Origin of the sequence: Streptomyces sp. NPDC057445, from assembly GCF_042802855.1 — a bacterium.
GTDB lineage: Bacteria > Actinomycetota > Actinomycetes > Streptomycetales > Streptomycetaceae > Streptomyces.
The window spans coordinates 114,720-171,699 of the sequence record NZ_JBHVDH010000013.1 but is presented as its reverse complement, the minus strand read 5'-3'; the positions used below and the strand labels follow the sequence as shown (position 1 = coordinate 171,699).

Annotated in this window: 47 protein-coding genes and 3 pseudogenes (2 of these 50 only partly in view); 27 read left to right on the top strand and 23 right to left on the bottom strand. The window is 70.6% G+C overall.

The window, feature by feature from the left end:
* From ACFU5O_RS25320 to ACFU5O_RS25310, 3 genes and pseudogenes are all read right to left on the bottom strand, one after another.
* A protein-coding gene (locus ACFU5O_RS25320) for a cupin domain-containing protein (RefSeq protein WP_384244077.1) crosses the window boundary here: on the bottom strand, window positions 1-256 show its 5' end (the start). The gene continues 281 nt to the left of window position 1, outside the view; only the first 256 of its 537 coding nucleotides appear in the window; its start codon is at window positions 254-256; its stop codon lies off the left edge, out of view.
* A gap of 227 nt (window positions 257-483) precedes the next feature.
* Entirely contained in the window at window positions 484-2,307 is a 1,824-nt protein-coding gene (locus ACFU5O_RS25315; RefSeq protein WP_384244076.1) for an FAD-binding dehydrogenase, read from the bottom strand.
* A gap of 237 nt (window positions 2,308-2,544) precedes the next feature.
* Window positions 2,545-2,661: pseudogene (locus ACFU5O_RS25310) on the bottom strand (NUDIX domain-containing protein); the annotation flags it as partial.
* Window positions 2,662-2,679: 18 nt separating this feature from the next.
* On the opposite strand from ACFU5O_RS25310, the gene ACFU5O_RS25305 reads away from it, so the two are divergent.
* Entirely contained in the window at window positions 2,680-3,210 is a 531-nt protein-coding gene (locus tag ACFU5O_RS25305; RefSeq protein WP_384244075.1) for a GNAT family N-acetyltransferase, read from the top strand.
* A 336-nt stretch (window positions 3,211-3,546) separates the two neighbouring features.
* Here the strand turns inward: ACFU5O_RS25305 and dhaK are convergent, their stop codons facing one another.
* The 5 genes from dhaK to ACFU5O_RS25280 form a co-directional block, all read right to left on the bottom strand.
* A complete protein-coding gene (gene dhaK / locus ACFU5O_RS25300; RefSeq protein WP_384244074.1) occupies window positions 3,547-4,542 on the bottom strand; it encodes a dihydroxyacetone kinase subunit DhaK in 996 nt (331 codons plus the stop codon).
* A gap of 71 nt (window positions 4,543-4,613) precedes the next feature.
* Window positions 4,614-5,270, bottom strand: a complete 657-nt coding sequence (dhaL, locus tag ACFU5O_RS25295) for a dihydroxyacetone kinase subunit DhaL (protein WP_384244072.1) — start codon at window positions 5,268-5,270, stop codon at window positions 4,614-4,616.
* A 22-nt stretch (window positions 5,271-5,292) separates the two neighbouring features.
* The gene (locus ACFU5O_RS25290) at window positions 5,293-6,159 is read right to left on the bottom strand and encodes an HAD-IA family hydrolase (RefSeq protein WP_384244071.1); all 867 of its coding nucleotides are present in this window, start codon (window positions 6,157-6,159) and stop codon (window positions 5,293-5,295) included.
* 4 nt (window positions 6,160-6,163) lie between these two features.
* Window positions 6,164-7,024: a ketose-bisphosphate aldolase gene (locus tag ACFU5O_RS25285; RefSeq protein WP_384244070.1), complete on the bottom strand. Its 861-nt coding sequence runs from the start codon at window positions 7,022-7,024 to the stop codon at window positions 6,164-6,166.
* A 202-nt stretch (window positions 7,025-7,226) separates the two neighbouring features.
* Window positions 7,227-7,955 carry a GntR family transcriptional regulator gene (locus ACFU5O_RS25280; RefSeq protein WP_384244069.1) on the bottom strand — a complete coding sequence of 243 codons (729 nt, stop codon included), beginning with the start codon at window positions 7,953-7,955 and terminating at the stop codon, window positions 7,227-7,229.
* 191 nt (window positions 7,956-8,146) lie between these two features.
* Between ACFU5O_RS25280 and ACFU5O_RS25275 the strand changes: the two genes are divergently transcribed.
* The 5 genes from ACFU5O_RS25275 to phnE all read left to right on the top strand — a co-directional run bounded on the left by ACFU5O_RS25275 (window position 8,147) and on the right by phnE (window position 14,284).
* The gene (locus tag ACFU5O_RS25275) at window positions 8,147-9,217 is read left to right on the top strand and encodes a zinc-binding dehydrogenase (protein WP_384244067.1); all 1,071 of its coding nucleotides are present in this window, start codon (window positions 8,147-8,149) and stop codon (window positions 9,215-9,217) included.
* A gap of 235 nt (window positions 9,218-9,452) precedes the next feature.
* The gene (locus ACFU5O_RS25270; protein ID WP_384244065.1) at window positions 9,453-11,750 is read left to right on the top strand and encodes an alkaline phosphatase D family protein; all 2,298 of its coding nucleotides are present in this window, start codon (window positions 9,453-9,455) and stop codon (window positions 11,748-11,750) included.
* A 91-nt stretch (window positions 11,751-11,841) separates the two neighbouring features.
* Window positions 11,842-12,756 carry a phosphate/phosphite/phosphonate ABC transporter substrate-binding protein gene (locus ACFU5O_RS25265; protein WP_384244064.1) on the top strand — a complete coding sequence of 305 codons (915 nt, stop codon included), beginning with the start codon at window positions 11,842-11,844 and terminating at the stop codon, window positions 12,754-12,756.
* Complete coding sequence (locus tag ACFU5O_RS25260) at window positions 12,756-13,469, top strand: phosphonate ABC transporter ATP-binding protein (protein WP_384244063.1); 714 nt, start codon at window positions 12,756-12,758, stop codon at window positions 13,467-13,469. Before ACFU5O_RS25265 ends, ACFU5O_RS25260 begins: the two co-directional genes overlap by 1 nt.
* Window positions 13,466-14,284, top strand: coding sequence for a phosphonate ABC transporter, permease protein PhnE (phnE, locus tag ACFU5O_RS25255; protein ID WP_384244062.1), 819 nt, complete (start codon window positions 13,466-13,468; stop codon window positions 14,282-14,284). Before ACFU5O_RS25260 ends, phnE begins: the two co-directional genes overlap by 4 nt.
* A gap of 4 nt (window positions 14,285-14,288) precedes the next feature.
* Here the strand turns inward: phnE and ACFU5O_RS25250 are convergent, their stop codons facing one another.
* Together ACFU5O_RS25250 and ACFU5O_RS25245 are read right to left on the bottom strand one after the other, a co-directional pair.
* Window positions 14,289-14,747 carry a hypothetical protein gene (locus ACFU5O_RS25250; protein ID WP_384244060.1) on the bottom strand — a complete coding sequence of 153 codons (459 nt, stop codon included), beginning with the start codon at window positions 14,745-14,747 and terminating at the stop codon, window positions 14,289-14,291.
* A gap of 225 nt (window positions 14,748-14,972) precedes the next feature.
* Window positions 14,973-15,111 (bottom strand): annotated as a pseudogene (locus ACFU5O_RS25245) (transcriptional regulator); the annotation flags it as partial.
* 143 nt (window positions 15,112-15,254) lie between these two features.
* On the opposite strand from ACFU5O_RS25245, the gene ACFU5O_RS25240 reads away from it, so the two are divergent.
* From ACFU5O_RS25240 to ACFU5O_RS25230, 3 genes are all read left to right on the top strand, one after another.
* The gene (locus tag ACFU5O_RS25240; protein ID WP_384244059.1) at window positions 15,255-15,680 is read left to right on the top strand and encodes a VOC family protein; all 426 of its coding nucleotides are present in this window, start codon (window positions 15,255-15,257) and stop codon (window positions 15,678-15,680) included.
* A 248-nt stretch (window positions 15,681-15,928) separates the two neighbouring features.
* On the top strand, window positions 15,929-16,807 hold the full coding sequence (locus ACFU5O_RS25235) for an SDR family NAD(P)-dependent oxidoreductase (protein WP_384244058.1): 879 nt from the start codon (window positions 15,929-15,931) through the stop codon (window positions 16,805-16,807).
* Between the two features lie 116 nt (window positions 16,808-16,923).
* Window positions 16,924-17,490, top strand: a complete 567-nt coding sequence (locus ACFU5O_RS25230) for a TetR/AcrR family transcriptional regulator (RefSeq protein WP_384244056.1) — start codon at window positions 16,924-16,926, stop codon at window positions 17,488-17,490.
* Between the two features lie 104 nt (window positions 17,491-17,594).
* Here the strand turns inward: ACFU5O_RS25230 and ACFU5O_RS25225 are convergent, their stop codons facing one another.
* Window positions 17,595-18,215, bottom strand: coding sequence for a TetR/AcrR family transcriptional regulator C-terminal domain-containing protein (locus ACFU5O_RS25225; RefSeq protein WP_384244055.1), 621 nt, complete (start codon window positions 18,213-18,215; stop codon window positions 17,595-17,597).
* 51 nt (window positions 18,216-18,266) lie between these two features.
* Between ACFU5O_RS25225 and ACFU5O_RS25220 the strand changes: the two genes are divergently transcribed.
* The 10 genes from ACFU5O_RS25220 (at window position 18,267) to ACFU5O_RS25175 (ending at window position 35,024) form a co-directional block, all read left to right on the top strand.
* A complete protein-coding gene (locus tag ACFU5O_RS25220) occupies window positions 18,267-19,736 on the top strand; it encodes an FAD-dependent monooxygenase (protein ID WP_384244054.1) in 1,470 nt (489 codons plus the stop codon).
* Window positions 19,737-20,127: 391 nt separating this feature from the next.
* Window positions 20,128-20,295 (top strand): hypothetical protein, encoded by a 168-nt coding sequence (locus tag ACFU5O_RS25215; RefSeq protein ID WP_384244053.1) that lies wholly within the window; start codon window positions 20,128-20,130, stop codon window positions 20,293-20,295.
* 33 nt (window positions 20,296-20,328) lie between these two features.
* A complete protein-coding gene (locus tag ACFU5O_RS25210; RefSeq protein ID WP_384244052.1) occupies window positions 20,329-21,654 on the top strand; it encodes an MFS transporter in 1,326 nt (441 codons plus the stop codon).
* 124 nt (window positions 21,655-21,778) lie between these two features.
* Window positions 21,779-23,140 carry a condensation domain-containing protein gene (locus ACFU5O_RS25205; protein ID WP_384244051.1) on the top strand — a complete coding sequence of 454 codons (1,362 nt, stop codon included), beginning with the start codon at window positions 21,779-21,781 and terminating at the stop codon, window positions 23,138-23,140.
* A gap of 231 nt (window positions 23,141-23,371) precedes the next feature.
* Window positions 23,372-26,578 (top strand): amino acid adenylation domain-containing protein, encoded by a 3,207-nt coding sequence (locus ACFU5O_RS25200; protein ID WP_384244050.1) that lies wholly within the window; start codon window positions 23,372-23,374, stop codon window positions 26,576-26,578.
* Window positions 26,578-28,554, top strand: a complete 1,977-nt coding sequence (locus ACFU5O_RS25195) for a non-ribosomal peptide synthetase (protein WP_384244049.1) — start codon at window positions 26,578-26,580, stop codon at window positions 28,552-28,554. Before ACFU5O_RS25200 ends, ACFU5O_RS25195 begins: the two co-directional genes overlap by 1 nt.
* Window positions 28,555-28,603: 49 nt before the next feature.
* Window positions 28,604-30,415, top strand: coding sequence for an amino acid adenylation domain-containing protein (locus ACFU5O_RS25190; RefSeq protein WP_384244048.1), 1,812 nt, complete (start codon window positions 28,604-28,606; stop codon window positions 30,413-30,415).
* Window positions 30,405-33,281 (top strand): condensation domain-containing protein, encoded by a 2,877-nt coding sequence (locus tag ACFU5O_RS25185; RefSeq protein WP_384244047.1) that lies wholly within the window; start codon window positions 30,405-30,407, stop codon window positions 33,279-33,281. The genes ACFU5O_RS25190 and ACFU5O_RS25185 overlap by 11 nt, the downstream gene beginning before the upstream one ends.
* A gap of 664 nt (window positions 33,282-33,945) precedes the next feature.
* Window positions 33,946-34,368: an STAS domain-containing protein gene (locus ACFU5O_RS25180; protein ID WP_384244045.1), complete on the top strand. Its 423-nt coding sequence runs from the start codon at window positions 33,946-33,948 to the stop codon at window positions 34,366-34,368.
* Between the two features lie 56 nt (window positions 34,369-34,424).
* The gene (locus ACFU5O_RS25175) at window positions 34,425-35,024 is read left to right on the top strand and encodes a hypothetical protein (RefSeq protein ID WP_384244044.1); all 600 of its coding nucleotides are present in this window, start codon (window positions 34,425-34,427) and stop codon (window positions 35,022-35,024) included.
* Between the two features lie 162 nt (window positions 35,025-35,186).
* Here ACFU5O_RS25175 and ACFU5O_RS25170 read toward each other — a convergent pair whose 3' ends face one another.
* Together ACFU5O_RS25170 and ACFU5O_RS25165 are read right to left on the bottom strand one after the other, a co-directional pair.
* Window positions 35,187-36,623, bottom strand: coding sequence for an ATP-binding protein (locus ACFU5O_RS25170; protein WP_384244043.1), 1,437 nt, complete (start codon window positions 36,621-36,623; stop codon window positions 35,187-35,189).
* Window positions 36,620-38,278 carry an FAD-dependent oxidoreductase gene (locus ACFU5O_RS25165; RefSeq protein WP_384244042.1) on the bottom strand — a complete coding sequence of 553 codons (1,659 nt, stop codon included), beginning with the start codon at window positions 38,276-38,278 and terminating at the stop codon, window positions 36,620-36,622. The genes ACFU5O_RS25170 and ACFU5O_RS25165 overlap by 4 nt, the downstream gene beginning before the upstream one ends.
* Before the next feature lie 188 nt (window positions 38,279-38,466).
* Between ACFU5O_RS25165 and ACFU5O_RS25160 the strand changes: the two genes are divergently transcribed.
* Window positions 38,467-38,802: a hypothetical protein gene (locus ACFU5O_RS25160; RefSeq protein WP_384244041.1), complete on the top strand. Its 336-nt coding sequence runs from the start codon at window positions 38,467-38,469 to the stop codon at window positions 38,800-38,802.
* A gap of 210 nt (window positions 38,803-39,012) precedes the next feature.
* Here ACFU5O_RS25160 and ACFU5O_RS25155 read toward each other — a convergent pair whose 3' ends face one another.
* The 4 genes from ACFU5O_RS25155 to ACFU5O_RS25140 form a co-directional block, all read right to left on the bottom strand.
* Window positions 39,013-39,354: a hypothetical protein gene (locus ACFU5O_RS25155; protein WP_384244040.1), complete on the bottom strand. Its 342-nt coding sequence runs from the start codon at window positions 39,352-39,354 to the stop codon at window positions 39,013-39,015.
* A 30-nt stretch (window positions 39,355-39,384) separates the two neighbouring features.
* On the bottom strand, window positions 39,385-40,539 hold the full coding sequence (locus ACFU5O_RS25150) for a serine hydrolase domain-containing protein (RefSeq protein ID WP_384244039.1): 1,155 nt from the start codon (window positions 40,537-40,539) through the stop codon (window positions 39,385-39,387).
* A 143-nt stretch (window positions 40,540-40,682) separates the two neighbouring features.
* The gene (locus ACFU5O_RS25145; RefSeq protein WP_384244038.1) at window positions 40,683-41,303 is read right to left on the bottom strand and encodes an L-threonylcarbamoyladenylate synthase; all 621 of its coding nucleotides are present in this window, start codon (window positions 41,301-41,303) and stop codon (window positions 40,683-40,685) included.
* 185 nt (window positions 41,304-41,488) lie between these two features.
* Complete coding sequence (locus ACFU5O_RS25140) at window positions 41,489-41,692, bottom strand: cold-shock protein (RefSeq protein ID WP_232033025.1); 204 nt, start codon at window positions 41,690-41,692, stop codon at window positions 41,489-41,491.
* 293 nt (window positions 41,693-41,985) lie between these two features.
* On the opposite strand from ACFU5O_RS25140, the gene ACFU5O_RS25135 reads away from it, so the two are divergent.
* The 3 genes and pseudogenes from ACFU5O_RS25135 to ACFU5O_RS25125 all read left to right on the top strand — a co-directional run bounded on the left by ACFU5O_RS25135 (window position 41,986) and on the right by ACFU5O_RS25125 (window position 43,412).
* Window positions 41,986-42,360: a hypothetical protein gene (locus tag ACFU5O_RS25135; protein WP_384244036.1), complete on the top strand. Its 375-nt coding sequence runs from the start codon at window positions 41,986-41,988 to the stop codon at window positions 42,358-42,360.
* A 340-nt stretch (window positions 42,361-42,700) separates the two neighbouring features.
* A pseudogene (locus tag ACFU5O_RS25130) lies at window positions 42,701-42,866 on the top strand (DUF2267 domain-containing protein); the annotation flags it as partial.
* 120 nt (window positions 42,867-42,986) lie between these two features.
* Window positions 42,987-43,412, top strand: coding sequence for a DUF6003 family protein (locus ACFU5O_RS25125; RefSeq protein WP_384244093.1), 426 nt, complete (start codon window positions 42,987-42,989; stop codon window positions 43,410-43,412).
* A 38-nt stretch (window positions 43,413-43,450) separates the two neighbouring features.
* Here the strand turns inward: ACFU5O_RS25125 and ACFU5O_RS25120 are convergent, their stop codons facing one another.
* Complete coding sequence (locus ACFU5O_RS25120; RefSeq protein ID WP_384244035.1) at window positions 43,451-43,984, bottom strand: DoxX family protein; 534 nt, start codon at window positions 43,982-43,984, stop codon at window positions 43,451-43,453.
* A gap of 167 nt (window positions 43,985-44,151) precedes the next feature.
* Here ACFU5O_RS25120 and pgm point away from each other — a divergent pair, with 167 nt between their 5' ends.
* The gene (gene pgm / locus ACFU5O_RS25115) at window positions 44,152-45,792 is read left to right on the top strand and encodes a phosphoglucomutase (alpha-D-glucose-1,6-bisphosphate-dependent) (protein ID WP_384244034.1); all 1,641 of its coding nucleotides are present in this window, start codon (window positions 44,152-44,154) and stop codon (window positions 45,790-45,792) included.
* A gap of 535 nt (window positions 45,793-46,327) precedes the next feature.
* On the opposite strand, the gene ACFU5O_RS25110 is transcribed toward pgm, so the two are convergent.
* The 5 genes from ACFU5O_RS25110 to ACFU5O_RS25090 form a co-directional block, all read right to left on the bottom strand.
* A complete protein-coding gene (locus tag ACFU5O_RS25110) occupies window positions 46,328-47,881 on the bottom strand; it encodes a nucleobase:cation symporter-2 family protein (RefSeq protein ID WP_384244033.1) in 1,554 nt (517 codons plus the stop codon).
* Between the two features lie 385 nt (window positions 47,882-48,266).
* Window positions 48,267-49,817 (bottom strand): ABC transporter ATP-binding protein, encoded by a 1,551-nt coding sequence (locus ACFU5O_RS25105; RefSeq protein ID WP_384244032.1) that lies wholly within the window; start codon window positions 49,815-49,817, stop codon window positions 48,267-48,269.
* Window positions 49,814-50,650 (bottom strand): ABC transporter permease, encoded by an 837-nt coding sequence (locus ACFU5O_RS25100; RefSeq protein ID WP_384244031.1) that lies wholly within the window; start codon window positions 50,648-50,650, stop codon window positions 49,814-49,816. Before ACFU5O_RS25100 ends, ACFU5O_RS25105 begins: the two co-directional genes overlap by 4 nt.
* Window positions 50,647-51,669, bottom strand: coding sequence for an ABC transporter permease (locus ACFU5O_RS25095; protein WP_384244030.1), 1,023 nt, complete (start codon window positions 51,667-51,669; stop codon window positions 50,647-50,649). Before ACFU5O_RS25095 ends, ACFU5O_RS25100 begins: the two co-directional genes overlap by 4 nt.
* Window positions 51,654-53,204 carry an ABC transporter substrate-binding protein gene (locus tag ACFU5O_RS25090; RefSeq protein WP_384244029.1) on the bottom strand — a complete coding sequence of 517 codons (1,551 nt, stop codon included), beginning with the start codon at window positions 53,202-53,204 and terminating at the stop codon, window positions 51,654-51,656. The genes ACFU5O_RS25095 and ACFU5O_RS25090 overlap by 16 nt, the downstream gene beginning before the upstream one ends.
* A gap of 368 nt (window positions 53,205-53,572) precedes the next feature.
* On the opposite strand from ACFU5O_RS25090, the gene ACFU5O_RS25085 reads away from it, so the two are divergent.
* The 3 genes in view from ACFU5O_RS25085 to ACFU5O_RS25075 are tightly spaced (at most 30 nt apart) and all read left to right on the top strand, a layout consistent with a single transcriptional unit that may run on beyond the window.
* The gene (locus ACFU5O_RS25085; protein WP_384244028.1) at window positions 53,573-54,568 is read left to right on the top strand and encodes a TauD/TfdA family dioxygenase; all 996 of its coding nucleotides are present in this window, start codon (window positions 53,573-53,575) and stop codon (window positions 54,566-54,568) included.
* 30 nt (window positions 54,569-54,598) lie between these two features.
* Entirely contained in the window at window positions 54,599-55,624 is a 1,026-nt protein-coding gene (locus tag ACFU5O_RS25080; RefSeq protein WP_384244027.1) for an ornithine cyclodeaminase family protein, read from the top strand.
* Window positions 55,615-56,980 carry the 5' portion of a Y4yA family PLP-dependent enzyme gene (locus tag ACFU5O_RS25075; protein WP_384244026.1) on the top strand. Its footprint extends 8 nt past the window's final position, so only the first 1,366 of its 1,374 coding nucleotides appear in the window; the start codon lies at window positions 55,615-55,617; the stop codon falls past the right edge of the window. Before ACFU5O_RS25080 ends, ACFU5O_RS25075 begins: the two co-directional genes overlap by 10 nt.

The window sequence follows — 56,980 nt, the reverse complement described above, 5'->3', positions numbered from 1 at the left end:
TCACCTCGCCGTCTCCGGTGTGGAGCGTCAACTCGCCGTCAAGGACGTAGAAGTACTCGTCGTGTCCTTCGTGCACATGTGGCCTGGCCCCAAGGGTGCCGGGAGCGAGGCTGAACTCCTCGAAGGCGAAGTGCCCGCCCGTGTGCTCGCCGGTGAGCCGGAAGAAGTGCGCGACGCCGGCGACGTCCAGAAGTTCACCGTCCTGGGGACGGCGCAGCAGCGGGCGGGCAGGAGGGCGGGGTTGTTGATCGTTCATGGCGGCATTGTGCCCAGAACTGTCCGGGCTGTCATGAGCGGCGCCGGAAGCGTAGGGGAGCAAGGGGTCGGTTCCCGTTCACCGCCCCGCCCTGACGTCCGCGTCGCGGGCCTTCGGGTTCCACCGCCGCTTCTTCGGCTGCCGTGGGTGCGGGATTCGTCCGCCCGGGGAGCCGCCCGGGCCGCGGTCGGCGGCGAGGGGCCGGGCTTCCCCTCGCCGCCCTCGCGTCAGGTCGCCGTGGCCGCTGCGGCTGCGCGTCCTGCTTGTCGGCCGGAGAAGAGGCAGCCACCGAGGAATGTGCCTTCCAGGGAGCGGTAGCCGTGGACTCCGCCGCCGCCGAAGCCCGCGACCTCGCCGGCCGCGTACAGACCGGGAATCGGGCTCCCGGAGGCGTTCAGGACGCGGCCCGAGAGGTCGGTCTGGAGGCCACCGAGGGTCTTGCGGGTGAGGATGTTGAGGCGTACGGCGATCAGCGGGCCGGCGCTGGAGTCCAGGATCCTGTGTGCCGAGGACGTGCGGCTGATCGAGTCTCCGGCATAGGCAAGGGCGTTGCGGATACCCATGACCTGGACGTCCTTGGTGTACGGGTTGTTGATCTCGCGATCCCGTGCCTCGATCTGCCGCTTGAGGTCAGCGAGGTCGATCAGGTTGTCACCCGTCAACTTGTTCATCCCGGCGACGAGGTCGGGGAGTGTGGTGGCGACCACGAAGTCGGCGCCGTTCTTCTTGAACTTCTCGATCGGCTCCGGGCTCTGCCAGATCCGTGAGAGCAGTTTCCAGATGTCCTTGTTGGTGAGATCCGGGTTCTGCTCGGAGCCGGAGAGCGCGAACTCCTTGGCAAGGATCTTCTGGGTGGTGACGAACCAGGAGTAGTCGTGGCCGGTGTCCGTGATCGACTTCAGGGTGTGCAGGGTGTCGTAGCCCGGGATGTCCGGGCTGCCGAAACGGCGGCCCTTCGCGTCGAACCACATCGACGACGGGCCGGGCAGGATGCGGATGCCGTGGCCGGGCCAGATCGGGTCATAGTTCCTGAGGCCCTCGGTGTAGTGCCACATGCGGTCGGGGTTGACGATCCGTCCGCCTGCCTTCTCGGTGATCGCGAGCATGCGGCCGTCCACGTACGCGGGCACGCCGGTGACCATGAACTTCGGCGGGGTGCCGAGACGCGAGGGCCAGTTCTGGCGGACGAGATCGTGGTTGGCGCCGATGCCGCCGGAGGTGACGACCACGACGGGGGCGCGGAGTTCGAAGTCTCCGACGACGGTGCGGGAACTGGGTTTGCCGCGTGCGGCGTCGCTCGGTTCCAGGACCGCACCGCGTACGCCGGTGACGACGCCTCCCGTCGTGACGATGCCGTCCACACGGTGCCGGAACTTGAAGGTCACCTTCCCGTCCGCGACGGCGGTCCGCACCTTCTTCTCGAACGGCTCGACGATCGCCGGGCCGGTGCCCCAGGTGACGTGAAAGCGTGGCACCGAGTTGCCGTGGCCGTCCGCAAGGCCGCCACCGCGCTCGGCCCAGCCGACGATCGGGAACCATTGAACGCCCAGGCCGGAGAGCCAGGACCGCTTCTCCCCGGCGGCGAAGTCCACATACGACTCGGCCCACTTGTACGCCCAGTGGTCCTGGCCAGAAGGGTCGGTGATGCCCCGGTCGAAGCCCGCCGTGCCGAGCCAGTCCTGCCAGGCCAGGTCGTGCGAGTCCTTGATGCCCATCAGGCGCTGCTCGTGCGAGTCGACGAAGAACAGCCCGCCGAAGGACCAGAACGCCTGACCGCCGAGGTTCGCCTCCGGCTCCTGGTCCAGGAGGAGCACCTTGCGGCCTGCGGCGGCGAGTTCGGCCGTGGCGACCAGGCCGGCGAGGCCGTGCCCGACGACGATCGCGTCGGCGTCCTGCGACCCGGCGGCGAACGCGGGGAAGGCCTGGGCGGCCAGGGCGGCCCCGGCGAGCACCCCGCCGGCGACGTGGAGGGCCCTGCGGCGGCTGATGCCGACGGGCTCCTCGGCGCCGTCCCCGTGACGCGCTGCGGAATTGTCTCTGGAGTTCTCCATGGCTACCTTCCGTCCAGGGGTGCTGTCGGTGCGGGTACGAGCAAGAGGTGCCGGGCGACATGGCGTTCTGACCAGTGTTACCGACGGTAGCCCACGGGTTTACCGGCCACCAGAGTGGTGCGCCGTCAACCACATTCCAGCCTCAACAGCCTGTTCCTTCATAGGAACAGCACTTGACACAGGGCGAGTTGGGGCTGCGGCCCGCTCGGACCCGAACCGCGGAGAACCTGACCGGTTCAGGAGTGAGGAGTCCACTCCCAGCAGGCGTTCAACCACAGCATCCGAACCAGTCCCCTCAGCGACCTCCCGGATCACCGCATCGAACGGATCTTCCGCGCGCTCAACCCTGCCGCCTGCGTTATCGTCGCCCGCATGCCTGAACTGATCACACCCACAGTTCGATTCCATTCGTCGTGGCTCGCGGCGCGTGACGAGTGGTCTCCAGGTGCCCACCAGGACGGGACCGGCTTGCGTCTCGCACGTGAAGCCGACCTCGACAGCCCCGAGGTCTTCTCAGCGTGGGTCGAGCAACTGCAGCAGCAGTCGGACAGGTCAGTTGCCGTGGGAGAAGGGCGCGTCCACGCCACCCACTGGTGGATCGTCGAGGACGACAACTATTTGGGAGCCATCGATCTGCGGCACTACCTGAACGCCTTTCTGCTCGATGTCGGCGGACACATCGGCTACAGCATCCGGCCCTCCGCCCGCAGGCGCGGCTTGGCCACGTGGGCCCTCGGGGCGGTTCTGCCCGAGGCCCGTGCATTCGGTCTGGGCCGGGTCCTCGTCACCTGCGACGACGACAATGTCGGATCGGCGCGCAGCATCGAGCGCAACGGTGGCGTCCTGGAGGACACCCGCACCACCGACGCGGGCATCAAGCGCCGCTACTGGATCACTCTGTAGGCAGTGGTGCAGCCGTGGTGGTGAGCCACTCGTTGTTGGCCGTGACCACCACGGCTGCTTCGTAGCGGACGGCGAGTTTGTCATATCGGGTAGCCACGGCATGGTTGCGTTTGAGGCGACAGACCGCACTCGACCGCATGGCGCTCGCGACAGTCGGTCTCGTCGAAGTTCGGTGGCCGACCGCCCCGGCCAGGAACGCGGGCGGCCCCTGCGAAAGGGCGCCGCCTCTGTCTATGTGCAGCGGCAGTACTCCGGCACGGCCGGCCCCACGGAGAAGCTGCCGGACCGAGGTCTTCGCGGCGCCTGGTCCTCCGGGCGAGGGGTGTCGTCGGCCCGTCAGAACACGCGGATCGGGATCTCGGCGGCGTCGGCGAGCAGATCGGAGATCTCGTCGTCCAGCCGGACCAGTGTGACGGAGGCGCCGGCCATGTCGAGCGACGTGCAGTACTCACCCACGTAGCTGCGCCCGATCTCGATGCCTCGCTCGGTCAGTTGCTTGTGGGCCCGTCCGTACACCAAGTAGAGCTCTCCGACAGGTGTGCCGCCGAGGCCGTTGACCATCAGTGCGACGCGGTCACCGGAGGCGTACGGCAGGTCGTCCACCACCGCGCTGACGAGCTCGCGCACCATCGCGTCCGCCGACTGGAGCTTCTCCCGCTTCCGGCCCGGCTCGCCGTGGATGCCCACGCCCATCTCCACCGCGTCTTCGGGCAGGTCGAACAGCGGCGAGCCCTTCGCGGGCGGTGTGCAAGCGGTGAGCGCCATGCCCATCGTTCGGGTGACGGAGTTGACCTTCTCTCCGATCCGGTGCACCTCGTCGAGGTCCGCACCCCGCTCGGCGGCCGCGCCGACGGCCTTCATCACGAAGAAGTTGCCGGCCACCCCGCGCCGACCGACGGTGTACGTCGAGTCCTGTACGGCCACGTCGTCATCGATGAAGAGAGTACGGACGGTCACCCCGTCGGCCTGGGACAGCTCCTCGGCCATCTCGAAGGCCATCCGGTCCCCGGTGTAGTTGTTGACCAGCAGCAGAACGCCCTTCGGGGAGGCGACCAGCTTGACCGTCTCGTAGACGGAGTCGGCGGGCGGCGCGGAGAACACGTCGCCTGGACAGGCCGCGTCGAGCATCCCCTTGCCGACGGTCATCACATGCGCCGGCTCGTGACCGGACCCGGAGCCCTGCACGATGGAGACCTTGTTCTCCTGCGGAGCGTCGGCGCGCATGATCAGGTTGTACTCGGGGACGTACTTCAGCGTGTCGGGGTTGGCCAGGGCGAGCCCCTCCAGCATCTCCGCAACGTAGTCCTTCGGGTCGTTGACGAACTTCTTCATCCCGTAACTCCTTCGTGGTGCCGGTCCCGGCCGCTGGGAGGCGGACCGGGAGCCGGGCCCGCCGGCTTCCGTCAGTCGCGTGCGTCCCACTCGGCGGCGACGCGCTCCGCCATGACCGCGACCGCCACCGCGCCCGGGTCCGGCGAGCCGATACTGCGCTCACCGGTGTAGCTCTGGCGGCCGCGTCGGGCCTGCATCGATGTAGTCGCGTCGGCCGCGGTACGGGCCGTCGTGGCGGCCAGCCGGGCGAGTTCCGCCGCACCGGCCCCCGGTCCGCCCTCGGCCAGCCGCTGCTCCAGGGCATCGGTCATCGGTATCAGCGCGTCCAGCAGCGTCTTGTCGCCGAGGTCGGACTTGCCCCGCGCCTTGATCCCCTCGGCCGCGGCCCGCAGCATGGCCACCGCATCCGCGGCGTCCAGCTCCGACCGGTCCTTCACGGCCCCGGACGCACGCAGAAAGGCTGTGCCCCAGAGCGGCCCCGACGTACCGCCGACTCGCTTGGAGATCACCAGAGCGACCTTCTTCAGGAATTCGGCCGGCGAGCCGGATGCGAGGGCGTCCCAGTCGGCGAGCACGATCTCGAAGCCGCGGGCGAGTGAGTACCCGAAGTCCCCGTCACCCGCGACGGCGTCGAGGTCACCGAATGCCTTTTCGTTGTCGACCGCCGTCCGGGCCATGGTCCGGACGACGAAGGCGAGGTCGCCGACGGGTGTCGATGGCGATGACATGACTCTCCTGACTGCCACGACGTCAGTGCGAACGAGGATCCGGACCGGGCGGTGCGGAGTCGAGCGGCCCAGCTGCGGACGAACCGGAGGATGCGGTGGAGCCTGCGTCGCCCCCGGCGCTGAGCAGGACGGCCAGGTCGGCGAGCACCACCCATGGCCCCGGACGGGCGCCGAGCGGATCGCTCAGCACCCGGGTGACGGTGTCCTCCGGCGGCGGGTCGCCGAGCGAGGTGACCACCAGGGAGGCCCCGGTGAAGTCCTCTTCCTCGGTGTAGGTGCTGGTCGTGACGGCGCAGGCCAGCCCGCTGCCGAGCGCGGCCAGCATCCCGTTGCGGCTGTCCTCGATCGCGACGACGCGCGCCGGATCGAGGCCCAACCGGTGTACGGCGAAAGCGTAGATGTCCGGGGCGGGCTTCTTCCGCTGGACCACGTCCCCTGCGAACACGCTGAAGTGAGCGGCCAGTTCGGGACCCATGGCGAGTTCGAGCACGCTGCGGACGGACGCCTCCGCGGAGGTGGAGGCGACCGCGAGCGTCCACCCGGCCTCGTGGGCCTCCGCGGCGACCCGCCGCACGCCGGGCCTGGGCGGAATGCCTCCGCTGCGGATGATCCCGGTGTAGATCTCGGTCTTGCGCCGGTGCCAGCCGGCGAGCTGCTCCTCAAGTGCGGCCGGGTCGGTGGGCAGACCGGCGGCGGCGACGAAGTCGGGGGTCAGCAGTGTCCGCATCCGCTCCTTGCCGCCGCCGACCTTCAGCTTCTCCGCGTACTCCTCGTCGCTCCAACGGACGGGCAGACCGAATTCCTCGAACGTCTCGTTGAATGCGGGCAGGTGTCCGTCGCGTTCGGTATCGGCGAGGACGCCGTCGCAGTCGAAGATGAGCGCGGGCACGGTCTCAGCCCGCCCGCCCGGCGCTGCCGAAGAGCCTCATCAGGGAACCGGCCAACTCGATGACATCCTGGCGAACGGCCCGGAAGAGCGACGGCGGATCCCACTTCTGCCGCTCCTCCGCCGTTCTGAGGAAGGCCAGATTCGACTTCATGAACGTCTCCTTGAGGGCGGTCGAGATGTTGACCTTCGCGCACCCCCGGGAGATCAGGTCGCGGAACTGCTCGTCGGACAGTCCGCTACCGCCGTGCAGCGCGATCGGTACCGGATAGGCCGCCACGAGGTCGGACACGCGCTGGGCGTCGAGCACCGGCGCCTGCTTGTAGGAGCCGTGGGCGTTCCCGATCGCCGGTGCGAAGACGTCGACCTGTGTGGTCCGCAGGAACTCCAGCGCGACCGCGAGGTCCTGCTGTTCGGCGGCGATGTCGCTGCCGATGCCGTCCTCCACACCAGTGATCGACTCGATCTCGCCCTCGACCGCGGCACCGTACGCACGAGCCTCCGCGACGACCTCGACGGTCTGCCGCATGTTCTCCTCGACCGGCAGCTTGGAGGCGTCGAAGAGCACCGAGTTCCACCCCCGCCGCAGGCACTCGGTGATGACCTCGCGTTCCGGGCAGTGATCCAGGTGCAGGGCGACAGGCACCTCGATGCCGGCGGTCATCGCGGTCCACATGGCATAGAGCACGTCGCTGCCGATGGACTTGACCGTCTTCACGGAGGTCTGCACGATCAGCGGCGACGCGTTCTCCACCGCGGCCGTCAGCACGGCCTCCAGAGTGAGGTCGTTGAACACGTTGATGGCCGGTACGGCGTAGCGCTCGTTGAAAGGCCCGGAGAGGATCTCGGTCAGCGGTGTCACACCCACGGCGCCTCCACGTTTCCGCCCCCGCCCCCTCCATTCCACGCCCGCGAATCACACCCCGCCACTTGTAGCCTGGATCCAGGCGGCCCCGGCGGCCCGTCGTTCCACGAGCGGGACGGGGCCTGGATCACGAGGAGTGGACGCCGCAATGGGCGGCCGGCGGAGTTCGCTCGCCGGTAGCCGGTGCGGTCCGCCCCTCCGGTCCTCAGAGCATTGCGGTGCGGGAGCTTCGCGTATTGGTCACGGTCACCGTCGCGATGTCCGAGCGGTAGCGGTCGTCGGACCACTCGATGGGCATGCCCTGGGAGTCGGTGGTCAGGCGCCTCTCCCGCAACAGCGGCGTGCCCTCGGGGACGTCGAGGAGCTTGGCGTCGAGCGGATCCGCGGGGATGGCGTCGAAGGTGTGCCGGGCCGAGTGCAGGTCCACCCCCTGGTCGGTGAGCAGTGCGTAGATCGAGCCGGCGTCCAGGTCCGCGGAGATCAGCGGGCGGCCTACGGCTTCGACGTACGTCATCCGTTCCAGCATCGCCGGCCGCCCGTCGAGCAGCCTCAGCCGGATGAGCTGGACGGCGAGATCGTCGGGGTCGATCTGAAGGGCCGCGCCGATCTCCGGCTCGGGGCGGCGCAGTGCGATCTCCTGGAGCCTCTGACCCGGCGTGTAGCCGGTCAGTTCCGCGCGCCGGGTGAAGGACAGGAAGGACTCGAACGGCTGGCTCGGCACGGCGTCCAGCACCACCGCCCGCTTGCCCTGTCCACCCCCGATGAGCCCCTCGTCCCGTAGTGCGGCAAGTGCTTGGCGGACCGGGCCACGTGATGCCGAGAACTCTTCGCACAGATGGGCCTCGGACGGCAGGAACTCGCCGACCCGGAGGGCTCCGGAGCGAATGCGATGGCGGAGCTCGCCCGCGATGGAGCGGTGCATTGGGGTGGCCATGAACTTGACCTTACAGGTCTGGGCGGTGGCCCGCTTGGCCGCGCGGGACTGCCATCGGGCAGTACCAGCTGGGTGCACGCCTGTTGTTCACCCAAAGTTCCGTACCCTCACGCCCTCCCCACTCCTGTTCTTGTCTATATATGTTGGTGATCCATTGACTGCAACAGTGACAGGTTAGGCGTGTGGTGCCGGTGACCTCGGAAGACTTCATTGACGTCCGTTATGCCCGCTGGGACGGCGTCGGCCGGCCGTTCTCGCTGGTCCGCGCCACCACACCGGGCCGGCCAGGCCCCGGAGAGGTACTGGTGCGCATCGATCTGGCCACCGTGTGCGGCAGCGACCTGCACACGGTGCGCGGACGCAGGCCGTCACCGACCCCCTCGGTGCTGGGACACGAACAGGTGGGCACCGTCGTTGCCGTCGGCTCCGACGCCCCGGCGTGCGTGGACGGCACACCGGTGGTGCCCGGTCTGCGTGTGGTCTGGTCGGTCACGGCTTCCTGCGGAAGCTGCGACCGCTGCCGGCGCGGCGCACCCCAGAAATGCCGGCACTTGCGCAAGTACGGTCACGAGCCCCTCGACGAACACGCCCCGCTGACCGGCGGGTTCGCCACCCACTGCGTGTTGTTGCCGGGCACGGCCGTCGTGGCCGTACCCGACGGCCTGCCGGACCCGGTGGCCGGCCCCGCCTCCTGCGCCACGGCCACCGTCGCCGCTGCCGTCGAAGCCGCCGGCCCCCTCGAGGGACGCCGCGTACTGGTCACCGGGGCGGGCATGCTGGGCCTCACCGCGGTGGCCATGGCCGCCCGGGCCGGCGCGCACGTGACCGCCGTCGACCCGTCCCCCGCCCGGCGGGCTCAGGCCGAACAGTTCGGCGCCGCACGCGTCCAGGACGTCGACGAACCGACGGACACCATCGACGTCGCCCTGGAACTCTCCGGCCGCACGGAGGCGGTGCGGACCTGCCTCGCCGCCCTCGACACCGGCGGCACCGCCGTGCTGGCGGGCTCCGTCTCGCCGGCGGGTTCCGTCCCCCTCGACCCCGAATGGATGGTGCGCGGGCTGCGCACGGTCACAGGGGTGCACAACTACCGGCCCGCCGACCTGCAGGCAGCCGTGACCTTCCTGGCCGGACACCATCGCAGCCACCCGTTCGCCGACCTCGTCACGGGCGCCTACCCACTCGACGCGATCGGCGCCGCGGTCGAGGCCGCCGGCCGCGCGGCGGCTCCACGCCAGGCCGTCCTGCCGACCGCGCGATGACGGTGGGAGCGGCACCCCGCATCGGCCCGACCCCTCGCACTTGACCTTACAAGCCAACGAACACAGAGGACCGAAGTCCCATGCCTATATGAACGATGCATGACTTATCAATACATGTCGTTGTGCGCCCCTCCGTTGCCTGGGAACGTCTCTTCGCACCCCTCACACGGACCGATCGTTCGCCGCCCCTGCTCGCCGTGCGCGGGCAAGGGCGCGACGTTCAGGAGGAGAAGAGATGACAGACAACGGCCTGCACAGACGGAAGGTGCTGACGGGCGGCGTTGCCGCCGCGTTCGCGGTGACAACCGCCTCGCCGGCCTCCGCGGTCGACGGCGTCCCGCGCGCCGCCGAAGCCGAAAGCCCCCTGCGCGCTGCTGTCCTGGAGTTCGTCGACCCCTGGACCAAGAGCCTCGGCCTGGCCGAACTTCTGCGCCGCGCCGGCTTCGAGGTCGTCCCCCTCGACCTCACTCGCGCCGCCACCGATCAGCCCGAACCGGTCGACCTGATCGCCTTCGGGACGTTCACCAACAACAACAGCGAGTACCTCGACTACGTCGCCGAACACTCCGTCTCGCTGCGGCAGTTCGCGGCCGAGAGGCGCGTCGTGCTGGATCTGGCCCAGTCCGACCAGTACGGCGCGGCCGTGGCGTATCTGCCGACCGACATGTCCGCGATACGCACCGACGCGGACTACGACACGATCCACCCCGTCGTCGCCGACCACCCGCTGGTAGCGGGACAGCGGATCAGCAACGGCAGGCTGTTCACCGGCCGGAACACCGGCCCCCGGGTGAGCTACGAGACCGTCGGCGAATGGCGGTCGATGCGGGTCCTGATGGCCTGCGCGCCCTCCGGTTTCCCGCCCGCCCTGCTGGAGGGCGAGTTCGGCGGCGGGCGGTTCCTGGTGTCCAGCCTGACCGTCGACAAGGTCTTCGACAGTGCCGGCAAGGCGGTTCAGCCGGACCAGGCCGTGGCGGACAGCGCGGCGTTCTTCACGGCACTGGCCGGCTACGTCCGGATGGTCCGCACCGGTACGGCCCCCGCCGTGGTGCCCACGCCGATGCCGCCCGAGCAGCCGGTCGGCCCCATGGTGGGCCACACCGAGCCGGACAGCGCCCGCGTCTGGGCCCGCCCCGGCCTCGACCCTTCCCTGTACACCCGCTGGCGCTGTGCCTACCGTGAGGCTAAGACGCGCGGTTCCGGCAGCGCCTGGCGGTCGGTCACCACGGAGCTCGACACCGCCAACGACAACACCCTCGTCGCCCACCTGCGCGGACTGCGGCCGGACACGACGTACGAGTTCTCACTCGCTCCCGTCCGCGAGTCGGCCGGCTTCACCCCGATGACCGGATCGTTCACCACCTCCCCCGACCCCGACCGGCCCTCCGTCGTCACCATGGGCATGGGTTCCTGTGCGCCGTCGGTCCCCGACCCGGTGTGGACGAAGATCATGGAGGAGGGGTGCGACAGCTTCGTCATGCTCGGCGACACCCCGTACGTGGACACCTCCGACCTGAAGCCGGCGCGCAAAAAGCACCGCACGTTCCTGGTGCAGCCGGAGATCTCGAAGATGATCAGTTCCATGCCCGTCTGGGCCACGTGGGACGACCACGACTTCGGCGGCAACGACAAGCACGGTGACTACGCGAGCAAGCGCCAGAACCGTACGGCCTTCGTCAACTACCGTGCCAATGCCAGCTTCGGACAGACCGCCGATGGCAGGATCCTCACCAAGCGGGAAGACGGCGAAGGTATCTATACATCCTTCCGGCGCGGTCCGATCGAGGTCTTCCTGCTCGATCCGCGCTGGTTCAGCCGTACCGCGCCCAGTTGGGCCGACCCCGACAAATCGACCTGTCTCGGCACGGTGCAATGGAACTGGTTGCGCGAGCGGCTCACCCGGAGCACCGCCCCTTTCAAGGCCATCGCCACCGGCATGATCTGGGACGACAAGCAGAACAGCGAGTCCGACGACTGGGGCACCTACTCCCACGAACGCGACGCGATCTACGACTTCATCGCCACGGAGCGGATCCCCGGGTGCTTCCTGATCGGCGGTGACATCCACGTCTCCCGCGCCCTGAACTACGGTCCCCGCGTGGGCTACGACCTGTGGCAGTTCATCGTCAGCCCCCTGCACGACAGCACGATTCCCGGCCTCAACGTGCCCAGTCCCTTCCTGGTGCACAGCGCGGTCGAACCGCACGTCTTCCTGAAGCTGGTGGCCGACACCACGCTGGACATGCCCACCCTGACCGCGACCTGGATCAACCGGGCAGGCAAGCACCTCTTCGAGGTGACCCGCACCGCGGCGGAGCTGGGCCACACCGCCTACCCCAAGCGGCCCGGGCACGGCGCCAAGGGCCGGCGCGGGGAGGACCAGGGCCGGCGCGGGGACGACCAGGGCCGCCGATCGGATGTTCCCCGGCGCCGAGTCGGCGCTCTCCCGCGCCCGCGACAACCTGTTCGCGACGCCCAGATGAACACTCGGCAACCTGTAGATACAAGTGTTGACCGGGGTGGCTACGGCTGACACCTTGTGCTCGTAGCCGCCCCGGCGAGCGACTCCCCCCACTTCACCAGCATCCTCACCCTCCCTGTTCTTCCTCTCTTCGGAGTCCACTGTGCCTGTCCGCCGTCTCGCCCTCGCCACCTCACTCGTCGTGGCCGCAGCCCTGAGCCTGACCGCCTGTGGGGGTGCCTCGGACGCCTCCACGTCCGACTCGGCCACCTGCCCCGGCGGCAAGATCCGCTTCGGTGTCGAGCCCTTCGAGGATCCGGCCAAGCTGACACCCGCCGCCGAGGTCCTCGCCGACGCACTGGGCGAAAGCCTGGACTGCGAGGTGGAGCTGACCGTCACCGAGGACTACTCCGCGGAGGTCCTCGCCATGGAGAACGGCAAGCTCGACATCGCCGTCTTCGGCCCGCTCGGCTATGTGTTCGCCAGCAAGCGCGCCCAGGCGGAGGCCGTCGCCTCCTTCAGCGACGGCAAGGGCAAGGTGTCCAGCTACACCGCCGGCATCTGGGTGCCGAAGGACTCACCGATCAAGACGGTCGAGGACCTCAAGGGGCACTCCCTCGCCCTGGGGTCGATCGGTTCGACCTCCGGCGACGCCCTCCCCCGCAAGGCCATGCTCGACGCCGGCCTGAAGAAGGCCGACGTCAGGGTCAACTACGCCGGCGGCCACCCCGAGGCCCTGCTCGCCCTGGCGAAGGGCACCGTCGACGCCGCCGAGATCAACTCCCAGCAGCTGGCGAGCGCCACCGACTCGGGCACCTTCGACCCGTCGAAGTTCCGCAAGGTCTGGGCCTCGGACCCTATCCCCAACGACCCGATCACCGTCCGCGGCGAGCTCGACGCCGCGTTCAAGAAGGCTGTGACCGACGCGCTGCTGAAGCTCCCGGCCGACAAGGTCGCCAAGCTCGGCGCGCTGCTCGACGTCGACCCGCCGGCGCCCCTCATCGCCGTCGACAAGTCGACGTACCAGCCCCTCTTCGATCTGGCCACGTCGCTCAACCTCACCGAGAAGGACGTCTGATGCTCGCGCTGTCCCGGATCACGGTGCGGTACGGCGAGCGGCAGGTGCTGCACGGGATCGATGTCACCGTCGCCCGGGGCGAGTTGCTTGCCGTGCTCGGGGCCAACGGGTCCGGGAAGTCGACCCTGCTGCGTGCCGCCGCCGGACTCGAGCCGATGGCTGCGGGCAGCGTGACCGTCGACGGAAGGCCCTGCGGTCCGCTCGACATGGCCATGGTCTTCCAGCACATCCACCTGGTCCGCCGGCGCAGCGTCCTGGACAACGTCTGCGCCGGCGCCCTGGGCCGGCTCCGTCTGCGCCATTCGCTGACGCCGGCCCTGTTCCCGCGGCACCTGCGCGAGGAGGCCATGGCCTGCTTGGACCGGGTAGGTCTCGCCGACCGGGCGCACGACCTCGCCGGCAGTCTCTCCGGCGGCCAGCAGCAGCGCGTGGCGGTGGCCCGTGCCCTGTGCCAGCGCCCGCGGGTCGTTCTCGCCGACGAACCGGTGTCCGCGCTGGACCCCGCCGCGACGGAGCAGGTGCTCGGCCTGCTCGCCGAACTCGCCCACGACGACGGTCTCGCCGTGCTCGCCGTCCTGCACCAGCCGTCCCTCGCCGCCCGCCACGCCGACCGCGTGGTCGGCCTGCGCGACGGCCGGGTGCTGCTGGACGGGTCGCCGGGGCAGAACATCGACATCCTGTACCAGCCTGCGGTTGTGGAGGCCGTTTCATGACCAGCATCGACGACGTCCGGCGCCTCCCCGTGCCACCCAGGCCGCCGCGCCCCCGCGCGCTCTTCGCAGGCTGGGGCATCGCCGCAGTGGTGGTCACCGCGCATGTGATCGCCTGGAACACCACGGAGATGTCCCTCGGGGCGCTGGCCGAGGGCCGGCGCGGCATGGTCGACTTCATAGGCGAGGCGTTCCCGCCCGCTCTGGAGTGGGACGTGCTGCGTCCGAGCCTCGACGGCGCCCTGGTGACACTGTGGATCGGTCTGCTGGGCACCACCCTGTCGGTGCCGTTCTCCCTCGCCTTGGCGCTGCTCGCGGCGCGCGGCACCGCCCCGTCCACCTGGGTCTACCAGGCAGCCCGGTCCCTACTGTCGTTCCTGCGCGCGGTGCCCGACGTGGTCTTCGCGCTGGTCTTCGTGACGGCCGTCGGGCTGGGTCCGTTCCCGGGCGTGCTCGCTCTGCTGTGTCACAACGTGGGCGTGATGGGCAAGCTGTGGGCCGAGGCCCTGGAGGACGCCGACCCCGGACCCACCCAGGTTCTGCGGTCGGCGGGCGCGAGCCGGATCCAGATCGCCGCGCACGCTTTGCTGCCCGCGGTGACCCCGCAATTGGCGGGGCTGCTCCTGTACCGGCTCGACGTCAATGTGCGTTCGTCGCTGGTGCTCGGCCTGGTGGGCGCGGGCGGCATCGGTTTCCTCATCAACCAGTCCATCAAGCTGTTCCAGTTCGACGAGATGCTGACGCACATCCTGGTGGTCCTCGTCCTCATCGTGGCGGTGGACCGCGTGTCGGCCGCCGTACGGCGTCGCCTCACCTGACCGCTCACGGTTCTTCCTGGAGGCCTTCTTCCAGTCGAAACCTGGGTACGACGGCGGGGCCGTGGGCGGCGCGGTTGCGCAGCAAGCGCTCAGGCGGGGGTCGTTGACGGGGCCGTCGGAGACCCGGCCGCAGGGCTCTGTGTCGGTGTCGGACCATCGCACGGACCGTGGCCGGGAAGAGCGGGAAGAGGTTGGCGTAGGTGGCGCCGAGGAACGTCCCGTAGGGGATGCGGAGATGGCCGAGCCGCAGGTCGCCCAGGGCTTGTCGTAGCCGGTCGAGGTCGCGGGCGGTGTCGGCCGTGGAGACGTAGCGCAGCAGTGCGGCGTCCCGCTGTTCGCAGCGCCGGCCGAGATCGGCGGTCGCCGTGATCCAGGTGTCCCGTTCCGCCTCCCCGACGGGGAAGCCGGACGGAAGCCGTTCCTGCCGGGCGAGGGCTTCCTGCGGGCTGCCGAAACAGCGCACGGCGGTGCGGTTCTCCGACGCCTCGGGGATCCCGGCCGACGATGCCGGAGCGTCCCCGCAGCGGTTCGGGGATCCGGTCGTGGATCAGCGGGAGCACCGTGGTCCTGGGTCCACCGGGCCCACCGGGGTTGAAGAACGGGCTGCCGATGCGCCGTCCGGGTCCGGTCGCCTTCCGCCGGGTGACGGCAAGCTCGATCGTGCGGGACCCGGGGTTCTCGCGGCCGCAAGCTCACGCGAGCGGTCGCCATCACGGCGCACGGCGCGCGGGCTGATGTCCAGCCGCTCGGTCGGCAGCGCCCCCGGCCGGCCTCGGCGCGCCTGGAGCAGCAGGAGCGGTGAGCAGTCGCGCTGAGGTCTTCTGCATGATTCCCCTATCGCCGCGAGAAGCGGCCACAACCTGTCCTCTTCTCCTGCGACGGTGAGGTCATCGAGCGGGGCGCGAGCAACCCGGACCCGGGAAGCGCAGGACCGCCCGAACGCAATGATTCGAGAGGCAAGGAGCCGATCATGTCCGTCAACACCGTGACCCACCTGAACTTCCGAGGTGACGCCCGCGCGGCGCTCACGTTCTACCAGTCCGTGTTCGGCGGGGACCTGGTCGTGGTCACGTATAAGGACGCCGGAAACGTCCAGGACCCGTCAGAGGCGGACCAGGTGATGTGGGGCCAGGTGGCCGCGGGCAGCGGCTTCGGCGTGATGGCCTACGACGTGCCCTCGCATCTGCCGTGGCACCAGGGCGAGAACGCGTTCTTCGTCTCGCTCCGCGGCGAGACGGCCGAGGAGATCACCGCGTACTGGGAGAGGCTCTCCGACGGCGCGACCGTGCTGCAGCCGCTGGGACCCGCGCAGTGGGCGCCCCTGTACGGAATGCTGAAGGACCGGTTCGGCATCACCTGGGTCGTGGATGTCGTCAGCGAGTACAACGCCTCCTGACCACCGCCGCGTTCTGACCCAAAGCCCACCCGGCCCGGGTGGCGGGCATCCGCCACCCGGGCTTGCCGCGATGAGGACTCCCCTGAGCGCGGAGGCTCCCGCCTCGGTTCACGCCGTTCGGCCGGAACCGGACGCTGGTTGGGGTGCCGCGACGCCCCCCCCCTCAACGTCAATCGGATAGGTCATCCGGATCTGCTACGGTGACATCAAGCGGATAACTAATCCACATAGACGGAACGGGTCGCGCGATGAAGCAGACAGCGGTGGTCACAGCAGGAACAGCGGGAATCGGTTTGGAGACCGCCTTGGGGCTGGCCGCGGCAGGCCTCGCAGTCACCGTGGTCGGGCGCAACGCCGACCGCGGTGCCCGTGCGATCGAACGGATCAACGCCACGGCACCGGCACATCCCGCCCGGTTCCTGGCAACCGACCTCGCATCGCTCGACGCGGTCCGCGCTCTCGCCGACCGGATCGTCGCCGACGGTCCGCTGACCGTGCTGGTCAACAACGTCGGGGCGATGTTCCCGGACCGACAGGACTCGGCCGACGGGATCGAGGCGACATTCGCCGTCAACCACCTCTCGCCATATCTGCTGACCGAACTGCTGCTGCCCGCACTGCGAGCCGGTACGCCGAGCCGGATCGTGAACGTCACCTCGGGCGCGATCGGCGTCGCCAAGCGAGTCTTCGACGCCGTCGAGCCGCCCGGCGGCTACTACGGCTTCCACTGGTACGGCCGCGCCAAGCTCGCCAACCTCGCCTACACACTGGAGCTGGCCGGCCGGCTCGACGGCACGGGCGTGTCGGTCTTCGCAGCAGACCCCGGCGGCGCAGCGACCGACATGACCAACGGCACCATGAACGATCCGAAGATCGTCTCGCCGGGGCTGCGACTGTTCTGGCCGCTGGTCAGGCGGAAGTTCGAACGCTCGACCTCGGGCCCGGCGTCCGTGGCGGCCAAGCCCTCGATCTTCGCCGCGACCGATGCCTTGCTGACCGGCCGGACCGGCGTCGTCATCGGACCCCAGGCACTTCCGGTCGCCCCCTTCCGTTCGGCAACGGATCCCCGCATCGCCGAAGCCGTCCGCCACCTCAGTGAGAACCTCGCGCCACTCACGGCCGGGTGACGAGATCCGAAGGCAACGCGGATCGGGGGCAACTCCGTGCCGATCCTGCAGACGGGTGGCTCATCCGGTTCACGCACCACAGCAATACGGATGAGCCATCCAGTTAGACTTCTCCCATGACGACCACCCCCCTGCGCAAGGACGCCGCTCGCAACTGGGAACGGATCGTCGCCGTGGCCCGCGATCTCGTGGACGAAGGCACACCACTGCAGCTCAACGACGTCGCCCGCCGTGCCCAGTTGGGCGTTGGCACCGTCTACCGCCACTTCCCCACCGCCGAGGCGCTCCTTGAGACCGTCGCCACCCCCTGCCTGGAGGCACTCGCCGCCTACGGCGAGCAGGCGCTGGCCGACGACAACCCCTGGCGCGCCCTCACCGGCTTCCTGACCCGCACCGTCGAAGCGCAGGTCACCGATGCTTCCCTGTCCACGGTCACCGCCGCGCCCAGGGACGCCCTGCCGCGCACCACCGAACTGAAGCGGACGCTGTGGTCGGTCGGCGGACAGCTGCTCGATCGGGCCCGCGACGCCGGGGTCGTGCGCCCCGACCTGACCTCCGACGACCTGGTCCCGCTCATGTGCGGAATCGCCTACGCCGCGAACGTCCACAGCGTCCCCGCCACGCGCGTCGAGACCGCGCGCCGCTATCTGACCGCGCTGCTGGAAGGCCTCGAGGCCCGGTAGAGCGAGGCGACCGACGGCTGGCTGCCCGCGTTCCTGCCGACCTCGATGGTGGGCTTCTTCGCGATCTCCGGGACAGGGATGCCCTTGTCCTCGAGGGCTCGCTGCTAGGTTGCGCCGAGGATGCGCCGGATGCCGTCTTCGAAGCGCGCGGGGAAGGTGTCGTTGGCGAGGGCGGCCTGGGAATCGCGCAGTGCGGGATAGGGACCTGCCTCCACCGCCTCCCGGAAGCGGGCCTCGTCGATGTCGGTCATGGCCTGTTCTTCCTGGGTGAGGCCGAGGGTGAAGTAGACGAGGGCGTAAAGGGCGCGGGCTGATGCCTCCGCCGTGCTCTGGTGCTCCGCGAGAGACGCGAGCAGGGAGTCCGCGAAGCGCAAGGTATGCGGTTCCGCCGAGTATGTCCCGGTCACCAGGGCGGCTCCGTCGCGGTGCGAGAGCAGGGACTGCCGGTAGCGGCGCATCAGTTCCCTCACTCGCTCACCCGCCTCGCCGGGCAGGTTGTCGTACGCGATGGTGCCGGCGATGGCGTCGGCCATCAGTTCCAGCAGTCGACTCTTGGTCTTGACGTGCCACAGGACGGTGTTCATCCGTACACCGAGCCGGTCCGCGACGGCGCGCGTGGTCACGGCCTCCAGTCCCTCGTCGTCGAGGAGGCGCAGGGCCGCGTCCACGACGGTGGCGGGGGTCAGTCGGGCGCGGGGCGATGATCCGGTTTGCCTTTTGGTCACTGACCTAGTTTAGTCGGACGATGTAATTGGTCAACGACCAAGGAGGGGATCGTGGAAGAGATCGTCATCGTCGGGGCGGGGCCCACGGGCCTGTGGCTGGCAACGGAACTGCGGCTGCAGGGAACATCGGTAACCGTCCTGGAGGCCCGGAAGGAGCGCAGTCCGCACTCCAAAGCGCTCACCATCCATCCCCGGACCGTGGAGATCCTGGGGATGCGCGGACTCGCGGACGACTACATCAGCGCGGGCATGCCTCTGCCCTCCGGGCACTTCGGGGCCCTGGACGCCCGGATGGACTTCCGCGGCCTGGAGACGCCCTACCCCTTCACCCTGCTCCTGCCTCAGGCACGCACCGAGGAACTGCTGGAGGAGCACGCCCGTGCGCAGGGTGCGCAGATCCGCCGCGGGCACCGAGTGACGGACCTGGAGCAGGGAGCCGATTCCGTCCGCATCGAGGTGGAGGGCCCCGCAGGCCCGTACACGGTGGAGGCGCGCTACGTCGTGGGATGCGACGGCACCCGCAGCCGGGTCCGGGAAGCCTCAGGAATCGGCTTCCCCGGCACCGACACGGCGATCTGGGGATGGCTGGGTGACGTCGTCCTCGACCGGCCGCCCGCCGGCCCGGTCAGCACCTTCGGCCCGCAGGGCGGCGTGATGGCTGCGCCCATGCCGGACGGCCTGACCCGCTTCGTCGGGATCGCCCCGGAGGACCACCGGACCGACCACCCCGGCGAGCTGACCCTGCAGGAGGTGCGGACGAAGACGTTACGGGTCCTGGGCACCGATTTCGGTATGCGCGACCCCCGCTGGCTCTCCCGCTTCGGCAACGCCACCCGCCAGGCCGCTGCCTACCGCGAGGGCCGCGTCCTCCTCGCCGGCGACGCCGCACACATGCACTTCCCCACCGGGGGCGTGGGGCTGAACGTCGGCTTCCAGGACGCCACCAACCTCGGGTGGAAGCTCGCCGCCACCGTCCGCGGCACAGCCACTGCGGACCTGCTGGACACGTACCACACAGAGCGCCACCCCGTCGGTGCACGCCTGCTCGACTCCACCCGGGCACAGACGGCCCTCATGACCGCCTACTCCGTCGAAGGCCAGGCCCTGCGCACCTTCCTGGCCGACATGGTCCGCGAACTGCCCGACTTCTCCCGCACACTTGCCGAACGCGTCGGCGCCCTGGACGTCCGCTACCCACCGGCCGACCCGGCCACCGCACACCCGTTGACGGGAACCCGTGTACCGGACCTGGCCTTCGCGGACGGCACCAGCCTGTTCCCCCTGATGAGCGAGGGAAGGCATCTCCTGCTCGATCTCACCGGCGCCGACACCGCGCACGCGACGCCCGAAGGCCTCTCCCTTCCGCACGGGACTCACCGCCACGCCGCCCACCTGGCACAGCCGGAAGGGCGGTGGACCACTGTGAGAACCGTTCTGATCCGCCCCGACGGCCACATCACCTGGGCCCGCGACGACAGCAACTCCGCCACGTCGCCGATCAGGAGCCGCACGTCGGTGTGACCAGCGGCAGGTCACCTGCGCGCAGAGCATCGGCTCTCCTCGAGGATCCTCATCGTTCCCGTCACCTGCGGCCGGTTCACGCTGAGTCCGCAAGGCTCCGTGCGGCCGGGAGGCGCGAAAGGTGTAGCAGCCCAGGACGTTGAGGTGGTCTTCGGGAGCATCTTCTCGACCCTGCCGCGCAGCCGAGCCGACGACTTCGGCTCGCCGAGCGCTGAGCTTCTCCACGTTCAGCTCCGCCCGGACATCGGACCGCACCACCCGCTGAACCGACGCCGTTCCGGGGACCGACCCATCCGCATGGACGAACCGCCTATAGCGGCTGGAGTCGGCACCTCGGACACCGAGGGTGAGCGGACGACTATTTTCGGTCAGAGGTGCGATTCGTGGCGCCATGTACGAGATCGACCGAGGCCTGCCGGGCGAGCACTGTGCGGATCTTCTTGCCGCGAAGCCGGAACGTGTGTCATTCATCCGGAAGTTGCCTCGTTCTAGCGAAAGATTTGCCGATCCGGCGGGGATACTGCAAGAGAAACGACCGAAAGTGTTCTTTGCGTTTTGACTGTTGATCGGCCTGGCGGTGAAGGTCTGGTTCATGTCCCCCTCACCCCCCGTCGCATCCAGCGGTCTGCTGCGCATGCGCGACTTCCGTCTCCTGCTCGCCGGCGCCGCGGCCGGTCAGGTCGGCGCCCAGGTCACTCTGGTCGCGCTCCCGCTGGTGGCGGTTCTCGTGCTGAAGGCACCCGCGTTCCAGGTGGGACTGCTCACGGCTGCCGAGACCGCCGCGTTCCTCCTGATAGGGCTGCCTGCGGGCGCCTGGGTCGACCGGATGCGGAAACTCCCGCTGATGATCCGGTCCGATGCGGTGCGCGCCCTGGCCATGGCGAGCGTCCCGCTGGCCGCGGTCGCCGACGTACTGACGATGGCGCAGCTGTACGTCGTCGCTCTGGTCACCGGAGCGGCAACCGTCTTCTTCGACGTGGCCCATCAGAGCTACCTGCCCGAACTGCTGCCCAAGGAGCGGCTGATGGCGGGCAACGGGGCACTGGAGACGGTCCGCTCATCGGCACACGTCGCCGGCCCGGGGATCGGCGGTGGACTCGTACAAGTTCTCGGGGCCCATCTGGCGATCGTGGCCGACGCGATCGGCTACACCGTGTCCGCGCTCTTCCTGCTGGCCATGAAGCGGCCGCCCGAGAGTCGGCCCGAGCCTGTTCCGGGCGCGTCGCTGCGCAAGGACATCGGGGAAGGCCTCCGGTTCGTCCTCGGCCACCCCTTGCTGCGGGTCATCGCCGCAACGACCGGCCTCGGCAACTTCTTCACCGCGATGCTGATGGCCACTCAGACCATCTTCCTGGTACGGGTGATCGGCCTGCAGCCGGTCGCCATCGGTCTGATGCTCTCCGCGTCCGCCGTGGGCGGACTCGTCGGTGCACTGAGCGCCGCCACGCTCGCAGGCCGTCTCGGGCAGGCCCGCATCATCTGGCTCTCCGCGCTGGCAACCGGGCCGTTCGCACTCTTGTGGCCGCTGTCCGGACGGGGAGCCACCGCCGCCCTGTTCGCCATCGGCTCCGGCGTGGTCTCCTTCGGCGCCGTTGTCTACAACGTCGCCCAGGTCAGCTTCCGTCAGACGCTCTGCCCGCCCCGACTGCTCGGCCGGATGAACGCCACACTGCGCTTCCTTGTGTGGGGCACCCTGCCGCTCGGCGCGGTCGTGGGCGGCGCCGTCGCGGGCGCTTTCGGTCCGCGCGCCGCACTCTGGGCCTGCGCGATCGGCTTCCTCGTCGTACCGCTGCCGTTGCTGCTCTCGCCCCTGCGCCGCATGCGCGATCTGCCGGCCGCTCCGGACGACACGCAAGACCCGGAAGACCCGGCCACGCACGGCAACGGCAGCCACCCCGAGACCCTCGCCGTCGGCTGACTCCCAGCCCCCGTCACCCCTCCGGCCTGCCGGTCGTCTCTTGCTGCCGTCCCGCCCGAGCGGCATGACGCGGCGTCCGACGCGCGGCCATGACAGACACGACAGACAGGACAGAGAGGACAACGTGCACCTCAGCATCACAGGCCAGTACCTGGCTCGCTACCAACGCATCGCCGCCGACAACAGGGAATCCGACCTGCTGCCTGTCACCGGAGCTCAGCGGCGCTTCGTCCTGGTGCGTTCCCTGGACCCCGCCGGGCGGCCGGACCTCGTCCCGATGTTCTTCGCCTTCCGCCGCGGCACCGTGGACCCGGTACGGCTGCGGGCGGCCGCGAATCATCTGGCCGCCCGGCACCCGGTGCTGCGTGCCCGCCCGGAGGTGCTGCGCGGCACCCCCGCGCTTCGCCTGGCGGAGCCGGACGTACCGGTGGAGCGCCTCGTTCGCGCGCCCGGCGAGGACGCGGCCGGCGCCATGCGTCGAGCCCTGAGCGCCTGGACCACGCAGGGCTCGCCGCTGCGGCTCTACCTGGCCGAGGACGGACCGGATGCCGAGGAGGAAGTGCTCGCGGTCGTAATGGACCACACCGCCTGCGACGGCCAGTCGCTGGCGCGCATCGTCGAGGAGCTGAGCAGCGCCTACCACCACGGGATCGGCCCCGGAGAACTCGCGCCCGCCGACGCCGCCGCGGAACTGGCCGCCTACCGGGAAGCGGTTCAGATGCAGCTCGAGGCCGAGCGGTGCGCCGGGTCGGCCGCCGCGCTGGAGTACTGGGGCGGGCGGCTGCGCAACGTGCGCGAACGCGCTGCGCTGCCCGGGCCGCAGGATCCCGGCTCCGGCACGCTGCCCACCGGCGCGGCCGAACTGCGGCTGCCCACCGGCGCGGCCGAACTGCGGCTGCCCGCTCCGGCCTCCGGCGTACCGTTCCCCGCGCTGCTCGACGCCTGCCGGGCAATGGCCCGTGTCCTGTACGGGGCCGGTCATGTGTCACCGATCGGGTACCCGTGGGGCGGCCGCCCGGCCGCCGCGGCGCCGGTGGTCGGCTGCTTCCTCAACACCGTCGTCTTTCCCGCCGGGACCGATGAGGTCCCCGACGGCCCGAGCGGTGACGACCCCCTCGGCGCAGAGGCGACGGCCACCGATTGGTGGGACGATCTTGACCGGGCGGACACCCCCTTCGACGAAGTCGTGCACGCCGCCCGGTCGGCCGGGTCCCTGTGGTCGGGCCGACTCGACGGCCTGCTGACCGTCGACGACGCCCGTCGCCGTCCGCCGCTGAGCCTGGGCGGAGTGGTGGGCCGCGAGGTCCACATCGACGGCCGGCACGTGCGAGCCCCGTTCGCCGTGTCCGTCACCCACGGGCCGGAACTCCACATCCGCATGGTGTGGGACCGCCATGTGCACGACGACCGCACGGCCCAAGACGGGTTCGACGCCTTCCGCGCGGCCCTGCCCGCACCGGAGCGAGCCGACGTCACCGTCGGCTGAACACCGCAGTCGTACCCGGAAAACGGCCACCGTCGAGCCGCACTCGGCCCGCGCACCGCACACCCCTCGAGCCGCACAGCCACAGAACCGCCCCGAAACCACCGAGCACACACAGCACAGCACGGCCCGACCGCGCGATCCGCGGACCGGCCTGCGAACCCCGGGTGGGGAGCACAACCGTGCCCCTGCCCGCATCCGAAGAACCCGACCCGACAACCTCAGGGATCGCCCATGCTTCCCCTCTCCTCGTCGCAGGAGATCGTCTGGCTGCACGAACAAGTGCAGCCCGGCAGCCGCGCCTACAATTTCACCGCCTCACTCGACCTGTGGGGGACGCTGGACACCGAGGCCCTGCGCCGCGGACTCACCGCCGCCCTCGACCGTCACCCCGGACTCCGCCTGGAGCTCGTGGCCGTCCCCGGCGCGATGCCCGCCCAGCGGACCGCTGACGCCTGTGCACCCCGCCTGCGCAGCGTGGATCTGACCGGGGAGGCCGACCCGGAGGCCGCGTTCGCCGAGCTGCTGCGCACCGAGGCCGAGACCCCGCTCGACACCTATGAGGCGCCGCTGCTGCGCTGGACGCTGGCGCGGCTCGCCGACGACCAGCACCGGCTCATCCACGTCGAGCACCACCTGATCCACGACGGGCACTCCTTCGCGATCCTGCTGGGCGATGTCTTCACCGTGTACCGCGCCCATGTCCTCGGTGAGCCGGTCGCTCTGCCTCCCGCGACCTCGTACGTGGACCACGTACGTGCCCAGGCCGACGCCCGGGCCGACGACGTACGAGCCACGGCCCGGCAGGCGAGCCTCGATTACTGGGCCGACGAACTGCGCGGCGCCTCCTACGACATGCCGTTGCCGGGCCTGACCCGGCCCGGCGCCCGGCGCAGGCACCACGGCGGACAGCTGCGGCAGTCGATCGGCGCGGATCTGACCCAGCGGCTGCACGCCCACACCCGCGAGCGCGGCCTGACCCCGTTCTCCACGCTGCTCGGGCTTTTCGCGGAACTCCTGCGCCGGCACAGCGGCCGCTCCCAGATGGTCGTCGGCACCGCCGTCGGCAACCGCCCGCGGGGATTCGAGGACGCCGTGGGCATGTTCGTCAACACGATCCCGCTGCGGCTTCACCTGGACCCGAAGGCTCCGGCCGAGGACACCATGGACGAGGTGACCGACACCCTCATCCGGGCCCTGCCGCATCAGGAAGTGCCGGTGCAGGAGTTGACCCGCGCACTGGCCCTGCACACCTCCGGCGCGGACAACCCCCTGTTCAGCGTCATGTTCAGCGCGCACGACGCGGCACTGCCCGAGATCGAGGTGCCAGGCCTGGACATCACCCTGTTCGAAGGGTTCAACACCGGCACCACCCGATTCGACCTCGATGTCGTCCTGCTGCCCGACGACCGTCGTGGAGTGGGCCCCCGGCACGGGGCGCCCGGTATGACGCTGGTCTGGGACTACGACGACGATCTCTTCGGCGAGGACGTGGCGAAGCTGCTCGCCGGGCGCTTCCTGGGTCTGCTGCGCGCCTACCTGGACGCTCCCGCCACCGTGCTCGCCGACCTCGCCCTTCCGGCGACGGCCGGCGATCCCGCACCAGAACCGCACGCCGTCGCGCAGGGCCGGGACGTGCTCGACCCGGCCGCCGCCCACGACGCCTCGCTGCCCGCGCTGCTGATCGGGGCCCGCCGCCTCACCTACGGCGACCTCGACGAGCAGGTCACCTCACTCGCGCAGCGGATGCGGGACGCCGGTGTGACGGCCGGTCAGCCGGTCGCCGCCGTACTGCCGCGCGGCGCCGACTCGGTGGTGACACTGCTGGCCTGTCTGCGGACCGGAGCCGTGTACTGCCCGCTCTCACCGTCCGACCCCGTCTCCCGTCTGGAGCTGCTGCTCGAGCGGCTCGGCCCGGCGCTGGTGCTCACCTCCGCCGACGCGGGGGCGACGCTGCCCGCACACCTGCCGACAGCGCGGATCGACGCCGCGTCCTTCCCCGCCGCGCGACCGGCCGATGTGGTGGCCGGTGCGGCGTACATCATCCACACCTCGGGTTCGACCGGCATACCCAAGCCCGTCGCGGTGGGCCGGGCGGCCCTGGAGAACCATCTGACGGGCGCGGCCGACCGGTTCGGCCTGGCCGCCGGTGACCGGGTGCTGCTGTTCGCCCAGCCCTCGTTCGACGTGTCGCTCGAAGAGGTCCTGCCCTCGCTGTACGCCGGCGCCTGCCTCGTCGTGCCGGAGCGGGAAGTGCCCACCGGAGCAGAACTCGCCGAGCTGCTGGCCGCCGCCCGGGTCACCGTCGCCAACCTTCCGACCAGCTACTTCCTCGCCACCCGCGAGGAGTTGCGGCCGGTGCTGCGCGAGCGCCGCTGGGCACCGAGGCTGCTGGTGCTCGGCGGCGAGCGCATCCCGGCGGACGCGATGCGCGCCTTCCTCGCCGACACCGACGCCGCCGTGTTCAACGTCTACGGAGTGACCGAAGCGGCGATCAGCTCGACCGTGTACGAGATCACCCGTGAGAACCTCGCGGACGGGGCGGAAATCCCCCTGGGCACCGAACTGCCCGGCGAGCGGATCCACGTCCTGGACGCGGCGCTGCGTCCACTGCCGGCCGGTGCGGTCGGTGAACTGGCCATCGCGGGCGCCGGCCTGGCCGAGGGGTACGTCGGCAACCCGGAGGCCACCGCGGCCCGATTCGTACGGATCGAGGCACTGAACGGCGAGCGGGTCTATCTCACCGGCGACCTCGGCTACCGCGATCGCGACGGGCTGTTGCACTTCCTGGGGCGCCGCGACAACCAGATCAAACTGCGGGGCTACCGCATCGAACTGGAGGAGGTGGAGGCCGCGGCATCGGCCGTGCTCGGCGGACGTTCCTGCGCCGTCGTACTGGACCGGGAAGCGGTCGGCGGACCGCGCCTGGTCGGCTTCCTGGAGAACTCCGACGAACAGCAGCCGTGGGACGAGCAGGCGATGCACCTCGAACTGAGCCGGCGTCTGCCGGGTGCCCTCGTACCCGGCCGATGGGCGCGGCTGGATGCCATGCCGACACTGCCCGGCGGCAAGCCGAACCGAGTGGCGCTGGCCCGTCTGGCCGCCGCACTGGAGCCGACCGCACCGGCAGAGGAGAGCGCCACGGCCGCAACCGACCCCGCGGCATTCGCCGATCCCTCTCTGGCGCTGCTCGCCGAGGGCTGGCGCGAGGTGCTGGGCCACAACCGGTTCACCGATGCCTCCCACTTCTTCCGGACCGGCGGGCACTCGCTGCTCGCCGCGCAGCTGGCGGCCTGGCTGGAACCCCGTATCGGCGCACGGCCGCCGCTGCGGCTGCTCTTCCAGAACCCGGTCCTGTCCGACCAGGCGCGTGCCCTTGGCGCTTTCGCCACGCCGACCGCTGCTGCCCACACCGCTACGACCACGCCGACGGAGTCGTGATGACCGAGATGCCGAATGACACGCCGGCGGGGGCCACGCCGATGACCGGGCTCTCCGCCGAGCCGATGGCCGGGCAGACCTCCGAGCTGATGAACGGCCGTCAGGCCGCCCTGCCGAGCGTCGTGCATGGCACCCCCCTTCCCGAAGCCACCGCCGACGGAGTGCTCTCCCGCTACGAGGAATGGGTGCGCCGCAGTCCAGAGGCCCCCGCCGTGGTCGACGGGACGCGTACCTGGAGCTACCGGCAGCTGGACGAGGCGGCCGACGACGTCGTTCGCGCCCTGGGCGACCGGGTCCGCCCGGGCGACGTGGTCGGCGTCTGCCTCGACCGCTCGGCGGCGCTGGCCGTGACCGCGATCGCCCTCGCCCGGATCGGCGCGGTCTATCTCCCGCTGGGCCCCCGCCCCGGTGAGCGCCGCATCGACGCGGTCACCGAGGACGTCGCCGTGGTCTGCCTGATCGGGGACCCCACCGTGCTGCCCGCCCGCCATCAGGCCGCCGAGCAGATCGCGCTGCCGCTGCCGGGAGAGGGGACGAACGCCGCTCCTAAGGCCGTCGCGGCCTTCGCCCCTCCCGCTGCCGGTGCGCGCCCGGCTCCGCAGGAAGCCTTCTACGCCGTGCTGACCTCCGGCTCCACCGGGCGGCCGAAGGCCGTCGCCGTCGCGGAACCCGCTCTGTCCGCGCTGCTGGACTGGTACCGCACCGAGACCGGCCTGGCGCCCGGAGACCGGCAGTCACTGCTGATCGGCGTCGCGTTCGACCCGCACGTGATGGAGCTGTGGGCCGGTCTGACGTCCGGCGCGGCTCTGGTTCCCGCTCCGGACGCCGTTCGCTGGGACCCGGCCGAACTCACCGCGTGGTGGCGCGACGCCGCCGTGACGGTGTGCGTCGTGGCCACTCCGATGGCCGAACCGGTGCTGGACCGGGCCTGGCCCCAGGACCTGAAGCTGCGTCACCTCGTTGTCGGCGGCGACCGGATGCGGCGACGGCCCGGTGCGGATGTGACCGCCACGGTGCACAACGCGTACGGGCCTGCCGAGGCCACCGTCGTCACCACCACCCATGCCATGCGCGCCACGGACCACGACGCGGGCGACGGGACAGCGCCGTCGATCGGAACTCCGATCCCGGGCGCCACGGTCGTCGTCACCGCGGCGGACGGCCGTGTCGTCGCCCGCGGTGAGGCCGGCGAACTGTGCATCGGCGGCACTTGTCTGGCAGTCGGTTATCTGGACCCGGAGCTGACGGCACGGCGATTCACCGCCCCGCCCCCGGGAATCGACGCGGGGCGTACAGACCGCGTGTACCGCACCGGGGACCGGGTGCGGATGCTGGACGACGGCAGGCTGGAGTTCCTCGGCCGTCTCGACGATCAGGTGAAGATCAGCGGAGTACGGATCGAACCGGCCGAGGTGGAGGCCGCGCTCGAACAGAACCCGTCGGTGCGCGGCGCGGTGGTCACCGCGCCCCGTTCCGCCGACGGCAGCGCCCGCCTGGTGGCGTACGTCCTCGCAACCGACGGAACGAGTGCCGACGAGCTGCTGTCCGCCGTACGGGCCTGGCTGCCCGAGCAGGCCGTACCCTCGGCCGTGCGGATCCTGGACTCCTTCCCGCTCGACGCCAACGGCAAGGTCGACCGCGCCCGACTGCTGAAGCAAGCTGCGGCCCCCACGCAGCCGATCGCCGGAGACAGCGCCACTGCCGACACCGGCGATTCGCACGACGGCGCGACGGAGAGCGAGCGACTGGTCCTGCGGGCGGTGCGCGACCTGCTCGACAGCCCCCGCACCGAACTGAGCGACAACTTCACCGAGGCCGGCGGAACCTCGCTCGTCGCCTCACGCCTGCTGACCGTGATCGAGCAGGAGACCGGAGTGCGGCTGCGCGCACCGGAGTTGCTCCGCCAGCCAGACCTCCGGGCGGTCGCGGCCGTGCTCGACAAGCGCCGCGCCGCCGTCGGACCGGCGGTGGCCTGAGATGGCGACCGCCTTGGCGAACACCCCCGACCACTGGAAGGAAAGCCCCGTGCCGGTTGACCGCACACCGTCCGCGTACGCATCCGGCCTGCCCGCCCTGGTGGCACGGCACGCCGAGCAGACCCCGCAGGCCCTGGCCGTGATGGACGGCGACACCACGCTGACGTACGCGCAGCTGGTCACCTCCGCCCGCGCTCTGGCCGCACACCTGCACGACCATGGCGTCCGCCCCGGCGACCGGGTGGCGCTGCTGGTGCCACGCTCGGCCCGTACCCTCGTCGCGCAGCTCGCGCTGTGGTGGGCGGGCGCGGCGTGCGTGCCGCTCGACCCGGCGCACCCGCGTCCGCGTACCGAAGCGATGCTCGCCACCGCCGGGGCGACACTGACCGTCGGCGACAGCAAGCTGCTCGAATCCGCGGCCCCCACGGGCGCCACCCTGGCGCTGCCCGACGATCCGCTGCTGACCGGCGCGGAGCCGCCCGCGGTCGAGCCCGGCCAGAACGCGACGGCGCTCGTCCTGTTCACCTCAGGGTCCACCGGCCTCCCCAAGGGTGTGACGGTCACCCACGGCGGCATCGCCCAACTGGTCACCGCTCCGCAGTACGCCACCGTCACCGCCCGCGACCGGGTGCTCTTCCACTCGCCGACCACCTTCGACGCCTCGACCTTCGAGGTGTGGTCGGCCCTCGCCAACGGAGCCACCGTGGTGGTGTGCACCGTCGAGCGGCCCTCCTTCGAGGATCTGGCCCAGCAGGTGGAGCGGCACGGCGTGACCGTGGCGTTCTTCACCACGGCGCTGTTCCACCAGCTGGCCGCCCGCCGCTCCCGGGTGTTCTCGGTGCTCCGCACGGTGGTGGTGGGAGGCGAGGCGATGGCCGCCCAGCACGCCCGGGCGGTGCTGCGCGCGTTCCCCTGGCTGGAGTTGGTCAACGGCTACGGGCCGACGGAGACCACGACCTTCGCGACGGCGCACAGGGTCACCGATGCGGACTGCGACGGCCCGGTGCCGATCGGCCGCCCGATCGCCGGTGCCGTCACACACGTCCTGGACGGGACCGGGCAGCCGGTCACGCAGGGCGAACAGGGTGAACTGTGGATCGGCGGCAGCCGTCTGGCAGGCGGATACGCGGGACGGCCGGAGCTGACCGCCGAACGCTTCGTGGACCATGCGTCGCTGGGCCGCCTGTACCGCTCCGGCGACCTGGTCTCGGTGCGCCCGGACGGAGTTCTGGACTTCCACGGCCGCGTCGACGACCAGATCAAGGTCCGCGGGTTCCGCGTCGAGCCGGGCGAGGTCGAGCACATCCTGCGCGAGCAGGCCGAGGTGGACGACGCCGCCGTGACCGTGCGCCGGCCGGCAGCGGACGACGCCCGCCTGGCCGCCTTCGTCGTAGCCGCGCCCGGCCCGGTACCCCGTGCCGAGACGCTGAGGGCGCGGCTCGCCGAACAGCTGCCCGCCCATCTGGTCCCCGACGAGCTGACCCTCGTGGAGCGGCTGCCCCTGACGGTCTCCGGCAAGGTGGACCGGCGTGCGCTCACCGCTCTTCACGGCACCGCCGACGTCGAAGACGCCACCCAGGCGCTGACCCCGATCCAGCAGGCCGTCGCCGAGGTGTGGAGCCGCAGCCTGGGCTGCGAAGTGAACAGGCCGGACGCCGACTTCCTCGCCTGCGGCGGCCACTCCCTGCTCGCCCTGGTCGTCACGGACGACCTGCGCGAGGAGCTCGGAGTGGAACTGTCGCTGCCCGACTTCTTCGCCGCCCCGACGGTGGCCGGACAGGCCGCGCTCGTCGAGCGCGCCCTGCTGGCCGACCACGACGATCTCCACCCCGACGCACCGGAGGACACCGATGGCCACTGACAGCACCTCCGGCTCCGTCACGCTGCAGGAGGAACTGCTGCGCAGGGCCCGCGCCCGGGCCCGCGCCGGCACCCGTCCGGCCGCCCCGGTCCCGACAGCCGTGCACGCGCAGGGGCCCGCCCCGCTCTCCCACGCCCAGCGCCGGATGTGGCTGATGGACCGCCTCGGCCAGGGAGGGTCCCTCTACAGCGTGCCCTTCGCCACCCGGCTGCACGGGCCGGTCGACATGGACGCCTTCACCGTCGCACTCACCACACTCGTACGACGCCACGCCATCCTGCGCACCCGTTACGGTCAGCGCGGCGACGAGCCGTACCAGGAGACGCTCCCCCCGCCCGGCACGATCGCCGTGCCGGTGGTGGAGGTCGACGGCGACGGCGCGCAGGTGCTCGCCGAGGAGGCGCGCCGTCCGTTCGACCTGGCTGCGGGTCCCCTGCCGCGCGCCCTGGTGCTGCGGCACGGCCCCCAGGACCACACCGTGCTGCTGACCTTCCACCACATCACCATCGACGGCGGGTCGCTGGAGACCGTCGCCGACGAACTGACGCAGTTGTACGCAGCCGCCGTGGACGGTCGCCCTCACGAACAGCCCGAGCCGCCGCAGTACACGGACTACGCGCGCCGCGAGCACGCGGCGGCCGGCCGCCTCGATGCGGGACTGGGTCACTGGACGCGCCGGCTCGCCGGAGCCGTACCGCTGCGGCTGCCCCGGCCCGCGCACCCCTCCGCCGACCTGGGCGCGCGCCCGGCCGTCGCCCGCACCACGAAGCTGGACGCCTCGGTGCTGCCCGCACTGCGCGAGCTGGGCAGGCAGCACCGGGCCACCCTCTTCACGGTGTCCCTCGCCGCCGCCTTCGCCGCGCTGCATCGGTTCACCGGCGAGGACGACCTGGTCATCGGCTGCGCCGGCACCCACCGCGAGGGGGCGGCCATGCGCGGTCTCGTCGGACTGTGCGTCAATACCCTTCCGGTACGTGTGGACCTGTCCGGCGACCCGGGGTTCGGGAGCCTTGTGGACCGGGTCCGGGACGCGCTGCTGGAGGCCCAGGAGCACCGGGACGTTCCCTTCGACCTGATCCTGGAGCGGCTCGGCGCCGCCGCGCGGGACGCCGACGGCACGCCGCTGGTGCGGGTCACCGCGGACGTCCTGCGGGAGCCCACGGCGCTCCCGCTGCCCGGCACGGTCGCCGCGCCCGTCGAAGTCGGCCTCGGCGAAGCCAAGTTCGACCTGTCGTTCGGCCTCATGGACACCGAAGAGCCCGCCTGCCTGGTCCAGTACGGCCAGGCAGTGCTGGCGACGGAGGCGGGGGACCAGCTGGCGGACGCCTTCGCCGACCTGCTGGCCGCGGTCGCCGTCGACCCGGAACTGACACTGTCACGGCTGCCCGGCCGGCCGTGGGCGGTCCCGGCCGACGACGAGTGCCATCCGGCCGAGACCCGGCTGCGGATGCATCCGCAGGTGAGCGATGCGGCAGTCCCGCAGCCGACGACCGGACCGCTCATCGCCTATGCCGTTCTGCGGGAGACCGGGGGCCCCTCGCCCGCCCAGTTGCGGACCCACCTCCGGTCCGTCCTCGCCCGGGAACTCGTCCCGGCCGCGGTGGCACTGCTGGACGCGATACCGCGGAACGCCGACGGCACAGTGGACGCCGTCCGGCTGCCCGGCGCGGCATCAGCCTCCGCCCTGCACGGGGACCGTGCGCACGCGGTGACGGCGGCGTTCACCGCTTTGCTGGGCCGCACTCCGGCGCCGGACGACGACTTCTTCGTCCTCGGTGGCCACTCCCTGATCGCCGTGCAGCTTGCGGAGCGTTTGCGCACCGGGCTCAGGCTGCCGGTGACCGGTCTCGATGTGATGCAGAACCGGACACCGCGCGCGCTCGCCGCGCTGCTCGACGCGCGTGAGACGGAACGGGCGGCCGCGGCGGCCTCGACGCCTCCGCCGGTGTCACGTGGCCGGCGGGCACGCGAGGGCACCGTGCTGGTGACCGGCGGCACGGGCGGCGTGGGGGCGTTCCTCCTGCGCGAACTCGCCGCCCAGGGCAGGCCGGTGCTCGCCCTGGCCCGTCCGGAGTCGGCACACCTGGTGGCCGGGGACGGTGTGGACGTCGTCGAGGGTGATCTGACCGACCTGGACGGCCTGCGCGCCGCCGTGGAGAGTGCGGACGCGGTGATCCACGCCGCCTGCACCTTCACCCGTCCCGAGGTGGACGTGGCGGCGATGGAAGAGATGGTCGGCGCTTGGCGCGGCGGCCCGTTCGTCTTCGTCAGCAGCGTGGACGCCTACGGACGCCCCACGGAGCATCGGGTGGCCGAGGAGTCGGCCTCCCGACAGCCGTTGAGCGCCTACGGACAGGCGAAGCTCGACTGCGAACAGATGCTGATGCGGGCTGCCGGCACCGGGGGCCGGGGCGGGGCCAGCGTCGTACGCTCGCCCATCGTGTGGGGTCCGCACGACCGGCTGCGCGATCAGTTGCGCTGGGGCGCGACGGGGCTGCTCTATCAGGCTGCCCTTGCCGGAGAGCCGATCACCCTCCCACGGCCCGGCACGGCCGGGCGCGACTGGTACGGCGCCCCATGGGTCCACGCGGCTGCCCTGGCCCGTGCCGTGACCGCCTGCCTGGACACGCCCGTCCACGGTGTGGCCAACGCCCTGAGCGGTCACGTCGCGTGGCAGGACCTCGCCGCCGAGCTGCGTACGCTCCTCGCCGGCGACAGTGAGATCCGGCTCACCGAGCGGGTGCATCCGGATCTCGACCACTCCTGGCACTACCGCGCGGACCGGCTGGCCACCGCACTGCGCGAACAGCCCGGGGAGGACTGGCAGTCCGTACTCGCTGCGATGGTCGGCGCCTCCGAGGTCTGAGCGACCGGGACAGCGGGCCACGCGATCAGCCCTCGGCGCGGGCCGGGGGCTGATCGCGTCCTGTCCCCAAGAAGACGTCGCCGCGCAAGCCCGCCGCAAAGAAGCCGGCCGCGGCCAGGACCACCGCGGCGAAGAAGACGACGGCCCCGGGAAGACGACTGCGGGCTCCACCCGGCCTGGGGGCACGGTGGGGTCCCGGCCCACATCGCCGCCCCGCAGCGAGCCGACCGAGGTCTTCTATCCCTCCGCGCCCGCTGGTTACGCACCCCCGGCCATCGCCCCCTGGAACTGCGAGCCGGAATCCGGACAATTCTCACAGGTACTGAACCTATCCCGCCATACCGGTGGGATACCGGCCGACAAACGGCAGCTTCCGGCCGTCCCTTCGCCCGGATCACGGACTATGCTGCGAAGAGACGTCGATGCTCCAGACCTCGACGCGCATTGCTTTTCGCACAGATGCCTGCGGGCAGCGGACTCTGTCCGCACGCCGCCCGGCGCATCCCCCGAGCGACCAGCTGCGCCATCCATCCTGGAAATCAGGGCGGCGGAGCGGCCGTTCGCCTGTCTGCAAGAGAGTCACGACCGTATCCGAAGCGCCAGGAAGAGCCGGAAGAGCGGCCCCGAAAGGCGCTGTTCGGCCGGTCTCCTGAACCGAGGCGCCATGCCCCTTCCACAGCTGACCCTCTACCGACACGACAAGAACGACCGTGCCTTGATCACGCTGGCCGGTGAGATCGACCTGTCGACACAACACCTGGTGCGCGCGTCGCTTCTGCAATGCCTGCGCGACGGCATCCGCGCCATCGACGTCGACCTCACCGCCCTCACCTTCTGCGACGTGACCGGCCTCAACGCCTTTCTCGACGCGTCGCAGGCAACCTCCGCGGCCGGCGGATCTCTGCGGTTGCACCACCCGCCCCCGGTGCTGGCCCGGGTCCTCGCCCTCACCGGCACCGCCACCCTGCTCCTCGGCCGTCCGGACAGCGGCTTCGGGAACTCGCCGGTCCAGCAGCATGTGTCCGGCCCCGATTCCCCGCACCGGATGGTTCCCGCCAGGCCCGCGATTTCGATGAGTGTGCTGTGAGTGGGCGGCCCCGGCCGGGACTGCCGCAGAAAGCCACTGGCCACAGGCCGTCCGGCATGGACGCCGTACGCCTGCGCCGGCTCAACCGCTGGCAGGCCGAGGGCCTCAAGGAGGACCTTGCCGACCTTTGTGTCGAGTCCTCCGACACGACAGCCGGTGAGGAGTACCGCAATCGTCAGGACTTCCTGCGCCGACTCACCGACGACGTCCGCAGGCCCGGATTCGCCATGCTGATCGCGGAGATCACGACACTGGCCGGGTGTGCCTTCGGATTCCCCGTAGGCCGCGACGGTTCCTGGTGGCACGGCTTCGACGGAGCATTCCCGCAGAGCATCGAGCAACTCACCGCCTCTGGACATGTCTTCGCCATCACCCAGATAGTGGTCCACCCGCACGAGGAGGACCAGGACATCGCCCGTCGGCTGCAGGAGCGGCTTCTCGCCGATCACCACGCGTCACTCGGCGCCACCCTCGTGCCTGCGGCGGACCGTTCGGCCCACGCCGCCTTCCAGTCCTGGGGATGGCAACAGATCGGAGAAGTACACAGACCGCACGACCAGGCTGTGTTGCGGGCAATGGTCCTGCCCCTGGGAAAGCGAACCGCGGCCGTCCCCGACGGCCTCGCACACAACGCCCGCACTCAACGGCCCGAATAGCCCGTCCAGCTGAGTTGCCCGCCAACGCCTGCCGTTTCCGGGGCACGATCCGGCTGCCGGGGCACGATCCGGCTGCCTGGGCGGGGCCGGGTTTGCCGGATCTGCCCCGGACTTCGGCGGAACATCCCACCCGGGCGCACCGCGAGGCGACCACGACGAACTTCAGCCCCCCGGTGGTGTGATGGGCAGGCAGACCTCGAACCTCGTGTCACCGGGCCGCGAATGCGCTCTGATGTCGCCGTGGTGCTTGTTGACCACGATCCGGTAGGAGATGTCGAGTCCCAAACCGGTTCCCTCGCCGACCTGTTTGGTCGTGAAGAACGGCTCGAAGATCCGCGGGCGGATCTCGGGCGGGATGCCGTGGCCGGTGTCCTGCACCTCCACAACGGCGTGGTCACCGTCGCGCCGGGTGGAGAGGGTGAGTGTTCCGCCTCCGTCCATCGCTCCGAGCGCGTTGTCGATGAGGTTCGTCCACACCTGGTTGAGCTCCGCGCCGTACGCGGGGATCGGCGGCAGGCTACGGTCGTAGTGCTTCACCACTTTCACGCCGGACGGGATCTTGGCCTGCAGCATCACCAGCGTGGCGTCGAGGAGTTCGTGGACGTCGACCGGCTGCTGCGCGGCGCGGTCGAGCTGCGAGTACTGGCGTGCCGCGTCGACGAGGCCCGAGATACGGGTGACGGCGTCCTCGATCTCGCCCATCAGCAGCTCGGTGTCGATGGTGTACGTGAGCCAGCGCACCGCCGCTTCCCGGTGTTCCTCCCCCAAGGCGGCGGTGGCGTCGGACAGCCATGCCACGTCCACGCCCCCGGCGACGAGCGTGGGCGCGATGTCCCAGCCCAGGCCGATGCCGTGGTCCTCGAGCCAGTCGGCGAGTTCGTCCTCTGCGTCGGATGCCTCGATGGCCGAGAGCGAACGGCCGGCGTGGGCGCGGGTGATGGCCGCGTCCTGCATGGCCACCAGCTCGTGGAGCCGGCGGCCGTCGAGGCGGCCGTCGGCGAGGAGGGCGAGCTTGTGCCGCATGCCCGTCACCCTGGTGCGCAAGGTGTCGGTGGCGCGTACGGCGGCTGCCGCTGGGTTGTTGAGTTCGTGGGTGAGGCCTGCGGTCAGGGAACCGAGCGCCACCAGCCGCTCGCGTTCGCCCAGGATGGTGTTGCTGGCGCGGGTGCCGAAGAAGAGCCCTTGGAGCAGGTGGAGAGCCATGGGGAACCATGTACGGATGGCGTGGGCGAACTCGTCCGCGGGCAGGACGAACAGTTCGACGTCGGTGATGGCTTGCAGCGTGTTGGGGTAGACCTGGTCCACGCGGTCTCCGAGGTAGGCCTGCGTGGCGCCGGCGTAGATGCCCACCTGGTCCGTGCGGCTGACTTCGATGTCGTCGCCGTGAAGGCGGCGCAGGAGGGCCACCGTACCGCCGAGCAGTACGAAGAAGCAGGTCGCGGGCTCACCCTCGGAGTAGACGGGAGCTCTGCCCTGCCGGGTCTCGACCCGGCCGCGCTCGGCGAGCCATTCCAGCTGCTCGTCGTCGAGTGCCTCGAAGAGAAACAACGTGCGCAGGTCGGCGGGGGTGAGCGTGGTGCGCTGGTTCCGGGCGTTCATTGCGCCTCCAGGTAGCGGTGCACCAAGGAGACGGCCATGGCGCCCTCCCCCACGGCGGAGGCGACGCGCTTGACCGAATCGGCGCGTACGTCTCCGGCGGCGAAGACGCCGGGCACGCTGGTCTCGAGGTGGTACGGGTCCCGGGACAGCGGCCACCCGGCGGGGCGGCTCCCGCCGGAGAGCAGGTCGGGGCCGGTGAGGACGAACCCCCGCGCGTCGCGGCAGATGACGCCGTCCAGCCATTGGGTGGGCGGTTCGGCTCCGATGAAGACGAACAGGTGCGAGGTCTGGACCGTGCTGTGGGCATCTGCCTTGTTGTCACGCAGGATCAGGCGTTGCAGATGCCTTTCGCCCTCGCTGCCCGCGACTTCGGTGTACGGGTGGATCTCGATGTTGGTGAGGGCCTCGATCTGCTGCACCAGGTAGTGGGACATGGACCGGGTCAGGCCGGATCCCCGGACCAGGAGATGGACCTCGTTCGCGTAGCGCGAGAAGAACACCGCGGCCTGGCCCGCGGAGTTCGCTCCGCCCACGATGTAGACGTCCTGGTCCTGGCAACTGGCCGCCTCGAAGGAAGCGGCGCCGTAGTAGACCCCCGCCCCGGTGAACTCCTCCAGTCCCGGACCCTCCAGCCGCCGGTAGGAGACTCCGGTGGCCAGTACGACGGTGTGGGCGCCGATCGACGTACCGTCGCTGAACCGCAGCACGCGCCCCGCTCCCGCGGCCTCCAGGGACACCACCTCGCGTGCGGTGAGGATCTCTGCGCCGAAGCGCAGGGCCTGGCGGCGTGCACGGTCCGCCAGCTGGGCGCCCGACACCCCGTCGGGGAACCCGAGGTAGTTCTCGATCCTGCTGCTCTGGCCGGCCTGCCCACCCGTCGCGCTGCGTTCGACCAGGACGGTACGGAGTCCCTCGGAAGCGGCGTAGACGGCGGCACCGAGCCCGGCGGGGCCCGCACCGATCACGACTGTGTCGTAGAAGTCGGCGGCGGGGGTGGTGGTCAGTCCCACGTGCGCGGCGAGTTCGGGTTCGCTCGGCGCCTGCAGTATCTCGCCGTCGGCAGTGATCACCAGCGGCACATCACCCGCGGTGAGCCCGGCCGCTTCGAGCAACCGCATGCCCTCGGGCTCGTCCGCCGAGAGCCAGCGGTAGGGCACGAGGTTGCGGGCGAGGAACTCCCTTACGGCGAAGGACGGTGCCGACCAGCGGTGGCCCACGATGCGCGTCTCGCCGACTTCCTCATGGGGCTCTGCCGCCCACACCTCCAGCAGCCCGTCCAGGACCGGGTAGAGGTTCTCCTCCGGCGGACTCCACGGCTTGAGCAGGTAGTGGTCGAGGTCGACGAGGTTGATGGCGTCGATGGCCGCGCCCGTGTCCGCGTAGGCGGTCAGGAGCACCCGCCTGGCCAGAGGGAAGAGGTCCATGGCCGCCTCGAGGAACTGCACTCCGTTCATCGTCGGCATGCGGTAGTCGGCGATCATCACGGCAAGCGGCTCGCCCCGCAGCTTGACCTCCCGGAGAGCTTCCAGGGCCTCGGCACCGGAAGGCGCGCGAAGCACCCGGTACCGGTCGCCGTACCGGCGCCGAAGGTCGCGGGCGATGGCTCGGGACACGCCCGGATCGTCATCGACGGTCAGGATTGTGGGCTTCGCCATGACTTCCATCATGCTCCCGCCCGGGCACGCACGCGACGAGGCACCGGGAGAGGGCTGTGGGACGCGTCGGGACTCCTGCGCAGTGGCGTCCCGTGCCCCGGCGCGCGACGGAAGATCAGCGGCGCGGGAGTACCCGGGCCCACCAGCGGGCTCGCGGCTGCGCCGGCCCTGCGGAAGGCCTCGCGTCCGTGCCGTGGTTCCGCCTGCCCTTCGGCCACAGCACCGCCCATGGCCTGGAAGGCACTGACCGCCGAGGCCCAGGAAGGCAATCCGGCCTCCATGCTGCACCGGGCGGCGCTGAGATTGCACCGCAGCGTGCGGCGCTCGGCGACGGCACCCCGACGTGGGACGGCGCCGACGACAGCGATGTGCTTTCCGTCAGCCGCTTCCCCGGCTTCGGATACGAGGTGAACCGCTCGGACAACCCGCTGGAGCTGCCCGCCCACGGCGAAGTGCTGCCGGCCGGCGGCCCCTGCGACGGCGACCCGCTGCCCAGCGACAGGGCCGTGTGGCTGTCGGTGTGACGCACCGCCGCCCCTTTCCTGTGCCGTGAGCGGGGACGGCCCGGGGCCACGACGATCCGGGCCGGATCGCCGTCGTCCGTGGCAACTGCGACCGTTGCGGCTGGTCAGGAGAGGGGCGGCAGGGGTACCACGATGAGCCGGGAGCGCCTGATCGAGGATGGACATATGTGTCCCCGCCACAGCGGCTGCTCCCGGGACAGATGGGCGGGGTCAGATCGTGACGCAGATCCCGTCTTCGATCGTCCGGCCGTCGCGCTCCAGACCGCCGCACACGAGCTTCGCGTCCTTCTGCTCGTAGTTCACGGTCCAACGATGACTCGCGGCCGAGACCCTCGGAGAGCGGAAGTCACCCCAGTAGGCACGGAGCGTTCCGGGCAGACCGTCCTTGGTCCTGACCGTGATGTCCTGGACGAACCTGTTGTGGTGCGCGGTCAGGACGCAGATGTACTGGCCGCAGTGCCCGTCGACGGCGGCGCCGGCCGGCGTGGCCGTGAGCAGGGGGAAGGCACAGGCGGCCGCGAGCAGCGCCGCGAACTTCTTCACATGGATCATGACCTGCCAAACGATCGGACCACGGAACGGTCATGGCCGCCGCTCGGCCGCGTACCGCCAGAAGTCCCGCATCAGCGCGGGGAAGCTCGGTCCCCCCATCTCCAGCTGGCTCAGCATGATGGTGACCGTGCCGGTGGAGGGTGTGATGTGTGCTGTCGTGCCCGTGCCGCCGACCCAGCCGTAGCGTCCCGGCACGTTCCACGGCTCGACAATTTCGACGTCGACCGCGCCGCCGAACCCCCAGCCCATCCCGTCGAGGAACAAGCCGGCGGACCGGCGCTCGGACGGACTCAGGTGATTGGCGGTCATCTGCCGCACCGATGCGGGCGTGAGCATCCGGCGACCGGCGGCCGTCCCTTCGGCGAGCAGCATCCGGCCGAAGGCGAGCCAGTCGTGGGCGGTCGAGACCAGCCCGCCGGCGCCGGACGGGAACGCCGGCGGGCTGCTCCACTGCCCGTCAGCAGCGTCGACCAGCTCCGGTCCGCCCTCCGGACCCGTCCGGTAGTAGGCGGTGAACCGGTCGAGCTTGTCGGCCGGTACCACGAATGCGGTGTCAGCCATCCCCAACGGCTCGAACAACCGCTCGGCCAGGAACTCGGGCAGCGGTCGTCCTGTGACCCTGGCGATCAGCACACCCTGAAGGTCGGAGCTGATGTTGTACAACCAGCCGTCGCCCGGCTGGTGCAGCAACGGAATGCGGGACAGCGCCGCCATCCACGCGTCCGGGGCGGGGACGCTCTGCGGCTGCGGAGGTCCCTGCTTCAGCTCACTGAGCAGCGGCGCGACGGCGGGGAGCGAGAAGTCGGACGGAAAGCCGTACCCGGCACGGGAGCCGAGCAGATGGAACACGGTGATCGGCCGGACCGCCGGGACCACGTCGTCCACCGGTGCGGCCGGCGTACGGACGACGCTCGGTGACGCCAGCTCGGGAAGCCACTGCTCCACCGGGTCGTCCAGCGCTATCCGGCCCTCCTCCACCAACATCATCACGGCTGCGGCAACAATGGGCTTGGTGATCGATGCGATCCGGAAGATCGAATCCCTGCCCATCGGGGCGGTGCCTTCGACGTCGACGGATCCCACAGCCTCCACTTCGATCCGGTCACCGCGGGCCACCAGGCCCACAGCCCCCGGCAACAAGCCCTTGCTTACGTGCGTCTCCAGCGTGTCGCGCAAATCAGCCATGGGTTCGCCCTCTCAACGGTGCCGTCGGACACATGACTCCCGAGGCGGCGCGGACTCATCGTGCCCGTGCGGGCCGAATCCGAGGGGATCGGGCGGCGCGGTCGGCAGCGTGATGCGGTGACCGGCCGAGGCGCCGAGGGGTCCTACTCGAACCGCGCTGTGTCGCCCGCGCCGCGGCGAACGATCTCGGCTTCGCCGCCGGAGAAGTCGATCACCGTGGTCGGCTCCGTGCCGCAGTCGCCCGAGTCGACGACGGCGTCCACCACGTGGTCGAGCCGTTCCTTGATCTCCCACCCCTGTGTCATCGGCTCGTCCTCGTCGGGCAGAAGCAGAGTGCTGGAGAGCAGCGGCTCACCGAGCTCGGCGACCAGGGCCTGAGCGACCGCATGGTCGGGGATCCGGACTCCGACCGTCTTCTTCTTCGGGTGGAGCAACTGGCGCGGCACCTCCTTCGTCGCGGGCAGGATGAAGGTGTAGCTGCCGGGCGTCGCTGCCTTGATCGCGCGGAACACATCGTTGTCGATGTGCACGAACTGACCAAGCTGTGCGAAGTTCTGGCACACAAGGGTGAAGTGGTGACGGTCGTCCAGGTTGCGAATCGACCGGATGCGGTTGATTCCGTCACGACTGCCCAGCTGACATCCCAGTGCGAAGCAGGAGTCCGTCGGGTACGCGACGAGCGCGCCGGACCGGATGCTGTCGGCCACACTGCTGATGGTGCGCCGCTGAGGGTTCTCGGGGTGCACATCGAAATACTTCGCCATCTGCCGAGTCTAGGTGATCAGGCCGTTCCCCTCGTCGCGAGGACGGCGTCGCCGGACCGGGAACACGGACGGGCCGTGTCCCCTCGTAACCACCGGGGGAACACGGCCCGCACATGCACGAGCGAGCCCGTCAGATGCTTGTTCTCACGTTCGAACTGCACTCACGGTCAAGCCTGAACCCAGGATCAGGCGGGAGTGATGTTCTCCGCCTGCGGGCCCTTCTGCCCCTGCACGACGTCGAACGTCACGGCCTGGCCCTCCTGGAGCTCACGGAAGCCCGAGGCGTTGATCGCCGAGTAGTGGGCGAAGACGTCGGGGCCGCCGCCGTCCTGGGCGATGAAGCCGAAGCCCTTCTCGGCGTTGAACCACTTCACAGTTCCGGTAGCCATGTTTATGCCTTCCAGTCGATGTTCGCTTCCCGTCCACGCGGGTCGCGGAGGTGATCGCCCTGGTCCTTCGGCACAGCACAGCAAACCGCCCGCACCACTGGTGCGGGCAGGGGCACTTCGAACCACGACAGCTACCGCAGACGCTACACGGCAAACACCCTCGGTGACCACAAGAAACATTCACACAGGTGGGGGAAACGGCGGAATGGGCGTCATTGCGGCATACGCCCACATGGCGCGTACCCGGGGGCCGGGCGCAGCAGCGTGCGACCGCTTGGATAGAGTGCGTCCTCATGTCGAAGCCTGACGAACTGCTCGTCGCTGTCGCCACCAAAGTGGAGTTCGAGCAGTCGAATCAGATGTCCATGACCGTGGTCGCCGGCGGCGCCGTCATCACCGGGCGGCTGGCCCCCGAGGCCGCATGGAGGCAGCGAGTGGCCGAGGTCCTCACGGACTCGGCACGTCTCGGCCCGTTCTCCGCAATCTTCGTGGGCGCAGAGCCGGAGCAGCGTCCCGAGAAGCAGGAGCCGCCCACACATCTGCATTTTCACGTTGCCAGGATTCTCCAGGGCAGCACGGGGATTCCGGAGACTGGTGGCATGTATCGCGTCGCGATCAAGGACGTGAGCGCCTGGACCGTGGGCGACTTCAGCTACTCCGACCACTGAGGGTCGATGCAGGCTCGCGCGCCCGCGCGCTGGACGTCTTGCCCGGCGACCCGGGCCGGGAGGCCGGGCGCCGCACCGGTACAGGTGCTCGCCCCAGAGCGCCGTGAGGGCCGAGGAGTGCGGCGTGACGCTGCCCCGCGCACGGTCGGCGGCCGTACGGCCCCTCGGCATCAGCGGAGGGCTGACCCGACCTGCTCGGCCCAGCGCGGTCCGGAACCTCGATCGGGCGGGGAACCCTCGTGCGTTTCGTCACCCTTTGGACGGCACCGCGCTTGTCGTCATATGGACGACAAGCCCACGGAAGTGCTTCAGGCCGTCGGGCTGCTGGCTCCCGAAAGGCTTCGTCCGGGCAGTCGCAGCCTGGATCGGGGGAGCGACCGAGGCGACCGCCTTGTGGGACGTCGGTGCGGTGCTCGGTTGTGCCGGCCGACGCGGCCGGTGAAGATCTCATGCGCCGGGTCCTGCTGCAGCTGTCCCCGGGTTGTGACCTGCTCTGCGGCCGCCCCGGCCTGGGATGGCCGCAGCCCGCGTGCTGTGTGCAGCACCGGTCGGTAGTGGTTCGCGTTCGACGGGGTATCCGAACGGCGGTGATCAGGACCAGCAACCTCCAGGAGAAGGAACCGACCATGACGGACGATGCCTACCTGTTCCTCGCGGACGCCTCAGCCATGCACCTGGGGGTGGCGCTGCCCGCCGCCGGTGAGCTCGAGTGCCTCGAAACCCCCGCCGTGCGCGCCTGGCTGGACGCCCACGACGTGACGGCCGCGGCAGAGACCGTACGGGTGGTCACGCCCGAGGAAACACGGTCCATCCCCGACGGGGCCGAGCGCCTGCCGATCCCGCTGGGCGAGGAGGAGCTGGAACGCGTACGCCAGGCCGGTGCCCCGGAGGCCATGCGCCGTGTCGAAGCGGAGCTCATGGCCTTCCGGGACAGCGCAGAAGGCCGGGACGCGCTGCTGCGAAGGGCTCTGGCGGCAGGCATTCCGCCGCACCGCGTCGTGGAACTCACCGGCGTCGAGCACTCCACGCTGGCGGCTGCCCTCGACGGGTGAGGGCAGCCGCGCGCGGTGGCCCGCGTCGGCAGCGTCGCTCACACCGTCGGCAGCCGGGTGCCGACCGAGTGGGCCGCAGTCCTGGCGCGGGCCGCCGTGCGGGTGGTTGCCGCGTCGACCGCGCGGCGGGCGGAACGTGCCGAACGACGTCCTCCCGCCGCCGCGCGACGCGAACGGTGGGCGAGGGACGGCTTGCCGTGCGTGTCGCCGACCGCGATCAGCAAACCGCCCAGCAGGGCGAGGTCCTTGAGGAAGAGGGTCCGCTGCCGCTCACGTTCCTCCGGATCCTCCACCGTCCAGAACCGGTGTCCGCCGAGCGCCGTCGGGGCCAGGGTGGCGGACAGGGCCAGCGCGGACAGACGCGGGAAGCGGCCCAGGGCCAGCAGCACCCCTGCTCCGGCCTGAACACCACCGCTGATACGCGCCAGTTGCTCCGGGTCCTCGGGCAGGGCCGGGAACCGTGCGGCGATGGGCAGCACCACCCGCTCGACCGTCGAAGCCGCGGCCTTGGGATGGCGTACCACGTGAAAACCAGCCGCGATGAACGTGGAGGCCAGCAGAGGGCGGGCCAACTTTCGGAGAATAGCCATGCGATGCGGGTGCCCACCCGCACGCTGGACATGCCCGGCCCGACCGTCCGTCGCCACGTCCGTGCGGAGGGGCAGCCGGATGAAATGCCGCCAACAGGCGATCATGACTCATGTACTGATCGCATGGACCGACGTGGAGGAGTGGACGGATGCCGAACGAGCGCGCGGGACAGCCGGCGCAGCCCGAGGACCTCATCGATGTGCCCCGGCTGGTGACCGCGTACTATGCCCTGCACCCCGATCCGGCCGAACCCGCACAGCGTGTCGCCTTCGGCACGTCGGGCCACCGGGGGTCCTCCCTCGACACCGCCTTCAACGAGGACCACATCGCCGCGACCAGCCAGGCGATCTGCGAGTACCGGGCCCAGCAGGGCACCGATGGACCGCTGTTCCTCGGCGTGGACACCCATGCGCTGTCCGAGCCCGCCCGGGTGACCGCCCTGGAGGTCTTCGCCGCGAACGGCGTCACCGTGCTCATCGACGCCGCCGACGGCTACACCCCCACCCCGGCCGTGTCGCACGCCATCATCGTCCACAACCGTGGCCGCACCGCCGGCCTGGCCGACGGTGTGGTGGTCACGCCCTCGCACAATCCGCCGTCCGACGGAGGCTTCAAGTACAACCCGCCGAACGGCGGGCCCGCGGGTTCAGAGGCGACCGGCTGGATCCAGGACCGCGCCAACGAGATCATCGCGGGCGGTCTCAAGGATGTGCGGCGGCTGGTCTACGCCAGGGCCCTCGCGGCGCAGACCACCGGACGGTACGACTTCCTCGACGCGTACGTGCGGGACCTGCCGTCCGTGCTCGACCTGGACGCCGTGCGAGCCGCGGGTGTGCGCATCGGCGCCGACCCGCTGGGGGGCGCGTCCGTCGCGTACTGGGGCCGCATCGCGGAGGAGCACCGCCTCGATCTCACGGTCGTCAACCCGCACACCGATCCCACCTGGCGCTTCATGACACTGGACTGGGACGGCAAGATCCGGATGGACTGCTCGTCCCCGTACGCGATGGCGTCGCTGATCGAGGCTCGCGACCGTTTCCGGATCGCCACGGGCAACGATGCCGACGCAGACCGGCACGGCATCGTCACCCCGGATGCGGGACTGATGAATCCCAACCACTATCTCGCCGCAGCCATCGCCTATCTCTACAGCCACCGCGAGCAGTGGCCGGCCGACGCCGGTGTCGGCAAGACCTTGGTGTCCTCGAGCATGATCGACCGGGTGGCTGCCGACCTCGGCCGGGAGCTCTACGAAGTGCCGGTCGGTTTCAAGTGGTTCGTGGACGGACTGGTCGACGGCACCGTCGGCTTCGGCGGTGAGGAGTCCGCGGGGGCTTCCTTCCTGCGCCGTGACGGCTCGGTCTGGACCACCGACAAGGACGGCATCATCCTGGCCCTGCTCGCGTCCGAGATCCTGGCCGTGACCGAACGGACGCCGAGCGAGCACTATGCGTCGCTCACCGCCCGTTTCGGCGATCCGGCCTACGCACGGATCGACGCCCCCGCGACCCGCGAGGAGAAGGCCGTACTGAGCCGTCTGTCTCCCGATCAGGTGACGGCCGACTCGCTCGCCGGGGAGCCCATCACGGCTGTGCTCACGCGGGCTCCGGGCAACGGGGCGCCCATCGGTGGCCTCAAAGTGACCACCGCCAACGCATGGTTCGCCGCACGCCCGTCGGGTACCGAGGACGTCTACAAGGTGTACGCAGAGTCCTTCCTCGGGCCCGACCATCTGGCGCGCGTGCAGGAGGAGGCCCAGTCCCTTGTGGCGGCGGCGTTGGAGAGGTGACCCCCAGCCCCTGAGGGCATCCGACGACGCGCCTGCCGCGGTCTGTCCGGCCCGGATTCCGGCCCGCCGCCGCCGCGGCGTCCCAGCGAGTCTCGCACCGCGCTCACTGTTGCGCCAAGCGCTGTCAGAAACCCGGCGCGAGCCCGGTGCACGGGAACTCCACGGGGCGTTCCGCGCCCATGTCGAACGGCTCATGAACGAGCTGGACGTCGCAAAGCGGTCCCGGCTGTCGGAGGTGAATACCGGCCGCGCGAGCGGGAGTTGGCACACCCGGCCCGCGCAGTCCGGAAGCCTGCTGCGCCGGCTGCGGCCGAGCGTGCGCACCATGAACGAGGTCACCGACAGCGGTGGCGGCACCGGCCGCCGGACACCGCCGTGGGCTGAGTCCAATGGCCACGGCCTGCGGTTGCACCGGCGGCACCCGCCGCCCGGCACAGCCGCGGACGGGCCGCCCGGGACCGAGCGCAGCCGCAGCTGCGACGGGTGGACCACCGAAGCGGGTCCGCCGGGCCCGCGCGCGGGCCCGGCGGCCTTCCTATGCTCTGTCCGGCTCCTCCACCGCAGCCTTCGGCGCACCGTCGGGGGCGCCGCTCACCGGGGCGACCTCGGCCGCGGGCGTTGCGGGCGCGGGCGCGGCGGGGACCGTCGGGGCGGGGGCGGGCGGGGACTGGCCGGTGTCCGCCGGGTCCGCGCCCGTCACCAGGGCGCTCGCCGGTCCCGGCACGTTGTCCGGCTCCTTCGGACCCAGACCGTTGAGGATCAGGTTCAGCACGACCGCGGTGCTCGCGCCGAGCGTGACACCGCTGTTGAGCAGCGAGGAGAGGTCCGCATTCATGTGCTCCTTGAACAGCACCGGGACGGTGGAGGGCAGCAGGGCCATGGCCAGCGAGACGCCCACCACCAAGGCGTTCTTCTCCTCCTTGAGATCCGCCTTGGCCAGGGTCTGGACACCCGCCAGGGCGACCATCGCGAACATCACGGTCGCGGCCCCGCCGAGCACCGAGTGCGGCACAGAGGCGACCGCGGCGGCGGCCTTCGGCAGCAACCCCAGCACGATCATGAAGACGCCGGCCGCGACGACCACGAAGCGACTCTTCACCTTCGTCATCCGCACCAGGCCGACGTTCTCGGCGAAGGCCACGTACGGGAAGGAGTTGAGCAGGCCGCCCAGGGCCGTCGCGGCGCCGTCGGCACGCAGGGCGCGGGCCACGGTCTCGCCGTCGATCTTCTTGCCGACGATGTCGCCGATGGCGTATGTGTCACCGGTGGTCTCGACCATGGTGATCAGCATGACGATCAGCATCAGCAGGATCGGGAACCACTCGAACCGAGGAACGCCGAAGTGGAACGGGGTGGTGACGCCCAGCCAGTCCGCCTTGCCGACGTCCCCGAAGCTCGCGTCGCCCAGCAGGAAGGCGACCGCGGTGCCCGCCACCAGCCCGAGCAGGATGGCGATGCTGGAGAGGAACGGCCGGCCGATCTTCATCAGCACCAGGATGAAGACCATGGTCCCGCCCGCGTAGGCGAAGTTCTCGGGATCGCCGAAGTGCGGGCTGCCCAGGCCGCCCGCCGCGTCGTTCAGCCCCACCGGTATGAGGACCAGCCCGAGAACGGTGATCACCGTGCCGGTCACCACCGGCGGGAAGAGCCTGAGCACCGCCTTGAAGGCCCGGGCGGGCAGCCAGGCGAAGGCGAAGGTCGCGACGCCCGCAGTGATCACCGCACCGTAGATGACCAGCAGTGCGGCCGTACCGCCACCGGCGCCGAGGCCGATGGCGATCATCGGTGACACCGCGGTGAAGGTGACTCCCTGGATCAGCGGCAGCCGCGAACCGACCCGGCCGATGCCCAGGGCCTGGATGATCGAGGCGATACCGCAGGTGAACAGGTCAGCGTTGATCAGGTAGACGAGCTGTTCGCGGCTGAGCCCGAGGGCACCGCCGACGATGATGGGGACGATCACGGCCCCGGCGTAGAACGCCAGGACGTGCTGGAAACCGTACAGCGCCAGTTTCGGGAGCGGGAGCACCTCGTCGACCGGGTGCTCGCTCTGCTTTCCGGCTTCGGAAAGCGGCGCGACTTGTGCCATCTCCGCCTTGCCCTTCAAGAGGTAGGTAGTGAGAGGAAGCTCTGGTTATCCCTGGCGCGACGACGATGGCGCACCCCGGTTTCAGCCAGTCGCATGGGATCGAAGCCTCGCGGTTTCTCCGTCCGCTCTTCGTCCTGTGTGGCGCATATCCAACGCCAGACGGGGACTCGGCGAACATCGTAGACTTCTCCAAAGAAGGAGCCGCTTCCGGGGCGCGCACCTGGCCGAACCTCCAACGCCGGGGCAGCCCGGCCCGGCCCCGGGCACGGCAAGTGCCCCTGAAGTGGGGCCACTTCAGGCCAGTTTCAGGCGTTCACAAGTGCGGCCCTTCCGAGCCTCCGACCACCCGGCGGGACAGCCACCTCACTGTCCCGCCGGGGAACGCTCACATCAGGGGAGCACGCGAGCGCTCGGAAGCTGCCCGCCTCTCCGCCACCAGAGACGCGGTCACCGCGTGCGCCGGGGACGAGAACAGCTGTGAGGTGGGGCCCGATTCAACGGCGCGGCCGGAGGAGAGCACGACGAGGCTCTCGGTACGGCTTGCCACGAGGCGCAGGTCGTGGCTGATCAGGACCAGAGCGAGGCCACGGCTGTCCCGCAGGCCCTCGAGCAGATCCATGACGGCGGCGGCGGTCTTCTCGTCCAGGGCCGAGGTCACTTCGTCGCAGACCAGTACGTCGGGGTCGGCCGCCAGTGCGCGCGCTATGGCGGCGCGTTGGCGCTGGCCGCCCGACAGTTCGTGCGGGTAGCGGTCCGCGTGGTCGGCGGGGAGGCCGACCTGTTCGAGCAGTTCCAGGACGCGGGCAGGGGCCCGCCCTCGATCGGTGCGCCGGTGAAGGCGCAGCGGACGCCCGATCGCCGAGCCGACCGTGCGGCTGGGGTTGAGGGTTCCCAGTGGGTCCTGCGGTACGAGTTGGAGGCGCCGTCGCTGTTCACGGGTGCGGCCGTGTGCGGCCGGACGCAGGCGTACGCCGTCGAGAGCGACAGTGCCGCCGGTGGGGCGGTGGAGTCCGACGATCGCGCGTACGAGGGTGGTTTTGCCCGAGCCGGAGGCACCGACGATGCCGGTGCTGGATCCGGCGGCCACGGTGAGGTCGATGCCGTGGAGGACGGGGATGCGACGGCCTCGCTGCACGAACGCCGCGTGCAGGCCGGACACTTCGAGCGTCGGACCGGCCGCAGTAGGCGGCCGGTGGACCGGGCGCGGGGCGGTCGCCGGCGCAGCCGAGTACGGGGACAGGTCCACCACATCGTGCGCCAGTCGGTCGACCACGTCCGCGTCGTGGCAGGAAAGTGCCACGGCGAGGCGGTGGCTGACCGCCAGGTGCCGCAGGAGTTCGGCGATCTCGTCGCGCAGCGCCGGGTCCAGCCCTGCGGTGGGTTCGTCGAGGAGCAGTACGGCGGGGCGACGGGCCAGTGCCCTGGCCAGGGCCACGCGCCGCTGCTGGCCACCGGAGAGCTCGCCGACACGGCGCCCCAGGAAGCCGCTGTCCGTGGGGAGCCGGACCTCGCCGAGCAGAGCGGCCGGCGTCTCGTGGCCGCGTTCCACGGCGACCTCTGTCAGGAGGCGGCGCACCTTCATCCGGGGGTTGAGACCGGATCCGGGGTCCTGTCCGACGTAGGCGAGGCGGTGGCGGCGCAGGGACCGCAATTCGGATGCGCCGAGCGCGAGCACGTCCTGGCCGAGGACCTCGACCATGCCGCCGGTGCGCCGGGCGCCCGGGGGGATGACACCGGCCACGGCCCTGAGCAGTGTGGTCTTTCCGCTGCCGGAGGGTCCGGTGAGCGCGGTCACACGGCCGGGGCGCAGCTCCAGATCGCCGCCGTCCAGGAGCAGACGGCCGTCCGGTCCGGCAATGGTCAGTTCCGTTACGGTCACTGCCACTTCGGAGGCGGCGACCTGACCCTCGGGGTGCCACTGGCTCATGTGGTTCACAGCGCGTTCACCGCTTTCCTGCCGGTTCGCGGAACGAGTGCAGAGGCCGCCAGGTTGACGCTCATGGCGAGGACGCCGATGGCGATGCTGGGAGCCAGCACGGCCCAGGGGTTGAGGACGATTCCGCCCGCGTTCTCACGGATCATCAGTGCCCAGTCGGCGGTCGGCGGCTGGGGCCCGACCTGCAGAAAGCCCGCGGTGGCCACCACATAGACGGCGGCGACGAAACGCAGACCGAACAACGCGAGGAGCGTGGCGCGCAGGTTGGGCAGGACCTCGCGTAGGACGAGATGCCACAGCCGCTCCCCTCCCACGGCGGCCGCCTCGACATAGCCGGAGGCCGCGATGGGCGCAGCCGCGCCCGCGACGAGCCGTACGGCATAGGGCACGCCCATGACCACGGCCGCGGCGATCACCGCGAGACGGCCCCCGCCCGGCCAGGACAGGGCGATGAGGAGGATGCCCAGGACGGCGGGCAGCAGCATCAGTACGTCCGCGGACCGCTCGACGATCCGCCCGACGCCCGGGCGCAGGGCACCGAGCGCGCCGAGCAGTGCGGCCGCCGCGGTGACGAGGACGGCGACGAGCAGGGAGGTGGCGATCAGTTCGCGGCCTCCGGCGAGGAGCCGGGTGAACACGTCCCGTCCGAGCTGGTCGCCGCCGAGCGGCGCTCCGCCGCCCGGTTCGGCATACGGTGCGGTGACCGGGGCGTCGACGGCGTGGGGGGCGAGCCACGGCCCGACGACGGCGAGGGCCACGAGCAGGAGCGCGGGAGCGGTGCGCAGCAGGTTCCCGCGACGCGCGCCGGCCAAGGGTTGCTTCCGGACGGTCATATGCGGCCTCCGGAGGCCCAGGCGCGTACGAGATCGGCGAGCACGAACACTCCTGTGATGACGGCTCCGGTGATCGCGACAACCGCGGCGACGACGGGACCGTCCCGGTCGGTGACGGCCCCGGCGAGCACCGATCCGATCCCTGGATAGTTGAAGATCGTCTCCACCACGACTGCGCCGCCCAGCAGCATGCCGGTCGATGTGGCGATGCCTGCCGCGATGGTGGGCATCGCCCCGGGCAGCAGATGGTGGGTGAGGATGCGGTGGCGCGGCAGTCCGTCGATCACGGCGGTCTCGATGTGCGGTGCCTTGGCCTCGTCGGCAAGGGCGGCGCGCACGATGCGGGTGTTCCAGCCGATCTGCGGGATCGACAGAGCCAGTACGGGCAGGACGAGCATCTGCCAGGAGGCGGGTGAGCCGTCGGCGTCGGTGAGGGTGACGGCGGGCAGCCAGTCGGTCCAGAGCGCGAAGACGAGGACGAGGGCGACGGCGACGACGAACTCGGGCAGGGCGAGGATGCCGGTGGCCGTGGCCGAGACGCCGCGGTCGGCCGTACCGCCGGGCTTGAGCGCGGCCCAACAGCCCAGAGCGAGCGAGAGGATCAAGGTCACCACCAGGGCGATCCCGCCGAGGAGCAGCGTGTTGGGAAAGGGACGGGACAAGAGGTCGGCGACGGATTCGCCGCGGGCGGTGGTGCCCAGGTCCCCGGTGGGCAGACCGGTCATCCAGTCGGCGAACCGGGTGAGGACGGGCCGGTCGAGACCGAGCAGACGGCGACGCTGCGCCACATCGGCCGCGCTCTCGCCGCGTTCCGACGTGGCGGTGGCCGCGTCCCCGGGCAGCAGTTCGACGGCGGCGAAGAGGGCGGCGAGCAGTACGGCGAGCAGCAGCGCCCGGCGGACGAGCAGTCCGGCCGGCCGGAGGACCGCGGACAGCAGGGGCCGGGCCGGCCGGAGATCCGCATCTGCGTCCGGCCCGGGCGCGGGCTGCGTGGCCGCGCCGCTCAGCGCGCCAGCCATGCCCGCTCGAGCAGTACACGTCCGTAGCCGGGCAGCGTGGGCAGACCGCGCACCGGGGCGGCGGCCAGGTCGATACCGTCGGCCATGCCCCACAGCAGGTAGCCGGACGCGTCGTGCTCGATCTGCTGCAGTTCGCGCAGCACCTTGGCGCGCTCGGTGGCATCCTTCGTGCCGATGGCCTTGTGGTACGCCGCGTCGAATTCGGTGCTCTTCCAGCCGGCCTCGTTCGTCGCGGAGTCGGAGACCATGGTCTTGCTGGCGAAGAAGACCACGGAGTCGTTGGTGCCCCAGTACGTGGTGTAGAGGTCGCCCTTGAGCCAGGTCTTGTCCCAGAACGTGGCGGACTCCTGCTTCACCACCTCGACCTTCACCCCCGCCTCGCGGACCTGGGTGGCGAACAGGGTCGCGGATTCGGCCAGTCCGGAGATGTCCTCGGTGGTCATCAGCTTGTAGGTCCTGGAGGTGTCGAAGCCGGCTTCCTTCAACAGCGACTTGGCCTTGGCCAGGTCGCGGGTGCGCAGCGGGACGTCCTTGGCGAAGGCGGGGTCGCCGGTGCCGAGGATGTCGTTGGCGACCTTGCCGTACCCGGACAGGACCTGCTTGACCATGGCCTCGCGGTCCACGGCCAGGCGCAGGGCCTCACGCACCTTCGGGTTCGCGAACGGGCCTCCGGCGGTGCGCATGACGATCGGCATCGCCATGTCGTCGGGGCGGCGGACGATCTGGATGTCCTTGCGCTTCTCGGCCGTACGGGCGGCGACCGCGCCGACGTTGGAGGCGACGTCGATCTGACCGGCGAGCAGGGCGTTGGACATCGCCTGGGGCGATTCGAAGATCTTGACCTCGATCGCGTCGAGGAGGACCTCACCGCCGTGCCAGTCCTCGTTGCGTACGAGCCGGGCGTTGCCGGAGCGGAACCACTCCAGCTTGAACGGACCGGTGCCGGGTGCCTTGTCGAGCTCCTTGTCCTTGGTGTCCCTCTTGAGCACGAAGGTCGTCAGGCGGGTGAGCAGGGGCAGTTCGGCGTTGGCGTAGTCGGAGACCAGGACGACGGTGCCGGTGCCTTCTGCCTTGATGTTCCCGGCCTTGATGCCGGGCAGTCGGGAGGCGCCGGAGGGTGTGCCGCGCAGCCGGCGCAGGGACCAGACGACGTCATCGGCGGTGACGGGCGAGCCGTCGTGGAACTTCGCGCCCTCGGCGATGGTGAAGCGCCAGGTCTTGAGGTCGTCGGACGCCTTCCAGCCGGATGCCAGCCGGGGGGCGGTGTTCATCTTGGTGCCCGGTGCGGTGAGGGTGTCATGGACGAGCGAGATGATGAGGTAGTCGCTCTCGTTGGCCTGGGTGCCGTGCGGGTCCCTGGTGATGGCCGAGGCGCGGCCGAGGGCTCCGACGCGGAGCGTGCCGCCCTTCCTGGGTTTGGCGCCCGCGGCGGCCGTCTTGTCGGAGGTGTCGCCGCCCCCTGAGCAAGCGGCAAGCAGTGCCGTCGCGCCCATGGCTCCGCCGGCCCACAGCACTTGGCGCCTGTTGATGTCCACGTACGTCCTCGATCCACGTTGACGGATTGGGGGGTGCTTAGGTTTGCCTACCCTAATGACCGGCCTGTTTGCAAGGTCGCGGCCCCGAGGGCACGAATGTGCTAATAGCTCCAGGTTCGGCGAAGTGCCCGCCATCGAGGGGCACTTGAATTTCGGTCAGCCACGCCGGATGGCCGAACAGTTAGGTATGGCTAACCTAAGTTCAATGCTAGCTTCGAGTTGTTCGCCGGCCCCCACACCTTCGCAGCCGCCCCCGAGCGGCCACTCAGCCCTGCCCGCCATGGATCCCCAGGCCGTGATCGCGACACGAACTGACGCCACATGCGCGGATTCCCTCACGCCATCCGACGGAAACGGACTCCTTTGCCATGAGCACGGCAGCCGCACCTGTCCGCCAGCTCGATGCCCGGACCACGGGCGAACTCCGCCGGGCCGCGGAGAAGATACTCGCCGAGTTCGGCACCTCCGCCACGTCCCCACAGCTCCTGGAGCAAGTCGCAAGGACCGCAGGGCAGTTCGGTGACCCGCTGCGCCGGCACTGCCGTCCCGTCGACACCGCCGACGGTCTGTTCGTCCTGCGCGGTCCGGACGTCGACGACGAGACCGCCGGCCCGACTCCCGCCGGCTGGACGGCCGCGGGAGACAGCGGCGCGGTCCACGACATCACACTGCTGCTGCTCGCGAGCGTGATGGGCAACCCCATCGCGTGGGAGGGCCAGCAGGACGGACGCTTCGTCCACAACATCGTCCCCTCCCCGGGGCACGAGAGCGAGCAGACCGGCGCCAGCAGTACGGTGCTCCTCAGCCCCCACACCGAGGACGCTTTCCACCCCGGCCGCGCGCACCTGCTGATGCTCAGCTGCATGCGCAACCACGACGGCATCGCCACGACCGCCGCCAGCATCCGCAAGACCGTCCTCGCGGACGAGGACGTGGAACTCCTCTCCCGGCCGGTGGTGCCGATCCTGCCCGACGACGCCTACACCGAGGCGCAGGGTTTCGCGGACGAAGCGCCTCCGCCGGTGCCGGCGCTGTTCGCGAGCGAGGACGGCATGACGCTGCGCTTCGACCCCGCCTACACGCCGTTGGAGCAGGCGGACGAGGACTACCGCGTCGCATACCGCCGTCTGGAGGCCGAACTCGCCCGGGTGTCGGTCGCGGTCAGCCTCACCCCTGGTGATGTGCTCGTGGTCGACAACGATCTGGTCGTGCACGGCCGTGTTCCGTTCCAGGCCCGCTACGACGGCACCGACAGGTGGCTCAAGCGCGCGTCCGTACGGGTTCCCGGGCGCCGCAGCCGCCCTCCGGCCGAGGCCGACGAGCACGGCTACGGTCAGGCCGCTCTCGAAGCGCACACAAGCTGACACCCGCCCACGCACTGGAGGAGCGACACCATGACCGACCCTTCGATCTTCCCCGCCGGCGCACCGGTCTCCGGCGACGACAAGCACCTGCGCATACTCTCGACCACGGATCTCGCCGGCATCGAGATATCCCTGGCCGATGTGGTCGCCACCGTGGAGGGCGCCTACCGGACCCTCCATGCCGGCCGGTCGGACAACCCCCGCAAGCTGACCGTCAAACCCCAGGACGGCCACTCGGTCGCCTACGCGATGCTGGGCCGGGACGGCTCCCGCGACGTCGTCGCGATCAAGACCTCGTACAAACACGGCCTCGACAAGAGCCGTGAGGAGCAGCACTACTACACATCCCTCACCGTCTACGACGACGTCACCGGGCTGCCGTTGGCGATGATGGACTGCTCCCGCATAGGTTCGCTGCGCACTCCGGCCGTCTCGGCACTGCTGGCACGTGAGTGCGCGGCCCCCGGAGCGCGCAGCGCGCTGGTCATCGGCACCGGCACGCAAGGGCGCCTCGCCCTGCCGTTCCTGCTGACCACGCTGCCGGATCTCGACCGGCTGATGCTGTTCGGTACACACTCCGAAGGCATCACCGCCGTCCGTGAGCAGTTGCGCTCGCACTTCCCGGACCGGGAAGTGGAGATCGTCACCGATCTGCGGGCCGCCGCCTCGGCCGCCGACGTCGTCGTCGCCACCGCGGGAGGGCACACACCCGCCGCTGTCGAGGCCGGCTGGCTGGAGCCCGGCACGCTGTCCGTTCTGGTCGGGCACGGTCTTGCCCCTTCGACGCTGCACGAGGCCGGCCGTGTCATCGCCACGAGCGAGGCACAGATGCACGTCACCGGCACCGACATGGCGGACGCCGACGGCAAATTCCCCCCTGTCCATGCCGAGTTGCCGGCGGTGATCGCCGGCGTGGCCGCCGGCCGCCATTCGGCGAAGGAGCGGATCTTCGCCTACAACAGCGGGCTCGTCGTCACCGACATCGCCCTCGGCCACCGCTTCGCTCAGCTCGCGCTCGCGCAGGGCCTGGGCACCGAGGTGGCGTTGTGGCGGTGATCAGTACGTCCGCCTGGCCGACGCTGCCCGCCCTGCCCGACCCCGCGACCGACGCGGTGATGCGCAGCGGACTGCTCGAGGAACTCTCCTACGCGTTCGGCGGCCCGTTCCACTTCCTTCTCCCTGACGCCTTCGACGCGAACCTCCGGGCGATGCGGGCCGCCCTGGAGGACGCGGGTGTCGACGGATTCGTGTACTTCGCGAAGAAGGCCAACAAGGCCGCGGTATGGGTCGAACGCGCGGCGGCCCACGCTGCGGGCGTCGACGTCGCCTCACTGGGCGAGTTCCGCGCGGCCCTCGGACACGGGGTGCGGGGGGAGAACATCGTCGTCACCGGCCCGGCCAAGGATCCCGCCCTGCTGCGTCTGGCGGTGCGGCAGGGAGCAGTGGTCGCCGTGGACGCGCTCGACGAACTCGACGCGCTCATCGCCGGCGTACCGGCCGGCGGAGTCCGTCCGGCACGGCTCCTGCTCCGGTGTCTGCCGCCGGCCCAGCCCCACAGCCGCTTCGGCATGACCGAGGCCGAACTGGCCACGGCCATGAACCGTTGCGTCGATGCGGGCGACGCGGTACGCATGGAGGGCTTCAGCTTCCACCTCTCCGGCTACGCCGTCCAGCCTCGCGCCGATCTGGCAGGACACCTTGTCGACCTGTGTCTCAAGGCCCGCGTTCTGGGCCTGGAGGCCGGCCGGATCAGCATCGGCGGCGGCATGGCCGTCAGCTACACCGACGCCGACAGCTGGCACGCCTTCCTCGCCGAACAGCACGGTGGCCACTACCACGCGGGCAGGACGTTCGGCACCGGTGACTTCTACCCGTATCACTCACCGGCCTCCGGGGCCGACGCGCTGCGGTCGCTGCTCGCCGCACACCCCGAGGGGCATCGGCAGACCGTGGCCGAGCTGCTCAAGGATGCCGACGTCGCCCTGCTGATGGAGCCCGGCCGCGCCTTGCTGGACAGAGCGGGCGCCACCGTGTTCCGGGTCCAGGGGGTCAAGGAGCGCGACGGCTACCGGCTTCTGACCGTCGACGGCACCAGCCTGAGCCTGTCCGAGCAGTGGTTCAACAGCGAGTACCTGCCCGAACCACATCTGCTCCCGACGGACTCGGACGCCCCCGCAGGGACGTACCCGGCGGCAGTCGGCGCGGCGACCTGCCTCGAATCGGACATGCTCTCCTGGCGAAAGATCCCCTTCCCCCGCCGGCCCCGCACCGGCGACCTGCTGGTCTACCCCGGCACGGCCGGCTACCAGATGGACTCCAACGAGTCGCCCTTCCACGACCTCGCCCTGCCGCCCAAGGTCGTCATCGACCGGACCGACGGCACCCGCCCGCGCTGGCGGCTCGACCGCCACA

Excerpts from the sequence above, each read along its gene's own strand:
- ACFU5O_RS25315 (WP_384244076.1), bottom strand. The coding sequence starts at position 2,307 with ATGGAGAACTCCAGAGACAATTCCGCAGCGCGTCACGGGGACGGCGCC.
- ACFU5O_RS25305 (WP_384244075.1), top strand. The coding sequence starts at position 2,680 with ATGCCTGAACTGATCACACCCACAGTTCGATTCCATTCGTCGTGGCTC.
- dhaK (WP_384244074.1), bottom strand. The coding sequence starts at position 4,542 with ATGAAGAAGTTCGTCAACGACCCGAAGGACTACGTTGCGGAGATGCTG.
- dhaL (WP_384244072.1), bottom strand. The coding sequence starts at position 5,270 with ATGTCATCGCCATCGACACCCGTCGGCGACCTCGCCTTCGTCGTCCGG.
- ACFU5O_RS25280 (WP_384244069.1), bottom strand. The coding sequence starts at position 7,955 with ATGGCCACCCCAATGCACCGCTCCATCGCGGGCGAGCTCCGCCATCGC.
- ACFU5O_RS25270 (WP_384244065.1), top strand. The coding sequence starts at position 9,453 with ATGACAGACAACGGCCTGCACAGACGGAAGGTGCTGACGGGCGGCGTT.
- ACFU5O_RS25260 (WP_384244063.1), top strand. The coding sequence starts at position 12,756 with ATGCTCGCGCTGTCCCGGATCACGGTGCGGTACGGCGAGCGGCAGGTG.
- phnE (WP_384244062.1), top strand. The coding sequence starts at position 13,466 with ATGACCAGCATCGACGACGTCCGGCGCCTCCCCGTGCCACCCAGGCCG.
- ACFU5O_RS25240 (WP_384244059.1), top strand. The coding sequence starts at position 15,255 with ATGTCCGTCAACACCGTGACCCACCTGAACTTCCGAGGTGACGCCCGC.
- ACFU5O_RS25235 (WP_384244058.1), top strand. The coding sequence starts at position 15,929 with ATGAAGCAGACAGCGGTGGTCACAGCAGGAACAGCGGGAATCGGTTTG.
- ACFU5O_RS25230 (WP_384244056.1), top strand. The coding sequence starts at position 16,924 with ATGACGACCACCCCCCTGCGCAAGGACGCCGCTCGCAACTGGGAACGG.
- ACFU5O_RS25215 (WP_384244053.1), top strand. The coding sequence starts at position 20,128 with ATGTACGAGATCGACCGAGGCCTGCCGGGCGAGCACTGTGCGGATCTT.
- ACFU5O_RS25210 (WP_384244052.1), top strand. The coding sequence starts at position 20,329 with ATGTCCCCCTCACCCCCCGTCGCATCCAGCGGTCTGCTGCGCATGCGC.
- ACFU5O_RS25200 (WP_384244050.1), top strand. The coding sequence starts at position 23,372 with ATGCTTCCCCTCTCCTCGTCGCAGGAGATCGTCTGGCTGCACGAACAA.
- ACFU5O_RS25195 (WP_384244049.1), top strand. The coding sequence starts at position 26,578 with ATGACCGAGATGCCGAATGACACGCCGGCGGGGGCCACGCCGATGACC.
- ACFU5O_RS25185 (WP_384244047.1), top strand. The coding sequence starts at position 30,405 with ATGGCCACTGACAGCACCTCCGGCTCCGTCACGCTGCAGGAGGAACTG.
- ACFU5O_RS25180 (WP_384244045.1), top strand. The coding sequence starts at position 33,946 with ATGCCCCTTCCACAGCTGACCCTCTACCGACACGACAAGAACGACCGT.
- ACFU5O_RS25175 (WP_384244044.1), top strand. The coding sequence starts at position 34,425 with ATGGACGCCGTACGCCTGCGCCGGCTCAACCGCTGGCAGGCCGAGGGC.
- ACFU5O_RS25170 (WP_384244043.1), bottom strand. The coding sequence starts at position 36,623 with ATGAACGCCCGGAACCAGCGCACCACGCTCACCCCCGCCGACCTGCGC.
- ACFU5O_RS25165 (WP_384244042.1), bottom strand. The coding sequence starts at position 38,278 with ATGGCGAAGCCCACAATCCTGACCGTCGATGACGATCCGGGCGTGTCC.
- ACFU5O_RS25155 (WP_384244040.1), bottom strand. The coding sequence starts at position 39,354 with ATGATCCATGTGAAGAAGTTCGCGGCGCTGCTCGCGGCCGCCTGTGCC.
- ACFU5O_RS25150 (WP_384244039.1), bottom strand. The coding sequence starts at position 40,539 with ATGGCTGATTTGCGCGACACGCTGGAGACGCACGTAAGCAAGGGCTTG.
- ACFU5O_RS25145 (WP_384244038.1), bottom strand. The coding sequence starts at position 41,303 with ATGGCGAAGTATTTCGATGTGCACCCCGAGAACCCTCAGCGGCGCACC.
- ACFU5O_RS25140 (WP_232033025.1), bottom strand. The coding sequence starts at position 41,692 with ATGGCTACCGGAACTGTGAAGTGGTTCAACGCCGAGAAGGGCTTCGGC.
- ACFU5O_RS25135 (WP_384244036.1), top strand. The coding sequence starts at position 41,986 with ATGTCGAAGCCTGACGAACTGCTCGTCGCTGTCGCCACCAAAGTGGAG.
- ACFU5O_RS25125 (WP_384244093.1), top strand. The coding sequence starts at position 42,987 with ATGACGGACGATGCCTACCTGTTCCTCGCGGACGCCTCAGCCATGCAC.
- pgm (WP_384244034.1), top strand. The coding sequence starts at position 44,152 with ATGCCGAACGAGCGCGCGGGACAGCCGGCGCAGCCCGAGGACCTCATC.
- ACFU5O_RS25110 (WP_384244033.1), bottom strand. The coding sequence starts at position 47,881 with ATGGCACAAGTCGCGCCGCTTTCCGAAGCCGGAAAGCAGAGCGAGCAC.
- ACFU5O_RS25100 (WP_384244031.1), bottom strand. The coding sequence starts at position 50,650 with ATGACCGTCCGGAAGCAACCCTTGGCCGGCGCGCGTCGCGGGAACCTG.
- ACFU5O_RS25095 (WP_384244030.1), bottom strand. The coding sequence starts at position 51,669 with ATGGCTGGCGCGCTGAGCGGCGCGGCCACGCAGCCCGCGCCCGGGCCG.
- ACFU5O_RS25085 (WP_384244028.1), top strand. The coding sequence starts at position 53,573 with ATGAGCACGGCAGCCGCACCTGTCCGCCAGCTCGATGCCCGGACCACG.
- ACFU5O_RS25080 (WP_384244027.1), top strand. The coding sequence starts at position 54,599 with ATGACCGACCCTTCGATCTTCCCCGCCGGCGCACCGGTCTCCGGCGAC.